Raw genomic sequence first — 57,671 nt, 5'->3', positions numbered from 1 at the left:
GGCGGCTCGACGCAGGTAACGGACATCCGAAACTGCCGAATTGAGTGCACTCGACCATCCGGGCGAGAGCGCGCCTGCACCGTCACCATCGCCGCCGTCACTCAACGCATCCCCGTCACCCGACTCGGCGACTGACTGCTCAGCCGGCTGGGGGCCTTCGCAGCAGTGGTCGTGGTGGTCGGGTACGCTGTCCGGCAAGTGCCAGCCCTCGGGTGGCTTCTGACCCTCTGGTCAATGCTTTGCGGCGAAGTCCGGTGCCGACGACCGGACGAGCCATTTATACAGAAGACCAGACGGAACACGAGTGAATAACAGCGGTACCTACACAGCGCGTGGTCAGAGCAACACAAGGCTTCTGCCCAGTCGGAGCAGGACGTCAGCTAACAGGCCATTAGTGGCCGAGCTGAGTCCTGCGCGGCTCCAGCTCGGCCAGAGCTAGGAGAACGCTGTGGAACTCGGACTCATTCAGAACCTGTCGCCGCGGACTGCCCTCATCATCGTCGGCGTACCCGTGGCCGGAGCTGTGGCCGGACTGGCCATCTTTGCCGTCGTCCTTCAAAGCTCTGAGTCGGAGCATCGGGCGGACATGATCAGGGCGGCGGCCGACGCCTTCCGCCCCCGTCGGTAAACAGCCGACGTGCATTACATGTAGCGGGGTGCGGTCACTCTCAGTTACCTGCACCCCGCCGCATAGCCAGAGGCGCCACGATTGTGCACAGGCCGCAAGATCCTCCGCAGGATAGCGCGGTTATGCGTCTCGGCGCACTGATCTGCCGATGCGGGCATACTCGATCATGCCCACACGATGCAGATGACGAACGCTCGCGTCGCAGCCATCTGCTACGCCGAATCGTTTGCACGTTGAAGCACTACTTTGCCACCAACGAAGACCAAGCTTGCGGCGACGAGGCCACCGACCCCCATCAACGCCTTGTTGAACAACCCATCTAGGAACTGCTTGTTTTCGGTGTCCTTTTCAAACTCTTTCTCGCCGGTTTCCATGAGCTGTTCAATGAGGATCCTCCGGTCTTCCGCGCTCAGATCTTCCCGTTCAAGCTCGTCCTGGAGCATCTTTCTGATGTCTTGATACGCAGTGTGAACGTGTGTTTGACTCTGCGCATTGGACGCAAGTGTTGATTCATGCTCTTTCTCAATGACACTCAACGCACCGAGCGCAAGTTCTTTAAACTTGGGAAACTGCTCGATGATCTTTATGCTCACCTCCTTGCTCATGTCGGGCATCATGGCTGCAAATTTGATGACTTTATCCTTCGAGAGATTCCGCCAAGAATCAATATCAAGCGCCTTCTTGACCTCATCTTCACTATTCAAGCTCATGTAGATCCTCCATCCATCAGCAAATATTGCCAACTTGCGCCAAATGTCCGGCATTCACCATTCGGGCAGGGTGCCGGGATTTAAAGATTTCGACGTTCAGCCACTAGGCCTGGAAGAGACGGGTGGAACAGTCCTGCGACCGGGACCTCGTCGACCTGGGCTTGTTGTTCAACATCAAATCCGGCCTGCCTTGCGCCAAGGCGCCGAAGACCTGTGTCTTGCATTCCAGACGGCCAGCGGTGATCCATGTGCGCGACCGGATGATCATGCTGATACTCCATCATGTCCGGTTGCTTGATGGAAACGACCGATCGGTCAGATCCGCGGTGGCGGAGGGGTGTCCGGGTACATGGATCTGCCGCGATCCGCGCGTGACGTGGGTTTCGTGGACGTTGAAACCGTTGTCGCCGGTGTTGATTCGGGCGGCTCGCAATGGGCGACCGATCAACGCGTCGGCGCGAGCTCCAGCCGCACTTGGCGCCGCGGCCGGTCCACCTCGGCGATCGTGACGGTGACCATCTCTCCCGCCACTGGCTCCCGGGTCAGAACTGACTCGTGGAGCAGTCCCGCGATGCCCGGCGCGACGCGGACGAAGACACCGAACGGCACCACCTTGACGACCGGCCCGGACAACACCTCACCGACCCGGCCCGCGAACTGAACCAGTGGATCCTCCTGCAACGCCTTCAGCGAAAGCTGCACCTGTCCACGGATGGCGCCGAAGTCGAGCACCTCGGCGGAGACCTGCTGGCCAGCCTGCACCACGTCGGCTGGGTCGCAGAAGTACTCCCAGGTCAGCTCCGGAATCCGAATGAACCCAGTGCCGGGCGAGCCGGCCCGGTCCCCTTCGAGACGCACGAAGACGCCGAAGTTGTGGATCTCTGAGATGATCCCACCCAGCACCGCGCCGCGCTTCGGCTGACCTCCAGACATGCCAGATCTGTATAGCCGACGGAGCGACTTGCGGCTCCTGAACAGGCGAACGCTGGGGCCCCACGTGCACGCCGGGTCGCCGTAGTCTCCGTGCATGCTCCGGGTCTCTCCGCAGGATGGCACAGCGTGGCTTGCGAGGTGCGGTCGTGGAGGCCACTGGCGATGACTGCTTCACCTCCCTCTCCGCCCGATCACGAGTGGGCAGGACCGAAGCAGCGGCCGCCGGCGCCGGCTGAACTGCCGGCACGCCTGGGGTTGGTCAGACCCGGGCACATCGCCGCCGGCATCGGCATAGCCCTCGCCGGCCACCTGCCCGCGAGCGGCCTTTGGCTTTCCTCGTACTACACGTTCGTCCACGACGCCAGCCCGGACTCGCTGTTCATGGTGGATTGCCTGGTCGTACTCCTCCAGCTAGCAATGTTCGCCAGCTGCGCGGTGCCGGGCAGTGTGCTGGTCTTACGCGGCGACCGCGGCCTCGGCCTGGGCCTGCTCTTCGGTTGGGTCACAGGCATCATCGCGCTCGTGGTGGGCACCGCCCTCATCCAGTGATGAATTGCCTCGGCGATCTCAGGGGGCGGTCCAGTAGGAGGCGAACCGCCGGCCTACCGACCAGCTAGTCGAGCGTGTAGAAGACGGTCACGCAAGGCCACTCACCGTATTCGTTGACCTCGTCGTTGCTGTACATCAGACCCGCTACGTCGACCGTGCCGTGCTCGGCGAGGTCTTCGATTGATTTCGCCACGTGCCGCAGCAGGGCAGGAACGTCATCCTGCCCCTCACCCAGTGGCAGACCGATCGAATAGTAGAAGCAGGACGAATCCCTCGGCGAACCCCCACCGTCATCGACGCTCACGCCGTCCTCCTCGTCATACATCTGCAAGATCCGGGTTGGAGAAGCAGACGACGATACACAGGATGAACAGCTTCGACCGTGGCCACTTGGCACCGCCCCACGGCAGACACTTCGCTTGACGTGGATTCCATGCAACGGCGACAGCCGCCGGCACCCACGAACCGCCGGCGTCCCGCCGAGTCTCTAAGCGCGATGGCAAGCAAAAGGCCCCGGTCATGATCGGCGATCAGGCCGATGACCTGGGCCTTTCTATGGAGCCGCCTGACGGAACCGAACCGTCGACCTACGCATTACGAGATCAAGTTGCCAACCTCGGTCTACCTGCCCGGACCGTGGCTGGCCTGCGGAAATCCCTCTCGGCATCTCTCAGGGCCGGTGGTCGCGGTACGGCCTCTTGAGGACTAGATAAGGACTGATGCAGTGGACCGATGACCGGTGGCGAGTCAACCAGGTTGCGCACTTGTCCTACCCTGGCGTCTCGCCAAGTAGCAGAAGGTGCGACGTGCAGTGAAGGTTGACCCTGAAACTCTCAGCGATCCAGACTTCTGGAAGGGGGTCTGGAGTTGGCTGGCTCACAGCGACCGACTGTCCACCCTCGTTGCCGGGATGGCGTTAGTTGTTGCCGTTTGGTCCGTGGTGATTTCGAAGCGTGGAACACGGGCTGCCGAGCGCAGCGCTCATGCTGCAGAGGGCCAGGCTGAAGCCGCCATGCAGCAGGCTCAGGACGCCTCGGCGCAGGTTTCCGTTGCGAGCGTTACCGCTGAAGTGGAAGCCCTAGCAGCAGCGCGGAGCAGGATTGACGAGGCAGCACCCTCGATTGTGGTAGCTATAACTGAGGTCGTAGGACATCCACAGGTTTCGGAAAGTTCATTCAGCGTCCCAGTTCCCCACCCAACAGTAGCGCCCTCTCGCGAGGACATTATTGTTCCCTGGGCTGAGTGGCACTCGGACGTCTATTTCGTGATCTCCGGGACCTTGTATAACGACGGCGAATCGAGTGCTCGCGTCTACTGCAACGGTCCGAAGTTCCACGAAGGAAAGCACCCCTTAACCGGCGAGCCGCTAGGGGAGCCTCCCGTGTGTGACCCCGCTAACGATGCGCGCATTCTCTATCCGGGCCAGTTCGCGCTCTTTCAGTTATACGCTCGTCGGCAAATTTGGGATTGCCTGGATGCCATGGATGCCGAGCCGCCAAGGAGACCCCACTTTCAGACTAAGGATTCGTTTATGTTCCGGCCCGGAAGCACAGACGATCCGATGACTTCCACGACAATAGAGGTCGAAGCCGAGCCGGTTGTTCGCGTCAAATCCGAAGCCGACGATCTAAAGGTGGGAGACCTGAAGGTGCGCGTGAAAGCTGGCTGCTATACGCATGTAGCGTTAGAGCACTTCAGGGACTACCCTGACAGCCTCAATTACGTTCACGCAACACTGCGGAACGATGAGGAAGAGCTACAGAACCTATACATGCGAAAGCTCATGCTGAGGGCGTACCGGCGCGAGCGAGACAGGGAGCAGAGCGAAACGAAGCCGGTGGAGGAGCTGTAGTCCAGCTGGCCCGACTGACCTTCTGATCCGTAGATTCCCAAGACCACACCGCAGCCGTTCGGCAACGTCCGCCTCGCCCTGGTCGCCGCGCCCTCGGCAACTGGATCGGTCCGGGCTCGTCCGGCTCCGTTCGCCCCGGTGGCTCCCGGCCATGGCTCCCACCGTCAGGTAGCCCACCAGCGGCAGGGTGTCCGTCGCAGTTGCTTTACAGGCCGTCGCTTACCAGTCACTATCATCTCGCACCTACTGACCCAGGTCCCCGCCGTCCATAACCCTTCACCAACGCCTTCGGTTCTGTCATGGACTGACGGCTTCTGGAGGTAGAGCATGTTCTTCAAAGCCGTCGTTACAGTGCTGATGATTATTGCGGGGTTGACTGCCATAATCTGGGTGGCCAACTGGCCCTTCAACACCCCCTGGGAGAAGGACCTCACCGCCGAGCAACGTCGTATTCAAGCCGCACACAATCGGCGTCATCATCGGGGTGTGGCGCGCATTTTGCTGCCTGGACTTGCCGTCATTTTCGGAATTACATCGGTGGAAATTTTGTCAGGCCCGAAAAGTGATCCGTTCGCAGCGGTAGTCATGGCCGTCTGTTCGGTTGTGTGCGTCGGCGTGTTCGGCGCTCTGATCAAGAGGGGGCGCAGGCGGCGCACCTCGACACGGCGATGAGCTCTCTGGACGGGACAAGGCGGGGCGCCCTCGCAAAGGGCACGGCGACCGAGGGATTATGAGATCAAACTGCCCGTCCCGCCCACCTGGGCACCTGGGGGCCTAGCAGCGGAAAGGCCTTCCGACATCTCTCACCGCTCCCCCATCTTCCGTGGACCTCTTGCGGACTGGATGCGGACCGTCGCCTGGTCGCGGCGGCCGGGAGCGTCAGACCCGAAAATGGGCTCCCCAGCCGACGGCCAGAGTGACAAACTGCAGGTAACAGCTATGGCCCGCCGTGCTCCCACCCCGCGCCACGGCTTTGATTACGGGCCTCGGGGCGGTTGGCGTGTCCATTTTCCCGCATGTGCGGCGCCCCGAAGGGACCCAGGAACAGCTTGGGAATTGCCGGTCGCCGGCAGGTCACGGGCTTGACGGCCTAATCCCGACAGTCTCGCGTGGCCTCGGCTGGCCCCTGATGTCCTCGCCCAATGGCACGCTAATGGCACGGTTGACGAGACAAGTCATGATCGACGCGTGGACGTTGCAGCGAGAGCCGATGCCCAGCCGTTCGAGCTGGTGGTCATCGTCTTCGGCCTCATCTCCATTGGCCAAGGCTACGTGTACCGGCGGCGTCGATCCCGAGGAAAGGGACCCCTCCTTCCTGCCTGGGTCCCGGGCGGCTGGTGGCCTCGCCATCCAACGGCAACTATTCGCGCCGGCTGGGCAACGACTGGCGCCGGCAATGGCCTGCTGCTTCTCGCGCTCTACCGGCAGTTATTGGCGTAGTTGGAGCTGGGCCCTCACCGCCAGTCTGGAAGAGCGTGCTCAAGCGGTCGTGATGCCCGAAACGCCTGCCGGCGGCAACCGGCTCAGTTGCGCCTCGCGCCCCCTCGTGCCCGTTGCGCGCCACGGCTACTGGCCCACGGATGGCCCATGCCCGCCTTCGGGCTTCCGGCCCTCAGCGTCGTCTTGGGAACCACCGGGAACCTTGGCGGCGTGAGTAGCTAGGGCCGCCACTCCTCGCGGTAGGCCGGGTGCTCGTCGTGCGACTGCGCGAGTACTCGGAGCGCGTACGCGAGACCGGCGAAACGCTGGTCAGCGGGGTCCATCGCCTCGTATTCCCGCGCCAGCATGTCCACCAGGTCCAGCATTGGCAGGTGACTGTCGAGGAGAGCTGCGCCCCCGAAGCGATGGGCCACCTCGGCGTAGGCGTGGCAGTCCACCTCGTAACGGGCATGAAGGAATCTCAGCAGATCATCCATCTGTGGATGCTCGCACACCGCCACCTGGGCCTCGAACGCCGCTCGCTAACTGCCATCCCGTCTGCCGCCGACCCACACTCCGTGGAGCGGGCCAGGGCCAGGGTGACAAGGTGGAGCGCCCTACCGGACGAACGACCTTGTCACCCTGGCCCTGGTCTGCTCGGCTTGCCTGGGTCGGTGGTGGGCGGGATGGAAGCTCCCCAACCACTCACTCACCGCAGCGGTACAGCCGCCATCCTGGAGTCGTCTGGCCCCCGCCGGAGGCATCGCTTGTATCGGCCGGCGCGCCGGCCGATGCCGGCGCTTGCGCCGCCAGCAGGCCGAGCGCGGCCGGCGCGGCCCGCTTGCGGGCCGCCTTGATCCTTAAGAGGTCAATTCGGCAGTGCTGGCGTCCGGATGGCTAGCCGACCGCAGGTGAGGCCGGGTGACCTCATCGCCCTGCGGGTCGTAGATCGTCAGCCCATACCGAACTGCAAGATCCACGACCAGCTGGAGAGCGGGAGTGCTGCGCTGCCCGAAGCTCATGCTCATGCTGACGTGATCGATACCGACGCCGAGCGGCATCGAAGTCCAGGGCGAGTCATCGCGGTACGGCGGGAAGTCGGGGTAGCGGCCGCGCAGACTCTCGTAGAAGCCGACGATGCGTTCGTCCAACTCGCCCTCGGGGTGCTGACCGCTCCAGCAGCGCTTCGCCATGGCGCGCACCGCGTCGTCACTCGCCGCCGTGTCGATGGCCAGCACGTCAAGGTCGAAACTCACTGGCACATGCTGCCGTCTGTTCGGTGACGACCTGGACGCGGTCGCCAACCGGCTGGACGAGGCGGTCGCTGCACGGGATACGGACTATTTGCGGACTGGCACCGCCGGCGGCGAGATTGTCGACCTTGGGAAACGGCGAAGCCCAGGCCGATGACCTGGGCTTCTGTACCGAGCCGCCTGACGGAATCGAACCGTCGACCTACGCATTACGAGTGCGTCGCTCTAGCCGACTGAGCTAAGGCGGCAACGATCGTCAAGTGTACGGCACACTTCCCCGGACGCCGAACGGGATCCCCTCACCTCCGATCCGGACAACCGGGAGTTTCGGTACGTCCGCGGGAGAGACTTCGCGGTCGGTCCGGACTACCCTGCGGCGGGTGAGCGACGATCACGTACCGCCGCAGCAGCCGATCCCGGAGGCGCAGCCCGGCGAGCGGGCCACCCGACGGCCGCACAGCCTTGACCCGCTGGAGCTGGGCTTCACCCCACGCAAGCCGGTCCCCTGGCTGGCGCCGCTGCTGCTGATCAGCACCGGCCTGCGGACCCTGCTGGCGATCCTGTTCGGGGCGTACCTGGACAAGCGCGAGCTACAGAACGCGTTCGGCGACGACACCTTCCGGCAGGTGGGGCCGGACGGCGGGCTGTGGCTGGACTACGTGGCCGACCTGGGCGACGGCTTCGACGCCACGTACTCGGTGGCGTACCTGCTCGCCCAGCCGGAGCTGGAGGTGGACGGGCACCGGCTGCCCCGGGCGCAGACCCTGGTGATGGGCGGTGACCAGGTCTACCCGTCGGCGGCCTACGAGGCGTACGAGGACCGGTGCAAGGGGCCGTACCAGGCGGCGCTGCCGATCGCGCCGCCGCAGCGGCCGACGCTCTTCGCGGTGCCAGGCAACCACGACTGGTACGACGGGTTGACCGCGTTCCTGCGGCTGTTCGTCCGGTCCCGGGACCGGCACTTCGCGGGCTGGGGCACCGGCCAGTCCCGCTCGTACTTCGCGGTGGAGTTGCCGGCCGACTGGTGGCTGCTCGGCCTCGACGACCAGTCCGGTTCGTACCTGGACGACCCGCAGCTCACCTACTTCGACGAGGTCGCCCGGAAGCTCACGCCGCGGTCGAAGGTGATTCTGGCGGTGCCGGCCCCGACCTGGGTCAAGGCCCACGACCATCCCACGGCCTACGACTCGATCGACTACTTCATCCGTACGATCGTCGCGCCCACCGGCGCGCAGGTGCGGCTGCTGGTCTCCGGCGACCTGCACCACTACGCCCGGTACACCGGTCCGGAGCGGCAGCTGATCACCTGCGGGGGCGGCGGCGCCTACCTCTACCCGACGCACCAGCTGCCCGAGCGGCTCGAGGTGCCGCCGCGGGACACCCTGGCCCGCCGGGCCAGCCGCACCCGCCAGTACGAGTTGGCCGCCCGCTATCCGGACAAGGCCCGCTCGCGGCGCTACGGCTGGGGGATCTTCGCCCGGCTGCCGTTCCGCAACCCGGGTTTCACCACCCTGCTGGGCACCCTGCACACGCTGCTGATGCTGGCCATGGCCGGGGTGGCGGCGAATCAGGTGGGCACCACCGAGCAGCGGCTGTTCAGCGTCCCACTGGTGATCATGCTGGTGGTGACCCTGCTGGGCGCGGCGTTCTTCGCCAAGCCGCCCAGCTCCGGCGGGAAGCGGCACGCCCGGCACTGGATCCTCGGCGTGACGCACGGGCTGGCCCACGTGGCGCTGGCCGCCGGCGGCACCTGGCTCTGGCTGCAGCTGCCGTTCTACGACTGGCCCTGGCCGCTGCCGGCGGTCGCCGCGGCGGTCCTGTACGGGCCGGTGAGCGGGCTGATCTCCAGCCAGCTGGTGGCGCTCTACCTGCTGGTGGCGGGGTCGTTCGGGGTGAACGTCAACGAGCTCTTCGCCGGCCAGGGCATCGAGGACTCGAAGTCGTTCCTCCGGCTCCGCATCGACCCGGACGGCACGCTGACCATCTACCCGATCGCCGTCGACAAGGTCCGCCACGCCTGGGAGCTCAACCCGGACCAGTCCCCCACGTCGAGCTGGCTCCTCCCCAAAACCCCGCTGACCCCCCGCCTGGCCGAGCCCCCCATCGTCCTCCGCTGACCCCGCAGTTGATCAAGAGGTTTGCGTAGGAGACAGACGATTCCTGACGCAAACCTCTTGATCAACAGCGCGAAAGGGGTCAGGAGTAGTGCTGGTCGTGGGCCTGGCGGGGGGCGCAGACCGAGGCGCGGCTGCACGAGCAGCGGGAGCCGTCGGCGTCGAGGCGGACGGTGACCGAGTCGCGGGGGACGCTGTGGCCGACCACCTTGCCCTCGCCCTCCGGGGTGGAGACGCGGCTGCCGATCGCCGGGGCGGACTCCTGGAACCGCTGGTAGAGGGGGTGCTCGTACTTCAGGCAGCACATCAACCGGCCGCACGCGCCGGAGATGCGCAGCGGGTTGAGCGGCAGGTCCTGGTCCTTGGCCATCCGGATGGTCACCGGCTCGAAGTCGGTGAGGAAGGTGGCGCAGCACAGGTCCCGCCCGCAGGAGCCGATCCCGCCCTGCACCCGCGCCGAGTCCCGCGCGGAGAGCTGCCGCAGCTCGACCCGGCAGTGCAGGGTTGCCCCCAGGTCGCGGACGAGGGAGCGGAAGTCGACCCGGTGCGGCGCGGTGAAGTAGACGGTGGTCCGGTCGCTGCCGGTCTCCGGGGTGGCGAAGACGTGGTCGATGGCGACCACCTTCATCGGCAGGCCGTGCTCGCGGATCAGCCGCTTGGCCGCCACCTTGGCGTCGGCCTTGCGCCGGCGCAGCAACTCGTCGCGGCGCAGGTCGTCCTCGCCGGCCAGGCCGGCGAGCCGGGGGAAGCCGCTGGTCTCCTCGCTGACCCACTGGGCCGCCCAGACGCACTCGGCCACCTCGGGTCCCTCGTCGGTGGGCACCAGCACCTTGTCGCCCACCTGCGGGCGCAGCTCACCGGGGTCGAGGTAGTAGAGGCGGCCGTACCGGTTGAAACTGACCGCGCAGAGCATGCCCATGCCCACCACCCTACGACCTCCGGACGGCTCCGGGTCCGCCGCCCGTCGCCGTCCGGTCACCCGGCGCAGCGATCCATGTTTGTCGACTCGACCGAATCGATCTCGACCCCTCGTGTCGTTGATCCTCGCCCGGACGGCTGAAACATGAGTCAGCTACAGGACAAACGGCGGTCGACCGCGTTGAGTGAAGTCATACCTGCGGGGGGTGCAGGGGAAGGCCACGGCGTCGCCGCCGGAGCCCGGCCACGGCCGGTTCGGCGTGCGACGCCGTGGACCTGCAGGCGCCGGGGTCAGTGCCCAATCCGGGTGGTGCCGCCGTAGCGGGGCGCGGTCGAGGTGCGGTCCCGCCAGGTCGTCTCGGTCAGGCTCGGCGCCCACTGGCGCAGCAGCGTCTCCGCGCCGTCGTAGGCCGCACCGAGCACGCCCAGCACCCGGATGGCGATCTCGGCGGCCGCGAGCGCCCCGGACCGGCCGGCGTCCGCGCCCGGGCGGGTGGCGGCGTGCACGGTGACCGCCTCGGCCGAGCGCAGCACGTCGGCCAGCGCCCGGGCCAGCGCGGCCCGGCTGCGCTCCACCCAGTCGGCCAGCGCGTCGGCGTAGCCGGCGGTCGACTCCAGCCGCCCGACCAGGCTCTCCGGCCCCTCGTCGAGGTGCCGGAGCAGGGCGCTGCGCGCCTCGTCGTAGGCCGCGGCGGCCGGCCCGGACCAGGCGACCGGGTCGGCGAGCATGGCGCAGGTGTCGTCGTACCCCCGGACGAGCCGGCGCACGGCGTGGCCGGCGCCGGTCAGCGGCGCAGGGTGCAGGTCGAGGAACTCGCGCACGGCCGCGCCGGGGAGCACCTGCATCCGGCGCAGCAGCGGCCAGAGCCGGTGCCCCTCGGGAGCGCCGCCGGCGAGCAGCGCGTCGACCCGGGCCAGCAGGTCGAGACCCGGCTCGGCGAGCCGGTCGAGCGCGTCCATCAGGCCTCCCGGGCCAGCCGCCGCCCGACGGACTCGTCGGTGGCGGAGTAGCGGTCGGCGGCGCTGCGCAGGGCGGCCGCGGCGGCGGCCAGCCGGGTGGCGGCGGCCCGCGCCTCGCGGGCCCGGTCGCCGGTGGCCGCGGTCCACTGCCGGTGCAGGGCCCGGCCGACCTCGCCGGGCCGGCCGGTGGCGTGGGTGCCGAACGCGGGGTGGGGCGGGTCGGTGGCGGTGACCGTGCGGGCCAGCGTGGCGAGGGTGGCGCCGGCCTCGTCGAGGCGGGCGGCCAGCGCGCGCAACGTCTCCATGTCAGGCTCCCGCCAGCGGCCGGTAGGCCGCGAAGGTCTCGTTGTGCAGCTTCTCCCGGGCCCACTGCGCCGCGTCGGCGGCGGCGGTGACGGCGGCCTGCACCGACCCGGCGACGTCGCGAGGGCTGCGCTGGTGCAGCGGGCCGAGGAAGCGCACGTCGGTGATCCGGCCGCCGGCGGTCACCACCACCTCGACGAGGCCGTCCGGCGAGCGGACGGTGACCTCGACCGTCGCCACCGCCTGGTCGAACTCGGCCTGGAGGGTCTCGATGCGGCGGTAGCGCCGCACCGCCTCCTCGATCCAGGCCTCGTCGATCTCCCCCCGTGGCATCGGCGGACTCCTCCCGACTGACCCCGTCACTGAGCGTGCCGCCATCGTCACGCGGCCACACCGGACCGTACCGCAGTGAACAAAGCCTGTCGATGCCCTGTGGACAGTGGGGGTGCTCAGCCCCGCCACAGGGCGAGCATCATCGCCTCCACCGCGATCCGCGGCTTGACGTTCGCCTCGATCGCCGCCCGGCACTCCAGCACGGCCTCCAGCCGGCGCAGCGCCCCCTCGGCATCCCATTTCTGCGCGCCGGCCCCGGCCAGCGCCGCGGTGTCGGTGTGCACCGGGGCGACCGGCGCCCGCAGCGCCATGGTCAGCGCGTCCCGGTAGAAGCCGGCCAGGTCGACCAGGGCCCGGTCGAGCGCGTCCCGCTGGGCCCGGGTGGCCCGGGACTTCTGCCGCTTCTCCAGGTCCTTGAGCTGACCGGCGGCGCCCCGCATGGCCCCGGCCGCGCCCCGGCCGGTGCCGCCCGCGCCGAGCGCGGTCTGGAGCGCGGTCTTCTCCGTCTCGTCCATCTCGGCCACCGACGCGGCGGCCTCGGCCTCGGCCGCCTCGATCAGGGCGGAGGCGGCGTCGAACGCGGCGCCCACGCCGGTCAGCCGGCGCGGCACGGCGAGCACGGCGTCGCGGCGCTGCCGGGCCTCCGGGTCGCGGGCCAGTCGCCGGGCCCGGCCCACGTGTCCCTGCGCGGCCGCGGCGGCCCACTCGGCCACGTCGGGGGCGATGCCGTCCCGGAGTACGAGCACCTCGGCCACCGCGCCGGCCGGCGGCTGCCGCAGCGGCACGACCCGGCACCGCGACCGGATGGTCACCGAGATGTCGTCCGGGTGGGTGGAGGGGGCGCAGAGCAGGAAGACGGTACGCGGGGGCGGCTCCTCGATCGCCTTGAGCAGCGCGTTGCCGGCGGCCTCGGTGAGCCGGTCGGCGTCCTCGATGACGACGACCTGCCAACGGCCGCCGGACGGCGTGCTGGCCGCCCGCAGCACCAGCGCCCGCATCTCGCCCACGCCGATGGAGAGCCCCTCGGGCACCACCAGCCGGACGTCGGCGTGGGTGCCGGCCAGCGTGGTGTGGCAGCCGGGGCAGCGGCCGCAGCCGGTGCCGTGCACGCACTGCAACGCGGCGGCGAAGGCGCGCGCCGCCACCGACCGGCCCGAGCCGGGAGGCCCCGTGAAGATCCAGGCGTGGGTCATCCCGGCGCCCGGATCGACGCCCTCCGGACCGGCGGGGGCGGGCCCGTCGGTTTCCTCGGCGAGCGCGTCGAGCGCGTCGTCGCCGCCGGTCCGGCCCGCTCCGCCGGCCGCCACGGGAGCGGCGGCACGCAGCAGGGCGGCGGCCGAGGCGGCCGCCCGGCGCAGCGTGACCACCGCCTCGTCCTGCCCGACCAGGTCGGCGAAGACGTCCGTCATCGTGGTGGGCGCTCCATCGTCACCAGCTCCGCGTCGGATAACTCGGGCTGGACCGTGGTGTCGGGGCCCTGGGCCGGGCGCGGGTGCACGATGCCGGCCGGGTCGACGAGCAACTCGTCCACCCGCCGGGCCACCGCCGCGGCGATCTCCTCGACCGGGCGGGACGCGTCGAGCACCAGGTAGCGCTTGGGGTCGGCGGTGGCCAGGTCGAGGAAGGCGTACCGGACCCGCTCGTGGAACGGGAGCGACTCGGCCTCCAGCCGGTCGGCGCCCCGGTTGCGGGAGTCGACCCGGGACCGGCCGGTGCGCGGGTCGACGTCGAGGAGCACCACCAGGTCGGGCTTGAGCCCGCCGGTGGCCCACGAGGAGAGCCAGGAGACCTCCTGCACCGGCAGGGTCCGCCCGGCCCCCTGGTACGCCAGCGACGAGTCGACGTACCGGTCGCTGATCACCACGGCGCCCCGGACCAGTGCCGGCCGGACCACGGTGGCCACGTGGTGGGCCCGGTCGGCGGCGTAGAGCAGCGCCTCGGCGCGCGGCGACGGGGCCTCGTCGCCGGAGGTCTCCAGCACCAGCGCGCGGATCCGCTCGCCGATGCCGGTGGCCCCCGGCTCCCGGGTGACCACGACGTCCCGGCCCTGCCCGCGCAGCCGGTCGGCGAGCGCGGCGAGCTGGGTGGACTTGCCGGCGCCCTCGCCACCCTCGAAGACCACGAAGAGGCCGTTGGAGACGAAGGGCTCCGCCGGCATCAGCGGGCGGCCCCGGATCGAGCCCCAGAGGTCGGCCAGGACCGGCACGCCCTTCTTGTCGTCCATCTGCCCGAAGGCGCTGATCCCGGCGAAGATGCCGGCGGCGCCCGCGGCGAGCAGCAGCAGGCGGGTCGAGGAGACCGAGATGCCCAGGTCGGCGATGGTCAGCTGGCGGGAGCCGCCGACGCCGACCAGGAGGCTGCTCAGCGCGATGGCGAGGATCAGCACCAGCCGGGTGCCGATCTGCACCACCGCGAAGACCCGGCCGCGCACCTCGTCGGCCACCTCGCCGCCGAGCAGCGTGGTGCCGGCCAGGAAGGCCATGCCGGCGCCCGCGCCGACCAGGATCGCGCCGAGCATCGCCATGGACAGGTGGATGGCGAAGGCGAGCACCAGCACGGAGGCGCTGGCCAGCACGATGCTCATGCCGAACCAGCGGCGCCGGGACATGTCCCGGACGATCATCGGGCCGGCCCCGATGCCGATCGCCAGGCCGATGAAGATCGCGCCGAAAAGCAGGTAGAACGCGGCGTCACCGGCGCCGAGCGAGGCGGCGAAGAACTTCGCCGTGCCGATCACGATGCCGCCACCGGCGAAGGCACCGAAGATGCCCAGCACGAGGCCGCGGACCAGCGGCGTCTGGCCGATGAACCGCCAGCCCTCGGTGAACTGGCGCGTCATGCTCTGCTCGGTGCGCTCCCGCTCGGCGGCCTGCGCCTGGCTGATCTCCTTGATCCCGACGGCCACCACGATCGCGGTAGCCAGCCGGGAGAACGCGTTGAACCAGAGGGCGAGCTGCGCCGGCTCCGCCCAGGACGGCATCTCGCCGCCGGTGATCCCGCGGATGCTCCGGTCGAGCACCGCCAGGCCGATGGCCGCGGCGATCGGGGTGAGGCCGTACGTGGTGATCAGGGTGAGCTGGTTGGCGGTCTCCAGCCGGGCGCGCGGGATGAGGTTGGGGACCGCGGCCTCCTTGGCCGGGATCCACATCAGGGTGACCGTCTCGATCAGGAAGGTGGCCACCAGCGCCCAGCTGACCACCACCCCGCTGCCGGCCCCGGTGAGCGCGACCAGCGGGATGGAGGCGAAGAGCAGGAAGCGCAGCACGTCGCAGATGACCATCGTCCAGCGCCGGTCGAACCGGTCGGCGAACACGCCCGCCACCGGCCCGAGCAGCAGCGCCGGGAGCAGCCGGATGGCGATGGTCGTGCCGAAGGCGGCACCCTTGGCGGTGCTGCCGGAGACCTGGGCGGCGGCGAAGACCGAGGTGGCGAGCAGGCCGAGCCAGTCGCCGAAGGAGGCCGCGCCGAGCACGATCCAGAGCCGGCGGAACGGCCGGATGCGCAGCACCGAGCGGATGGCGGCGGCTCCGGAGCGGTCAGCCTGCGCCGCGGGCGACGACACGCCGGGCGACTCGCCGTTGTTCTGGCTTTCGATGGCCGTACCTCCACGTGCCGGCCCAGAGCTGGGCATCCCCGGTGGAACACTCTAGTCGGGGCGAGATGCGTCCCCCTCCGCGACATTCGCCTGCTCGCCGAGCCTAGGCCGCCGGGACCACCGCCCGCAGCCCGGACAGACGCGAGGGTATTTCGCATTGTCGTCCAGACAGTTAGCGTGCACACGTGGCCACCGACCGAGACAAACTTCGCGATCGCCTCGATCGGGCGACCGCCCACCTCGACCCGCCGTACGCCGTGGTCGATCTCTCCGCGTTCGATGCCAACGCCGAGGCGCTGGTCGACCGGGCCGCGGGCAAGCCGGTCCGGATCGCCAGCAAGTCGGTCCGGGTCCGCGAGCTGCTGACCCGGGCGCTGGGCCGGCCCGGCTGGCGCGGCGTGATGGCGTTCACCCTCCCCGAGGCGCTCTGGCTCGCCCGCAGCGGCGTCAGCGACGACGTGCTGGTCGCCTATCCGACCGCCGACCGGCGGGCGCTCGCCGAACTGGCCGCCGACCCGGCGCTCGCCGACGCGGTGACCCTGATGATCGACGACGCCGGGCAGCTCGACCTGGTCGACCAGGTCTGCCCGCCCGGACGCCGGCCGGCGCTGCGGGTCTGCCTCGAACTGGACGCCTCCTGGCGACCCCTCGGCGGCCGGGTGCACGTCGGCGTGCGGCGGTCCCCGGTGCACAGCGCCGGGGCGGCCGGCACGCTCGCCGCCACCGTCGCCGGCCGGCCGGGCTTCCGGCTGGTCGGCCTGATGTCGTACGAGGCGCAGATCGCCGGCCTCGGCGACGCCCCGCCCGGGCAGGCGCTGCTGGGCACGGCCATCCGGGTCACCCAGCGCGGGTCGTACCGGGAACTGCTGGCCCGCCGGGCGGCCGCGGTCGCCGCGGTACGCGAGCACGCCGACCTGGAGTTCGTCAACGGCGGCGGCACCGGCAGCGTGGCCGCCACCAGCGCCGACCCCGCAGTCACCGAGGTCACCGCGGGCTCCGGCCTCTACGGGCCGACGCTCTTCGACGCGTACCGTGCCTGGCGGCCGACCCCGGCGGCGTTCTTCGCCTGCGCGGTGGTCCGCCGCCCGGGGCCCGGGCTGGCCACCGTGCTCGGCGGCGGCTGGATCGCCTCGGGCGCGGCCGGGGACAGCCGGCTCCCCCGGCCGTGGCTGCCGGCCGGGTTGAAGCTGCTGGGCGCGGAGGGCGCGGGCGAGGTGCAGACCCCGCTCGCCGGCGACGTCGCGACCGCCCTGCGGATCGGCGACCGGGTGTGGTTCCGCCACGCGAAGGCCGGCGAGCTGTGCGAGCACGTCAACGAGGTGCATCTGGTCGACGGCGACAGCGTGGTGGCCACCGTGCCGACCTACCGCGGCGAGGGCCACGCGTTCCTCTAAATGGTGACGGCGGGCCCCGGCACACCTCGGGAACCCGCCGCTCGTCGTCTGCCCCGGTCGCACCCCGGGCAATCGCACCTTGCCGTCACCGCCGGCACCAGGCGGCGACGTCCTGCTCAACCCTGCTGGACGGCCTCCGTCCGGGCGTCGACCTGCCGGTGCAGGTACTCCCGGATGAGCGCCTTCGCCTCGACCAGCACCCGCTCGTCGCCCTCGGTCCGCCGGCGGAACGCCAGCTTGATGAGGGAGTCGGCCGCCTCCACCGCGACCTCCAGGTGGAACCGGAGGTCGGGCACGCCGGCCAGACCGAAACGCTCCGTGAGCACCCGGGCGAGCTGATCGGCGATCACCCCGTTGTTGTCCCGCTGCTCGTCGAGCAGGTGCAGGTCGACCACGTCGCCGAAGTGCAGGGTACGAAATCCCGGGACCGTGCGGTGCATCGAGATGTACTCGTCGATCGCCGCGTCGACACCGTCCCACCAGTGGGTCAGGTCGGGCGAAGAGAACCGCTCGTCGAGCCGCTGGAGATAGGACTCCATCGTGCGCAGCGTCAGCGCCTGCACGATCGCCCGCTTGTCCGGAAAGAACTGGTAGACCGACCCGATCGCCACCTCGGCACGCTCGGCGAGCAGGGTCGTGGTCAAACCCTCGTACCCCACCTCGTCGACGAGCTCGGCGCAGGCGTCCAGCATTCGCTGGACCCGCGCGACACTTCGACCCTGCACCGGTACCCGACGCAGCGGCCCGGTCGTGGCGGCTGGTGTGGACACTCGGCGCCACCCCCCTTCGACGGATGAACATATCTGCACGTCACGACTCTGTGACTACCGGTACAACGAGCCGGGCTCGATTGCGGTATTTACCAGGTACAACGTTCCTGATATGAAGTCAGTTCATATTCACGTCGAGGAGCGTCCATGGTCGGCACGCCAGCCGCCTGGTCCAACTGGGCCGGCAACCAGCGCAGCACCGCCGCCCTCACGGTGCGCCCGCGCACCGTCGAGGAGGTCGCCGAGGCGGTCCGCCACGCCGCCGACACCGGCCGGACCATCCGGGCGGTGGGCAGCGGACACTCCTTCACCGCGACCGCCGTCGCCGACGGGCACCGGCTCGACCTCGCCGACCTGGACACCGGGGTCAGCGTCGACCCCGCTCGCCGTCTGGTCACCGTACCGGCCGGAATGACGCTGCACACCCTCAACGACCTGCTCGCCGGCCACGGCCTGGCGCTGCCCAACCTCGGCGACATCGACGCGCAGACGGTCGCCGGGGCGCTCTCCACCGGCACCCACGGCACCGGCGGGAAGCTCGGCTGCCTGTCCACCTTCGTCACCGCGCTGACCCTGGTGACCGGAACCGGCGAGGTGCTGCGCTGCTCCGCCGACGAGCACCGCGACGTGTTCGCCGCCGCCCGGGTCGGGCTCGGCGCGGTCGGAGTGCTCGTGGAGGTCACGCTGCGGTGCGTCGACGCCTTCGTGCTCCGCGCGCACGAGCGGCCCGCGGCCCTCGCCGCGGTGCTCGACGACCTGCCCGGCCTCGTCGAGCAGCACGACCACGCCGAGTTCTACTGGTTCCCCTACACCGACCGGGTGCAGGTCAAGACCAACGACCGGGTACCCGCCGACGACCAGCCGCTGCCCCGCTGGCGCGGCTGGCTCGACGACGAGTTCCTCTCCAACACCGTCTTCGCCGGCGCCTGCCGGCTGGGCCGCGCCGTGCCGGCGCTCGCCCCCGGGATCAGCGCGGTCTCCGCCCGGGCGCTCACCGAACGCACCTACACCGGCCGCTCCGACCGGGTCTTCTGCACCCCGCGCCGGGTCCGCTTCGTGGAGATGGAGTACGCGCTCCCGCGCGCCGCCCTGCCCACCGCGCTGGCGGAGCTGCGGCGGATCGTGGACCGGCTGCCGTTCAAGGTGCTCTTCCCCGTCGAGGTGCGGTTCACCGCCGCCGACGACATCTGGCTCTCCCACGGATACGGGCGGGACTCCGCGTACGTCGCCATCCACCAGTACGTGGGGACGCCCTACGAGCCGTACTTCCGCGCTTTCGAGGAGGTCACCACGGAGCTGGGCGGCCGGCCCCACTGGGGCAAGCTGCACTGGCGAACCGCGGAGTCCCTGGCCACGGCCTACCCGAAGTTCACCGACTTCCTGAAGATCCGCGACCGCCTAGACCCCCATCGCCGCTTCACCAACCCCTACCTGAACCAGGTGCTGGGCGCCTGACCGCAGAAGATCTTGGAGGGAACTGGCCCTCATGGGGACCCTTTCCTTCCAAGATCTCGGCGAGCCGTCAGCCGCGCCAGCCGGCGGCCTGGAGGGCGGCGCGGAGTTGGGCGACGACTGTGTCGGGGTCTGCGCGCAGGGCCCACGAGGGGAACCGGAGGACGCGGTCGCCCTCCACCCACAGGTCGTTCTGCCGGCGCATGTCGGCCCAGGCGTGGGCCGGGTCGAGGTGCTGGCCGCCGTCGACCTCGACGTGCACCCGCCACTCCTCGAAGTACGCGTCCAGGTAGCGGCGCCGCCCGGCCGCGTCCCGCCGGACCTTCTGCCGGGTCGGTTCGGGGAGCCCGGCCCGGCGGACCAGGCTCAGAAGGTCCAGCTCGGCCAGCGAGTGGGCGCCACCGGCGGCGTCCGCGGCGGTGCCCAGGATCAGCCGGCGCCGGCGGAGGCGTGGCATCCGGTCGACGACCTCCTGCAGATCGTCACCGCCCACCAACCGCTGCTGGAAGGCCGCCGCCACAACGGCCCGGGCCTGCCCGTCGGTGGGAGCCCACTGGGCCGCGTCGATGATCGACCGGGCGGCTGCCGTCCCGGGGTGGCTGCCCCTGCGGCAGCACGTCCCGGTCGGGTAGGTGGCTGGTCCGGTGCGCCCGAACACCGCTCGGCAGCGGGGAACGACGACGGGCCGCCGATAGCAGCAGGTGCACGACCCGGTCGGGGAACCCGCGCAGGCCGCCCGCCTGGGCGGCGGTGAGCCCGCCGAGCAGCGCGGTGGGACCGGCGGCCAGCACGGCGATCCAGCGGAGCTGGGCTGGAGCGACCGGGCCGTTGTGTGCGACGAGCACGGCACGGTGCACCTGGTGCCAGCGACCGGTCGCCACCCGGTGCCGGATCGCCTTGCGGGTCAGGTGCTGCCGCGCCTGCGCCAAGGAGAGCACGTCGTCCTGCCGAAAGAGCAGCCAGGTCAGCTCGTCCGCGTCGTCACCCGGCAGCGCCCGCCGCAACTCCGCCCAGGAAGTCCCCACCCACCGACCCTGCCCCGGCGTGCCTCTCTCCCGCCGCCCCTGTGGACAGAGAAAAAGATCTTGGAAGGAAGTGGCCCCCATGAGGGCCCTTTCCTTCCAAGATCTCGAAGAGGAGCGAGTTACTCCGGAGAGGTGGTGGCCTTCTTCGGGGCCGCCTTCTTGGCGGGGGTCTTCTTCGCCGTGGTGGTCTTTGCTGTCGTGGTCTTCTTGGCGACCGTGGACTTGGCGGCGGCGGTCTTCTTGGCCGCCGTCGTCTTCTTGGCCGGGGCGGCCTTCTTCGCCGCCTTCTTCTTCGGCGCCGGACCCTTCGCCCGCTTCTCGGCGAGCATCTCGGAGGCCTCCTCGAGGGTCAGCGCCTCCGGGGTCTGCCCGCGCCGCAGCGAGGCGTTGGTCTCCCCGTCCGTGACGTACGGCCCGAACCGCCCGTCCTTGATGACCAGCGGCTTCTCGGTCGCCGGGTCGTTGCCCATCTCCCGCAGCGGCGGCGCGGCGGCCCGGCGCTGCCGGGTCTTCGGGGCGGCCAGCAGGGCGAGCGCCTCGTCCAGCGTGACGGTGAACATCTTGTCTTCCGAGTCCAGCGAGCGGAACTCGTCACCGCGCTTGACGTACGGGCCGTAGCGGCCATTGTTGGCGACGACCTCGTTGCCCTCGGGGTCGGTGCCGATCAGCCGGGGCAGGCTGAGCAGCTGCAGCGCCTGGTCGAAGGTGAGGCTGTCCGGCGACTGCGAGCGCAGCAGCGAGGACTTCCGCTCGCCGCTGGCCACGTACGGGCCGAACCGGCCGGACTTGAGCAGGATCGGCTCGCCGGTGGCCGGGTCGTCGCCGAGCTTGCGCTCGCCCCCGCCGCCGAGGAACAGCTCGTGCACCTTCTCCGGGGTCAGCTCGTCGGGGGCCAGCCCCTCGGGGATCGGCGCCCGGTCGCCCTGGCCGCCGCCCTCCTCGCCCTCCGCGGCGGGCGCGGGCTGCTCACCCGGCAGCGCCCGCTGGAGGTACGGCCCGTAGCGGCCGACCCGGACGACGACCTCGCGCCCGTCGTCCTCGGTGAAGAGCGGGATCGAGTTGACGCTGCGGGCGTCGATGTCGCTGAGGTTCTCGGTGACCAGCTTCTTCAGCCCGCCCGCGTGGGCGATGGCCTGGTCGCCGGTGCCGTTGGCGCTGCCGAAGTAGAACGAGGTGAGGAAGTCGACCGCGGCGTGGTCACCGCCGGCGATCTCGTCCAGCTCGTTCTCCATGCTGGCGGTGAAGTCGTAGTCGATGAGGCGCGGGTAGTGCCGCTCCAGCAGCCCGATCACCGCGAACGCCAGGAACGACGGGATCATCGCCTGGCCGCGCTTGAAGACGTACCCGCGGTCCTGGATGGTCTGCATGATCGACGCGTACGTCGACGGGCGGCCGATGCCCAGCTCTTCCAGGGCCTTGACCAGCGACGCCTCGGTGTAGCGGGCGGGCGGCTGGGTGTGGTGGCCCTGGGCGGCCAGCTCGTCGGCGGTCAGCGGCTGGTCCTTGGTCAGGGTGGGCAGCCGCCGCTCGGCGTCCTCGGCCTCGGCGTTCTCGTCGTCGCTGGACTCGACGTAGGCGCGCAGGAAGCCGGGGTCGGTGATGGTCTTGCCGCTCGCGCCGAAGTCGACCTCCTCGCCGGCGGAGGAGATCGCCCGGATGCGCACCGAGACGCTGGAGCCGACCGCGTCGGTCATCTGCGAGGCGATGGTGCGCCGCCAGATCAGCTCGTAGAGCTTGAACTCCTCGGCGGACAGCTCCTTGGCCACCTCGCCCGGGGTGCGGAAGTTGTCCCCCGCCGGGCGGATCGCCTCGTGCGCCTCCTGCGCGTTCTTCACCTTGCCGGTGTAGCGGCGCGGCTCCGGCGGCACGCTGCGCTCGCCGTAGAGCTCGGCGATCTGCCGGCGGGCCGCCGCGATGGCGGTCTCCGACAGGTTCACCGAGTCGGTACGCATGTAGGTGATGTAGCCGTTCTCGTAGAGCCGCTGCGCGGTGCGCATCGTCTGCTGGGACGAGAGCCGCAGCTTGCGGGCCGCCTCCTGCTGCAGGGTCGAGGTGATGAACGGCGCGTACGGGCGGCGGCGGTAGGGCTTCTCCTCGACCCGGGTGACCGTGAACGGCCGCCCCTCCAGTCGCGCGGCCAGCCCCCGGGCGCCGCTCTCGTCGAGGTGGACCACCCCGGCGCCGGGCTTGACCCGACCGGTGGTCGGCTCGAAGTCCTTGCCGGTGGCGATCCGGTCGCCGCCCAGCGCGATCAGGGTGGCGTTGAAGGTGCGCGGCCCCTCGCCGGGGTTCGCCACCGCCAGGGTGGCCAGGATGTCCCAGTACTCGGCGGTGCGGAACGCCATCCGCTGCCGCTCCCGCTCGACCACGATCCGGGTCGCCACGGACTGCACCCGGCCGGCGGAGAGGCCGCTGCGGACCTTGCGCCAGAGCACCGGGGAGACCTCGTAGCCGTAGAGCCGGTCGAGGATGCGGCGGGCCTCCTGGGCGTCGACCAGGTCCCGGTCGATCTCCCGGGGGTTGGCCACCGCGGCCTGGATGGCCGGCTTGGTGATCTCGTGGAAGACCATCCGCTTGACCGGCACCTTGGGCTTCAGCGTCTCCACCAGGTGCCAGGCGATGGCCTCGCCCTCGCGGTCCTCGTCGGTGGCGAGGAAGATCTCGTCCACCTCCTTGGCCAGCGACTTCAGCTTGGTGATCTGCTTCTTCCGGTCGGCGGAGACCACGTAGAGCGCGGCGAAGCCGTTGTCCACGTCCACGCCGAGCCGGGCCCAGGGCTTGTCCTCGTAGCCGGCCGGGATCTCGGCGGCGTTGCGGGGCAGGTCCCGGACGTGGCCGAAGCTGGCCTCCACGACGTACCCCGGGCCGAGATAGCCCGAGATCGTCTTGGCCTTCGCCGGTGACTCGACGATGACCAGACGGGTGGTTCCAGCGTTGCTCGGCACGTCTCTCTCCGACCTCACTCCTACGCAATGCCCGCTTCGGGCCGTGTCGCACCACCGGCGGTCCGGATGTCCAACGTAACGCGCCGTCCGCGTTCCGGGTTTCGTGGGCGGCAAATGATCAGGTTCCGTCGACCATCCGCCGGCACCCCGCCGGACGGCGCCACCGTACACCGTGGGTAGGGCGCCCAGCGGGTCACTGTGACGATCACGCACCCGTGGCGGAGGGGACACCCGTCGTTTTCCTGGGCAAACCTCCGCACGGTGTGTCCGGGATCGGACAGCCGGTGGGCTTGCGCCGGAGGATCAGCCGTGCGTCCCCGGCCACTCGGCCGCCGGCACGGCCCGCGGCCGGTCCCCCACCAGCTCCGCCAGCCGGGCCACCCGCCGTCGACCGGTGATCCGGTACGCCGGCCCGCCCTCGTCCGCCTCTACGAACGCGGCCGGGAGCCCCACCGCGGCCAGCGCGGCGCGCACCGGCCGCCAGCACTCCTCGTCGACCGGGCCGAGCCGGAGCTGGAACCCGGTCGGGTCGGCCGCCCCGGCGGCGGCGAGCCAGAGCCGCAGCCGCCGCCCGTTGAGGTGGAACCGCGCCGGGGGCCGCTTCACCGTGCCGCGCAGCCAGGCCAGGCCCAGCGGGGCCAGCGTGGTGGCGTACGCGGTGCGCACCAGGTGCTGCCCGTCCTCCGTCGGCTCCCAGCCCGCCGGGATCCCCCGGGCGCCCAGCTCGGCCACCAGCACGTGCACCCGCCAGGCGGCGTCCACCACCACGGAGATCCGGGCCGTCCCGCCCATCCGGACCACCTCACCCGGCCCGGCGAGCAGGCCGGCGAGATCCGCCAGCGACGGATCGGCCGCCTCGGTGGAGAACAGCGAGGGCTGGCGGGCCGGGTTCTGGGAGGGAGGGGTCAGCGACACTCCGGGACCTCGTCGAAGGCCTCTTTGAGCTCGGGTGAGTTGAGCCTGCTGGTGTCCAGCGCGCTCGCGTCGTACTCCTTGTTGAGCGTGTCCACGGCGGCCCGCACCCCGTCGTAGAAGGGGCCGGCCTGGGCGATGTCCAGCCCGTCGATGGTGTCCCGGGCCCGCCCGTACGCGTCCCGCACCTTGCTGAGCGAGGCGCGGAACCCGGCGGAGATCTCCGCGCCGTGGTCGGTCTCCGGCACACCCGCCTCCTCGACCTTGCGCCGGGCGGTCTCGCTGGCCTCCTCGGCCCCGGCGAAGAGCCGGACCAGGTTCTCCTTGGCCTGCGCCGGAGTGGTCTGCGCGGTCATCTGCTGCTGGGTGCTGCTGGTCAGCTTGTTGATCTCGGCGCGCCAGGGGCTGAGCGCCTGGCAGACCGACGCGGCCCAGGCCTGCGGGCTGGGGCCGCCGCAGCCGGCGACGACGAGGGCTAGCGTGGCCAGGACCACCGTGAGCTTTCCGGCGGTTGCCGCCCGGCGCGTACGCATGCGAAGCAGCGTACGACCTCCCGGTGGAAGTGCCACCGGTCAGGTTTCGTGCACGGGACCGCCGGAGCGCACGGTTCCCGGCCGGCCGGGGCCGACCGGGAACCGCCGCGTCGCCCGGGGTCAGGCGTTGACCGTCTCCACACGCTGGTCCGGAGTGCCGGCACCGCTGTCGGAGTCGTCCATCGCGATGCCCTTGCGCTTGCTGAACACCACCGCCGCCACGATGATCAGCGCGGACACCACGGCGATCGCGATGCGCAGCGCGGGGTTCTTGTCGTCGCCCACGCTCCAGGCCACCACGGCCGGGGCGATCAGCAGCGAGACCAGGTTCATCACCTTGATCAGCGGGTTGATCGCCGGGCCGGCGGTGTCCTTGAACGGGTCGCCGACGGTGTCGCCGATGACGGTCGCGGCGTGCGCCTCGGAGCCCTTGCCGCCGTACGCGCCGTCCTCCACCAGCTTCTTGGCGTTGTCCCAGGCGCCACCGGAGTTGGCCAGGAAGACCGCCATCAGGGTGCCCGCGCCGATCGCACCGGCCAGGTACGCGGCCAGCGCGCCCGGGCCGAGGCCGAAGCCGACCGCGATCGGGGCCAGGATGGCCAGCAGGCCGGGGGTCATCAGCTCGCGCTGCGCGTCCCGGGTGCAGATGTCGACGACCTTGCCGTACTCGGGGCGCTGGGTGCGGTCCATGATGCCGGGCAGCTCGCGGAACTGCCGGCGGACCTCCATGACCACAGCGCCGGCCGAGCGGGACACCGCGTTGATGGCCAGGCCGGAGAAGAGGAAGACCACCGCCGCGCCGATGATGAGGCCGACCAGGTTGCGCGGGTTGGCCACGTTCAGCGAGTTGAGGATCTCGGCGCCGGCGTCGCCCACGCCCGCGTCCTCGTACGAGGAGCGCAGCGTGTCGGTGTACGAGCCGAACAGCGCGGTCGCGGCGAGCACCGCGGTGGCGATCGCGATGCCCTTGGTGATCGCCTTGGTGGTGTTGCCGACGGCGTCCAGCTCGGTCAGCGTCCGCGCGCCGTGCTCGTCGATGTCGCCGGACATCTCGGCCACGCCCTGGGCGTTGTCGGAGATCGGGCCGAAGGTGTCCATCGCGACGATGACGCCGACGGTGGTGAGCAGGCCGGTGCCGGCCAGCGCCACCGCGAACAGCGACAGGGTGATGGAGCTGCCACCGAGCAGGAACGCGCCGAAGACGCCGGCGCCGATCAGCAGCGCCGAGTAGACCGCCGACTCCAGGCCGACGCTGATGCCGGCGAGGATGACGGTGGCCGCACCGGTCTGCGAGCTCTTGCCGATGTCCTGCACCGGGCGCCGGTTGGTCTCGGTGAAGTAGCCGGTGAGCGCCTGGATCGCGGCGGCCAGCACGATGCCGATGACCACCGCGCCGATGGCCACCAGGCGCGGGTTGCGGTCGACGTCGGTCAGCCCGCCCTCCAGCTCGCCGAAGGTCGCCGGCAGGTAGGCGAACGCCGCGATCGCCACCAGCACCGCGGAGATCACCGCGGAGAGGTAGAAAGCCCGGTTGATGGCGGTCAGGCCGCTGCGGTCGCTGGTGCGCAGCCGGGTGATGAAGACGCCGACGATCGCGACCAGCACGCCGATGGTGGAGATGATCAGCGGGAAGACCAGGCCGTCCTCACCGAACGCGGCACGGCCCAGGATCAGCGCGGCGACCAGGGTGACCGCGTACGACTCGAAGAGGTCGGCGGCCATGCCGGCGCAGTCACCGACGTTGTCGCCGACGTTGTCGGCGATGGTGGCGGCGTTGCGCGGGTCGTCCTCCGGGATGCCCTGCTCGACCTTGCCGACCAGGTCGGCGCCGACGTCGGCGGCCTTGGTGAAGATGCCGCCGCCGACCCGCATGAACATGGCGAGCAGCGCGGCGCCGAAGCCGAAGCCCTCCAGCACGGTCGGGGCGTCACCCCTGAACAGGATGACGACCAGCGCCGCACCGAACAGGCCGAGGCCGACGGTGAGGAAGCCGACCACGCCACCGGTGCGGAAGGCGATCTTCATGGCGCCCTCGCGCCCGCCTTCCCGCTCCCGGGCGGCCGCGGCGACCCGCAGATTGGCGCGGGTGGCCAGCCACATACCGGCGCCGCCGATGAACGCGCTGAACAGCGCGCCCACCACGAAGAACGCCGACCGGCCGATCTTCACGAGGGTCTCGCTGCCGTCGGTGTCGTGCACCGGCAGCAGGAACAGCAGCACGACGGCGATCACCACGAAGATCGCCAGGGTGCGGAACTGCCGCAGCAGGTACGCGGACGCGCCCTCCTGCACCGCCCCGGAGATCTCCTGCATGTTGGTGGTTCCCGTACCGGCCGCCAGGACCGCCCTGGTGAGGGCGGCCGCGAAGACGAGCGCCACCAGCGCGATGACCGCGGCGATGACGACGTACGTCACGTTGGCTCCGGTAAGGGACAGTGCGCCGCCGTCGGCGGCCAAGGTCCCGGACATCTATGTCCTCCTGTACCGAACACTCGCGCCGGCCAGTGGAGACGCACGGACCGACGCCTGGATGCGGACTCGCAAGCGCGCGCCGACCCACCCCGCGGACCAGCGATGAACACCCATTCCCGCTGGCTGCGGGACGGGACACTTGCTGACAACCCGCGTACTGTAGCCCTCCGACGTGTTGAGGGTCACAGGGAGGGGGCACCCGGTCTCGATGATCTTCGTAACTGTGCTATGTGAAGAAATCTGATATAAGGCCCGGAAAGTACGACGAGGCCGCGCTCCCCGAGGGGAACGCGGCCTGCGGAAGGACAGGGTCAGGCGCGACCGGCCGGCCAGACCATCCGGACCTCGGTGCCGACACCCTCGTCGACCGGGCGGACCTGGAGGTCCTCGACGAAGCCGGCGAGCAGGGCGAAGCCCACCCCGGTGGTCAGCGCGTCCTCGCTGAGCGACTCCTTGGCCAGCTCGTCCGGCGGCAGCGCGGCCAGGCCGATGCTCGCCTCGATCGGGGCGCGGTCCACCACCCGCACCGTGTACGCCCCGCTGTCGGACATCTCCACGTACACCGGGTCGGGGAGCCCGTACTGCCGGTGCAGCGCGACCGCCCGGGTGCACGCCTCACCGATGGCCAGGCGCACCTCGTCGAGCAGATCCTCGCGCACCCCGGCCCGACGGGCCACCGCGACCCCGACCAGGCGTGCGGTGCGGACGTGCACCGGGGCCGGCGAGAAGGAGAGCTTGACGGTCGCCATCACGCGCCGGCGCCGGTCGGGTCGGCGCTGATCGCCGCGTCGACCGTGGGATGCAACGGGAAGACCTGGTCCAGGGCGGTGATCCGGAAGATCTTGAGCAGCGGCTCCTTGTCGCAGACCAGCGCGAAGGAACCGCCGGCCGAGCGGAGCCGCTTGAGCGCGCCGACCAGCACGCCGAGGCCGGTCGAGTCGAGGAAGTCCACCCGGCCCAGGTCGACCACGACCCGGCGAGCACCACCGTCGATCAGCTCCAGGAGCCGTTCCCGCAGGCGCGGCGCGGTGTAGACGTCCACCTCACCGCCGACCTCGAGCACCGTGTGCTCCCCCACGGTGCGGGTCGCCAGCGACAGCTCCATCGGTCCCTCCTCGGTAAGCTCTCCTGGGCATCTAACCATCCCCGCGCGTGACCCTCTCCGGGTCATCGGCGAAGCCTCCCCCATACCCCCACCCCCGGTTTCCAATTCCGAACACCAGTGCGAGAGTGCAGGACGTGACCTTCGACAGCTTCAGCTCCGCGCGTCCGTCGCCGCGCCACGACCTGAAGCCGTCGGCCGCCACCGTACCGGCGGGCAGCGGCCCGGACCGATCGCCGGGTGAGCTGCTCCGTCGGCTGCGCCTGCGGCACGCCGCCGACCCGGTCACCCACGTCGAGCGGGTGCCGGCCCGGGCCGGTGAGCCGGCGCCGTGGCCGGACTGGGCCCCCGACGAGCTGCGGGCGGCGTTCGCCCGGCGCGGCGTGGTCGCCCCGTGGCGGCACCAGGCCGAGGCCGCCGAGCTGGCGTACGCGGGGAAGCACGTGGTGGTGGCCACCGGCACGGCGTCCGGCAAGTCGCTGGCGTACCAGCTGCCGGCGCTGGGCGCCCTGCTCGCCGACCCGCGCGCCACGGTGCTCTACCTGGCCCCGACCAAGGCGCTCGCCGCCGACCAACTCCGCGCCGTCGCCGGCCTGGAGCTGGAGGGGGTACGCCCCGCCACCTACGACGGCGACACCCCGCGCACCGAGCGGGAGTGGATCCGCCGGCACTCCCGGTTCGTGCTGACCAACCCCGACATGCTGCACCACGGCATCCTGCCCGGGCACGCGCACTGGTCCGGGTTCCTGCGCCGGCTCGCGTACGTGGTGGTCGACGAGTGCCACACCTACCGGGGCGTGTTCGGCTCCCACGTGGCGCACGTGCTGCGGCGGCTGCGCCGGCAGTGCGCCCGCTACGGGCGTACCCCGGCCTTCGTGCTGGCCTCGGCCACGTCGGGCGACCCGGCGACGGCGGCCGGACGGCTCACCGGCCTGCCCGTCGCGGCTGTCACCGAGGACACCTCGCCGCGCGGCGGGGTGACCTTCGCGCTCTGGGAGCCGCCGCTGCTGCCCTCCGCTTCCGCTGACGAGGAGGTGGCCGACCTGGTGACCGTCCGCCGCTCGGCGCTGCGGGAGACCGCCGACCTGCTCACCGACAGCGTGATCGAGGGGGTACGCACCCTCGCCTTCGTCCGGTCCCGGCGCGGCGCCGAGGTGGTCGCCGCGAACGCCCGGCGGGCGCTCGACGAGGCGGTGCCCGGGCTCGGCGACCGAGTGGCCGCCTACCGGGCCGGCTACCTGCGCGAGGAGCGCCGCGAGCTGGAACGCGCACTGCTCACCGGCGACCTGCTCGGGCTCGCCTCCACCAACGCCCTGGAACTCGGCGTCGACCTGGTCGGGCTGGACGCCGTGCTGATCTGCGGCTGGCCGGGCACCCGGGCGTCGCTGTGGCAGCAGGCCGGCCGGGCCGGCCGCTCCGGCGACGAGGCCCTCGCGGTGCTGGTGGCCCGGGACGACCCGCTCGACACCTATCTGGTGCACCACCCGGAGGCGCTGTTCGGGCGGCCCGTCGAGGCGACCGTGCTCGACCCGGCCAACCCGTACGTGCTCGCGCCGCAGCTCGCCTGCGCCGCGCACGAGGCCCCGCTCACCCCGGCCGACCTGGAACTCTTCGGCGAGGGCGCGAAGGAAGCGGTCGACTCTCTGGTCGAGGCGGGCGCGCTGCGGCAGCGGCCCACCGGCTGGTACTGGCGGCACCGGGAGCGTCCCGAGGTCGACCTGCGCGGCGAGGGCGGGGCGCCGGTCTGCGTGGTGGAGGAGTCCACCGGCCGACTGCTCGGCACCGTCGACGGCGGCTCCTCGCACTTCCTGCTCCACGCCGGCGCGGTCTATCTGCACCAGGGCGTCTCGTACGTGGTCGACTCGCTCGACCTGGCCGACGGGTGCGCGCTGGTGCACGCCGAGGAGCCGGACTGGTCCACCCACGCCCGGGACGTCACCTCGCTGTCCGTGGTGTCCGTCCGCTCCTACGTGGACGCCGGGCCGGTCGGGCTCTTCCTCGGCGAGGTCGACGTGACCAGCCAGGTGGTGTCGTACCAGCGGCGGCGGATCGCCACCGGCGAGGTGATCGACACCCGGCCGCTGGACCTGCCGGCGCGGGAACTGCGTACCGTGGCGGTCTGGTTCACCCTGTCGCCGGAATCGCTGGCTCTTGCCGGCGTCGAGGCCGCCGACATCCCGGGCGCGCTGCACGCCGCCGAGCACGCCGCGATCGGCCTGCTGCCGCTGATGGCGACCTGCGACCGGTGGGACATCGGCGGCCTCTCCACCGCCCTGCACCCGGACACCGAGGCGCCCACCGTCTTCGTCTACGACGGCCACCCGGGTGGGGCGGGCTTCGCCGAGCGGGCGTACGGGACGGCGGCCGCCTGGCTGCGCGCCACCCGGGACGCGATCGCCGAGTGCGGGTGCGAGTCGGGCTGCCCGTCCTGCGTCCAGTCCCCGAAGTGCGGCAACGGCAACAACCCGCTCTCCAAGCCGGACGCGATCAAGGTCCTCGACGTGGTCCTGGCCAACCTGGCGGAGGTCGAGGGCGGGCGCGGGGCGGTGCTGCCGCGGCAGGAAGAGCGGGCTGCCGAGCGGGCCGGTGCCGGAGGCGACTGACCGGCGGCCGTCGAAGTCTGGGACGGGTGCATGACTGGGGCGACGACCGGGCATTGATACATGGGAGCGCTTCCATCGGTGTGATGGAAGCCCCGAGGTGACCCGAGATTCTTCGCGCCGGGAGGTACAGCCGTGGCCGACACGATCGCCGAGACCGTCGACCTGCTCTACACGATCGAACAGGAGAACCTCACCCCTGACCAGCAGATCGCGCTGGGCACCGCGCTGGCCAGCCTGGCCCAAGCGGAGCGCCTGGAGCAGATCAACGAACGCCTGCGCGGCATCCATCAGGTGCTCAACGCCTGGGCCATGAAGGCGACCGTCGATGGCGGGCGCTGACCGCTGACCGGCCGTCGCGCCCGGATCACGACCGGAACGCGCCGGTCACGGGCACGCGGGTGACGGCCAGGCTGTGCGAGACTCCGGCGTCCGCCTCTTCAAGGAGATCTGATGCAGCTCGACAGCTTGCAGGCCCAGCAGCGGTTCATCGTCCGCCAGCGGATCCGGATGATGGTCAACCAGTACGAGGTCCACTCGGTGGCGCCGGACGGCTCGGAGGGTGGGCTGCTCGCGTTCGCGCAGCAGAAGCGGCTCGCGTTCAAGGAGCAGGTGACCATCTACACCGACGACTCCAAGCAGTACCCCCTGCTCGGCTTCAAGGCCCGGCAGCGCCTCGACCTCGGCGCCACCTACGACGTGACCGACCACGCCGGCACCCCGATCGGCCTGTTCCGCAAGGACTTCGCCCAGTCGCTGCTCCGCTCCACCTGGCACGTCGAGCAGGCCGGCCTGCCGCAGATCACCGGGCAGGAGCGCAGCCTGCCGGTGGCCCTGCTGCGCCGCTTCGTCGACTCGCTCTCCTGGCTGCCCTACCACTTCGACTTCGTGGCGAACGGTCAGCCGGTGTTCTCGGTCGACAAGAAGTGGGGCCTGCGCGACCGGTACGTCGTGGACATCCACCAACCGCAGATCGACCGGCGCCTGGTGATCGCCATGGCGGTCGGCCTGGACGCCCTCCAGGCCCGCTGACACCGACAACTCCACCGACCGGGCCGCCCTCTGGCGGTGGTGTCGGGCCTTCTCGCGGTGGTGTCGGGGCGGTACGCGCTTCCGCCCCGACACCACGGCCGGTCCTCGGTGTCGGCTCCGGTGGAGGATCTCCGTTGGCGAGCGGGAATGACCTCGGGTGACGGCTGCTGGCACCCGGCGTCCAGGGTCAGGGTGTGTGGTGCGGCGCGGAAGGCCCAGGGCTGAACGGCCACTCTTCGAAGGCCCGGCACCGGCCGTCCGGGGCGAACGTGAGGACCCACAGATCGCGGAACAACTGGGGCCGAGGATCGCCGTATCGCACTTCCAGCCGTACGACCGCCTGCGGGTCGTCGACGGCGACGATGTGGAAGTCCATCTCGAATTCCTCGTCCGGCCCGGCGCGTTCGGCGTCCCACAGCACGCGGATGGCGTCGAGGCCCCGGTGCGGCTCCTGGAACGGCGACATCTGATAGGTGGCGTCGGTGGTGAAGAGCCGGTCGAGCTGGTCGGTTCCCGCCGTACGCCAGGCGGATTCATAGGCCCGGATCCAGGCTTCTACGCCAGACCTGTCGGTCATAGCGGGCTCCCCTTCTGTGCGGCACCGCCGGGGTCGATCGCTGCAGGTCCAGTTTCCCAGCGTCTGGACACGAGACGTGGGGAAAGGCCGGGGAACCGGCACTCAGCCTCGGGTCAGGCCGGCCCGGGAGGTGGCGGTCGCCGCCCGGGTGAGCCCGGGTAGCGGAGCGACCTTCACCTCCGTCGTCACCACGACGTCGAAGCCGTCGAGCCGGCACGCCGTCAGCCGGCCGCCGTTGGCCGCGGCCAGGTCGGCGGCCCGGCCACACGCCGCGTCGGCACCCTCCAGCGCCCGGCCGGCGCCCGCGAGAGCCCCGAAGTCGGCGGCGTTCCGGGCCTGGTGCCGTGCGCACCGGGCCGCGCCGAGCCCGGCACCGAGGAGCCCGACCAGCACGAGCACCAACCCCACGGCGAGCAGGCACACGGTCGCCCCACCGTGCTCGGCGCCCTGGTTCCCCCACCCGTTGATCACCCGACGGTCCCCGTAGCACCCGATCACGGCTGCGGTCCGGGGGCGCCGGGCTCGACGGCGGCCACCGCGGTGCCCGACACGGTGAGCCGGGGCAGCCGGGCGCCGAAGCTCCGGACCGGCGCCCGGACGGTCACGGTGACCCGGTCGCCGGCCACGGTCACCGAGACGTCGGCCCCGGGCGGGGCGTATCGGGCGCCGGTCGCCGACCCGGGTTCGCCGCGGGCGGCGGCGAGTGCCGCCTCCCGCGCCGCGTCCAGGCAGCCGGCCCGCGTGGTGACTGCGTCGACCGCGGTGAGACCGGCGAAGAGGAGGAGCATCAGCGCCGGCAGGCCGGCCGCCAGCTCGGCCGTGAACGAGCCCCGCTCCCGCGCACCCCACGGTCGCCGCCCACCGACCCGTCCCGGCTGCCCCGGGCCGGTGCCGCCGGAGGAGGAACCCGGGACCGGACCAGTGCCGCTGAACGAGGAACCCGGGACCGGACCAGTGCCGCTGGACGAGGAATTCGCGTCCGGGCCGGGCCGGCGGCCGGCCCACCGGCGACCGGTCACTTCAAGGCCCGGTCGATCACGGCGGTGAGCGCGGACTGCACGTTGCCGGAGGTGAGCACCTTCAGCAGGATCCCGGCGAAGGCGACCGCGGCGAGGGTGCCGACGGCGTACTCGGCCGTGTTCATCCCGGCGTCGCCGCGCAGGCGGGTGAGAAGTTTGCGCATGTCGTACTCCCTTTCTCGGGGATTCAGAGCACGTCGCCGAGGACGGCGACGATCACCGGCACCAGACCGGCGAGAATGAAGGCGGGCAGGAAACAGAGCCCGAGCGGCAGCACGATGAGCACCCCGGCCCGGCGGGCGGCCGCCTCGGCCGCCGTCGACCGGTCGGAGCGCAGGTCGTCGGCGAGCCGGCCGAGCGCGCCGGCCAGCGCCGCGCCGCTGCTCGACGAGCGGATCGCGGCGGTCGCCAGGCGCTCCGCCCCGGACACGGGTCGCAGGTGGTCCCACGCCTCGGCCGCCGTGCCACCGAGTTCCAGCGTCCGCCCCACCCGGGCGAGCCGGTCGGCGAGCGGTCCACCGAGCGCCTCGGCGACCGCGAGCACCGAGCGGTCCACCGGCGCGCCGGCCCGGAGCGCGGCGGCCAGCAGGTCGGCGGCGAGGGGCAGGTCGGCGGTCTCCCGGAGCCGGCGATCGCGGACGGCCCGCGGCTCGATCCGGCGCAGCAGGCGGTCGGCGGCCGGCGCGGCCAGCGCCCCGACGAGCACACCCGGCCAGCCGCCCACCACGACCAGTGCGGCCAACCCCGCCAGCCCCGCCCCGAGCCGGATCCGGGCTGACCGACTCCAGCACCCGACCCTCGGTTGTCCGCCGGACCTGCAGGAGGACCTGGAGCGCGGCGACGACCTGGGCGTGCAGGGCGGCCCGGGGCAGACCGCCGAGCATCCCGAGCGCCTCCAACCGGGCCGGCACGTCCGTCGGGGCGTTGGCGTGCAGCGTCCCGGCCCCGCCGTCGTGGCCGGTGTTCAACGCGGCGAGCAGGTCGACCACCTCGGCGCCCCGGCACTCGCCCACCACCAGCCGATCCGGCCGCATCCGCAGCGCCTGCCGGACCAGGTCGCTCAACCCGACCGCGCCGACGCCCTCCACGTTCGACGTCCGGGCCTGGAGGCCGATCACGTGCGGGTGCACGGGCCGCAGCTCCGCCGCGTCCTCCACCAGCACGATCCGCTCGGTCCCCGGCACCAGCCCGAGCAGCGTGTTGAGCAGAGTGGTCTTGCCGGAACCGGTCCCGCCGGTCACCAGGTACGCCAACCGGGCGGCCACCACGGCGGCGAGCAGCGGGGCCACCGGTCGGGGCACGGTGCCCTGCCGGACCAGTTCGTCGAGGGTGAACGGCCGTTGCCGGAAGGTGCGCAGCGACAGGTAGGGCCCGTCGGTCGCCACCGGTGGCAGCACGGCGTGCAGCCGGGTGCCGTCGGGCAGCCGGGCGTCGGCGTACGGGGAGGCGTCGTCGAGCCGGCGCCCGGCGGCCGCGGTGAGGCGCTGGGCCAGCCGGCGTACGTCGTCGACCGTGCCGAGCGGCACCGCCACCTGGTGCAGGCCCCGGCCCCGGTCGACCCAGACCCGCGTGCCGTTCACCAGTACGTCGGTGACCTGCGGATCGGCGAGCAACGGCGCGAGCGGACCGGCGCCGACGAGGTCGTCGTGGACCCGGTCGGCGATCCGCAGCAGGGCGGTGTCGCCGAGCACGGCGGCGTCCGGCTCGGCGCGTACGGCGGAGACGATCGCCGCGGGAGTGACCGGGGTGGCCTCGGCGGCGAACCGGTGCCGGACGCGGACGGCCAGTTCCCCGGAGTCGGCCGGCCCGGTCACGCCGCACCCGCCGCGGGCAGGTCGGTCAGGTCGGCGAGAAGCCGCTGGCAGAGCAGGGCGAGCGGGCCCTTCCCGGTGGCGGCCGGCGCCTCGCCGCGTTCCAGCCCCCGGCAGAGCCCCGGCTCGGGCCGGAGCGTGCCGGCGAGCGGCAACCCGAGGGCGCGGGCCACCTCGCCGGCCTTGAGCCGGCCGGGGCGGGACCCCGCACGATCACCGCCAGGTCGGCGCAGTGCGGAGCGGCCACGGCGACCACCCGGGCCGCCGCGGCGGTGGCCCGAAGCTCCGCCGGTACGACGATCAGCGCTCGGTCGGCCGCCTGGAGGGCGACCACGGCCGCGTCGTCCAGGTGCCGGGGCAGGTCGAGGACGACCATGTCCCGGCCTCGGCGGGCGGCGTCGACGGTGGCGGCCATCGCCTCGGCCGGCAGGTGCCGAAGCGCGCCCCGGTCCCAGGAGAGGACGACCAGGTCGCCACGGCTGGGCAGGGCCCGGACCAGGGACGGCGGATCGACCCGGCCGTCGGTGCCGGTGAGCCCGGGCCAGCGCAGCCCTTCGAGCTGCTCCCAGCCGAGCACGAGGTCGAGGCCCCCACCGAGCGGGTCGGCGTCCACCAGGAGGGTGCGCAGCCGGGCCCGGGCCGCGGTGACGGCCAGGCCGCCGGCCAGCACGCTGGCCCCGGCGCCGCCCGGCCCGCCGAGCACCGCCACGATCCGGGCGGGGCCGCCGCCGGGCGGCTCGCCCGCGCACTCGGCGAACCGGTCGACCAGCCAGGGTTCGGCCGCGGGCAGGGTGGCGACGTGCTCGGCGCCGATCAGCTCGGCGATCTCCGTACCCGGGTCGAGTTGGCCGGAGCGACCGACCAGCACCGTCCGGGGCCGGCGCGGCAGGCGGGCCCGCAGGCAGGCCTGCGCCTGGTCGGCGCCGCCCAGCACCAGCGGCGCCGGCGCCCAGCGGGCTCGGGCGGCGGCGGGATCGGCGGCGAGCTCGACCTCGGTGCCGCCCGCCGCGGCGAGCCGCAGCAGCTCGTCGAGGAGGTCGCCGTCGGCGGTGACGAGCAGGGGCAGCCGGCGGTACGGCGGCAGCGGGGTACGGGGCGGCATGGCGGCCTCCAGCGGTCGGACTCGGACGTGCCGCGGAGCAGCCTGCCGGCGGAACCGGCCCAGCGGCGCCCGGCCGGACGCCGCTGTGGATGACGGAGGCGGTTGTGGACAGCCGCCGGCCGGTGAGTCGATCTGCTATGGCCGGCCGGATCCGGACCCGTCGCCCCGACCGTCCTTTAGGCACTGATCCGTCGGCGCGATGTAACGACACCGCTCGCCACCGACGGCACGGCCAGCACGATCAGCGGCAAGGCGATCGTGCACGGCACGGTGACCTGCAATCAGCCGACCCGGGCGGCCGGACCCGCCACGGTCCGGCCGCCCGCGAGCCGTCGCACGTACCCGATGGTCAGTTGGTCCGGCCCGGCGCGTCGACGATCCTGCCGGCGACGCGGATCAGCTCGACCTCGACATCGCCCTTCTTCAGCCTGACCCCCTCCGGCGTCGTGTGGTCCGCGACCACGACGGTCCGGCCGCCGAGGAACTCGTGGGTGGTCGGGTCGAGCAGGATGTCCTCGCGCCGCCAGCCGTCCAGAACCAGGCCCACGGCGATCGCCGGGCGTCCGTCGAAGTCGACCGGCTCGCTGGAGCGGGTGACGCCGGGGATCAGGGCCAGTGCCCGCAGCAGGGTCGCCTTCACGCCGGGCGGCAGGACGTTGTCCCGCAACATCGAGTCGATCAGCACGTACGGGAAGGCCTCGTCACCCTTGCCGGACGGGTCCTGGGCGCGCAGCCAGTCGAGCAGCGCCCGCGGATCGGTGGGCAGCCCGGCCAGCGTCGGGTAGTCCTGCGGCGGCATGACCCGCGGCAGGTCCGAGCTCTCCGTGCTCACTTCGAGCCTGCCGTCAACCAGCATGGCGCTCTGCCGGCCGTCGGCGCGCTGCCACGACCGCGTCGTCTCGCGGGTGGCCTGCCCCTTGTCCTGGGCGAGCTTGCCGCGGACGATTCGCATCTCGACGTAGGTCCACTGATCCGGGCGGGGTGGCGTGAACGGCTCGGTCTCGGCGTGCACGGCGGCCAACTCGAAGGTCTGCGCGACCGCCCCGTTCGCCACGAAGGGCGCCGGCCGGGCTGGCGGAGTCGCCGGGCCGAGGCCACCGACCGCGACGACCCCGGCCACCAGGGCGGCGGCACCGAGGGCGGCGACGCCGGACCGCCACGCCCAGCCCGGCACCACCCACCGGGCGGGCCTGCGCCCCTGCGGCACGGTGGCCCGACGTTCGGTGATCCGGGCCAGCAGCGCCGACCGGGCCCGGTCCTGAGCCTCCGGCGAGGGCGGCTCGACCTCGCTCCAACTCTCCCGCAGCGCGGTGATGTCGTCGATCACTCGGAATCCCCTCCGGTTGCCGTCGGATCGGCGCCACCCAGCGCCGCCCGTAATCTTTTGCGCGCCCGGTGCAGCCGGGACCGGACGGTGCCGGCGGGAATCTCCAGCGCGCGGGCCACCTCTTCGCAGGTCAAATCCGCCCAGGCGACCAGCAGCACCACCTCCCGGTCGGCCGGTGCGATCTCCTCCAGCGCCGCCGCGAGTCGCCCGCGCACAGCCTGCGCGTCGAGGCGTACGGCAATCCGATCGGCCGGACCGTCGAGGCCGTCCCGGTCGGCGGCGGTGACCTGCTCCGCCCGGGCCAGTGCCCGGTAGCGCCGCGCCTCGGTCCGCTGGTGCCCGGCGATGAGGTTGGACGCGATGCCGAACAGCCAGGGCCGGGCGCTCTGCTGCGTGGTGTCGAACCGCCGCCAGTGGTCGAACGCGACCAGGAAGGTTTCCGCCGCCACGTCGTCGGCCAGGTCGCGACCCAGCCGACGGCTCGCGTAGCCGTGGATGGCCGGGTAGTAGCGGTCGAAGATGGTGTCGAACAACGCCGGATCCCCGTGCATCCGGCTGATGATCTCGGCGTCGGTGCACACGTCTCGTGTCACCACACCCATGAGTTCTCCTTCTGTCCCGGCATCCCTCCCGTACGGCCGAGGGCTCACCCCTACTTCGCCGACGGCGGTGGAAGTGTTCGGGCAGGAGACTCCGTCACCTTCGACGGGAGCGCCGCCCCCACGAAAGGGACGGCCCTCGTCGGCGCGGCGAACTCAGCTTCCGGGTGGTCCCGGGTACCCCAGGTGGCTGCCGGCCCAGCCGATGCTTCCGGGCGGTTGCTTCCACTCGCCGGCGCGCCTCTTCGAGATCGGGAGGTTCGGCCAACGCTTACGGGCCGCTTGCCGGCTGGCCCCCACCGCTGCACGAGCTCGGGATAGCCGGCCCCGTACCGCACCGCTTCCTCCGCACTCACGGACACGAACTCGGCGAGCAGGCGGCGCATCTGCTCCGCCGCCGCCATTCGGGCCAGGTGCGTCCGCATCCGCTCCGTGGAGCTCGGGTCGTGGTCTGCTCCGCTCAGGGCATCCACGTCGGCGGCATCCAGCCGCCCCGCCCAGTCGGCGGCAACGGCATGCAGTTTCCGCCCCAGTTCCTGCCGCTCTTCCGGCGTCAGATCGCGCATGACGGGACTCCCCTCGGTGACCTCGCACCTCAGAGTCTGCTCGACAACCAAGGTTGTCAACCGCCTCGCGTGTTGCCTTCACGCTGCCCTGCCGGCGGCAGAAAGGGACGACCCCCGTCGGGGGGATGGGGACCCGAGTTGGCGGATGGTGTCAGCCCGTAGCGGCTCGCACCGGCGAGCAGTACTGGCCGTCGCCGCGTGGTGTTCGGAACCGACCCTGATCGAGCTTCGCGCTGCTTTCCCGCTGCCTCGGTGCCGCCTGACGGTTCGTTCGTGAGCCGTTGCTGCCCGACCTGGTTCTCTCGTTCGCAGAGAGTCACTGCTGCGGGATTCTGCGTGGATCGGACCGGGGGGTAGCTGCCCGCGGCCTGTCAGGATGGTGCGCCTGGTGGCGACGGTGCTTCGGCTGGATGTGCTCGAGCGCGAGTGGCGTCGGAGATGGCGACCCCGGCGAGGACTGCGGTGGCGGCAAGGGCGACCAGCAGCGGCGGCAGGAGGAGCATCGCCGGTGTCAGGGCGGCCAGCACGACCAGTCCGATCGGCCGATCCCGGGATACGCGGGCGAAGACCGCGTACTCGAAGCCGGCACGCCCGGCGAGGAAGAGCGCGGGTCCGCCGAGGATGACGGCGATCCAGGCCGGTTGCGTGTGCCCGAACGGGTGGGTGATGACGAGTTCGTCGCCGACTGCGGTGACGACGATGCCGGCCACCATGACCAGGTGGGCGTATGACGTCGATCCGGCAAGGCGGGCAGGCTCGGGGGCCGCTTTGATGGCTGCGGCTGCCAGTTCCCCGGCGCGGTAGATGTAGATCCGCCACAGCAGCACGGTGGTGGTGATCGCCACGAGGAACGCAGCGGTCCGGTCGGGCGTGAAGGCGGTGCCGCGAAGCGCCAGTCCGGTGACCAGGATCAACTCGCCGAGCGCGATGATGTAGAACTGCCGGTAGCGCTCGGACAGGTGTTCGGCCACCGTCGGCAGATCCGACGTGGGCGTGCGGCCGATCCCCGGCGTGGGGTAGTAAAGCGCGTATCCGGCGTAGTCCAACGCCACCGCGAGTGTCCACAGCGCCACACGCGCCGTCCCATGCGAGAGCGCCCCGGCGATCCACGGCACCGCGGAAACGCCGTACCAGAACAGTATCCGCCCGGAGGTGCGCCGCGGTGCGTGGCCCCGCAGGGCGATCACAAGGACGATGTTGGTGCCGATGAACAGGGCGACGAATACCCCTGCGAAGACCATGCCTTGCCTGCCGAACGCGTCGGGCAGCGCGATCGCGATCACCATGCTGCCCACCAAAGTCGCGATGACCAGCAGCTGTATCGCCGGTTGTTGCGGGTCGAACCTGTCGGTTATCCACGCCGTGTTGAACCAGACCCGCCACACCGTCAGCAGCAGCAACAGCGTCTGGAAGGCGCCGCTCCAGGTGAGATCCTGGATCAGCGCGTTCGAGAGTTGGGTGAGCGCGAAGACAAACGCCAGGTCGAAGAACAGTTCCAGGTACGTTGCCATCTGCGGATCCCCAGGCATGCGCACCAGCTCGCCCGCCCTGCTCGTCCTCATCGGCTCGCCCGTTCTGTCGGTTTCGTCGCAACCTTGAGGCAGTCGTACCATGCTGCCGCGCCTCCCGGTGCCGACAAGACGATGCGCCGGATGCCGAGAGCATCGCTATGGCCGTCAGGGACGCGGCCACCTTCATGGCCACAAACACCATGCTGGCCTTCGGGATTGACCACCAATCAATGTCGATGGCCCGTGTGATCGTTCAGAGTCGGTACGAGGGTTTGTGACGAAGGCTGAAGCCGCAGCCGCCAGCGGTGATCGGGGTCACGATCAGCCGGGAAGATGGAGTTCACCACCGAGCGGGAGGCGGTCGGGTGCGTGGCGGTCAAGGCGGCTGGCGGGATGAGGTTCCACGACCTCCGGCACGCCTACGCCGCCTGGCTGGTCACGGACGGGGTACCGAGGACGAGGAGGGCCTGTGACCTGCTCCGGAGCATCGCTCTCAAATAGGGACGACCCCCGTCGGGGGGAGACGGGGGTCGTCGTGAGGTTCGGCTCCGGGGGGGTCGAGCCGAACCCACTCAGCGGTCACGGGGGGTGCAACCGCCGAGGGCCTTCATGGACGGGACGTGAAGTCTCATCACGAGGACAAGCATGCCGCAATGGACCCTTATACGTCGAGTGGTGTTCACTCCACGCAACGCTAATTTCCGGCCCAGAGGTGTGACAGCAGTCACTCTCACGAGTGCCCGGGGCCGGCCGGCCTGCTCCCGTGGGCCCCGGGGGACCAGCCGGCAATGACCCTTCGGGCTAGACTTTCGCGCCGTGGGCCGGAGTGCCGCTTTCTTCGATCTCGACAAGACCGTCATCGCCAAGTCGAGCGCACTGGCGTTCGGTCGGCCGTTCTACCGGGACGGGCTGATCACTCGCCGTGACGTGGTCAAGTCGGCGTACGCGCAGCTGATGTTCCGGCTGGGCGGCACCGACGAGCAGACCATGGCCCGCACCCGGGACTACCTGGCCACGCTCTGCAAGGGCTGGCCGGTGGAACAGGTCCGCCAGATCGTCGCGGAGACGCTGCACGACCTGATCAACCCCTACGTGTACGCCGAGGCCGCCGCCCTGATCGAGGAGCACCAGGCCGCCGGGCGGGACGTGGTGCTGGTGTCCGCCTCCGGCGAGGAGATGGTCCGCCCCATCGGCGAGCTGCTCGGGGTGACCGACGTGATCGCCACCCGGATGGCGGTGGCGGACGGCCGCTACAGCGGCGAGGTCGAGTTCTACGCGGCCGGCCCGCGCAAGGTCGACGCCGTCGGCGAACTCGCCCTCGCCCGCGGCTACGACCTCGCCGACTCGTACGCCTACTCCGACTCGTACAGCGACCGCCCGCTGCTGGAGTGCGTGGGGCATCCGACCGCGGTCAACCCGGACCGGGCGCTGCGCAGGCTGGCCGTGGAGAACTCGTGGCCGGTGCTGGAGTTCCGGCACCCGGTGCCGCTGGGCCGGCGGCTGCGGGAGCGCCCGGCCGTGCCGGTCGCCGCGGCGGCCCTCGGCGTGGGCGTCGGCGTCGCCATCGGCATCGCCTGGTACGGCCGGCACCGCCGCACCCGCGACGCCGCCACCCCGACCGCCTGACAGCGGGCGATCGCCGGCGGCCGGCACGGAGAGCACCGGGGGGCCGGGCCGCGCACCGGATCAGGAGGCGGCGAGGACCTCGTCGCCGATGAGCGTGATCTGCTCCGCGCCGACCTCCACCGCGGCCATGTAGTGGCGCAGCCAGGAGCGCAGCCCGTCGGGGGTGCCGGTGGCGAAGGCGCCGGCCGCGCCGACGTACTCGGGCTCCCGCTCGCAGTGGCCGACGTCGACGGCGACCAGTCCACGCGGGTCGAAGCCGGTGGAGATCAGCACCAGTCGGGCGGCGGCCCGCGCCACCACGCCGGACGGGCCGGCGAACGGACGCAGGTTCAGCAGTTCGCCGTGCACCACGGCGGCCAGCACCAGGGGCGACACCTTTGTGCCCCCGGCCACCAGCCCGGCCAGCCCGTCCAGGCGGGCCGCCACCACCGGGTCGGACACCGGACGGCCCAGCTCCGCCTCGGCCACGACGTCGCGGGCCGCGAGCACGTGCAGCCGGGCGAGGGCCTGGCGCGGCGCCTTCGGCCAGAGTTCGCTCAGCCCGGGCAGCGCCCCGGCCACCCGCAGCGCGCCTTGGAGCACCGGATCGGTGACGGTGCCCGCGCGTACCTCCTCGCGGTCGTGCACCCGGCCCTCCAGCGCGGCGCTGGCCACGGCCGAGCGGAGGCTGACCTCGGCGGCGACCTGGCCGCCCTGGCGGCGCAGCGCGCGGTGCCGGTGGGCCTGGTCGACCCGGTCGCGGGCCCGCTCGACGGCGGGCGCGATGTCGGCGAGCGCGAGCAGCGGGGCGAGCGGGTCGGTGGTCACCCCGCCACGCTAGCGATCCCCGCACCCCGCCGGAGCGCCAGCCGCCGGGAAGCGACGCGAACCACTCTCCACTTACTGCTCGGCGCGTCCGAAGGGCCACTGGGCGCGTGACGGCGGACCCGGCGGTCGCGGCGGGGGGCGCGCCGGGACTAACCTCTCCCGGGTAGGAGACGCAGGTCACGCGATGAAGGAGTCACCGCATGAGCGAGGCATTGGCCAACTTGCTGAACGAGACGCGCCAGTTCCCGCCGCCGGCCGAGCTCGCCGCGAACGCCAACGTGACCGCGGACGCGTACGGCGAGGCGGCCGAGGACCGGCTCGCCTTCTGGGAGCGCCAGGCCGGGCGGCTGCACTGGGACCGGCAGTGGGACCAGGTGCTCGACTGGTCGAACGCCCCGTTCGCGAAGTGGTTCGTGGGCGGTCAGCTCAACGTGGCGTACAACTGCCTGGACCGGCACGTGGAGGCCGGTCGCGGCGACAAGGTGGCGATCCACTGGGAGGGCGAGCCGGGTGACACCCGGACCGTCACCTACGCGGACCTGCACAAGCTCACCTGCCAGGCGGCGAACGCGCTGACCGAGTTGGGCGTCACGGCCGGCGACCGGGTGGCGATCTACCTGCCGATGATCCCCGAGGCCGCGGTGGCGATGCTCGCCTGCGCCCGGATCGGCGCCACGCACAGCGTGGTGTTCGGCGGCTTCTCGGCCGACGCGCTGACCAACCGGATCCAGGACGCCAGCGCCAAGGTGGTGATCACCGCGGACGGCGGTTTCCGCCGGGGCAAGCCGTCCGCGCTCAAGCCGACCGTCGACGAGGCGGTGGCGAAGTGCCCGTCGGTGGAGCACGTGCTGGTCGTCCGCCGCACCGGCGAGGAGGTCGCCTGGTCGGCGAAGGACCACTGGTGGCACGAGACGGTGGAGACCGCCTCGCCGGAGCACGCCGCGCAGCCGTTCGACGCCGAGCACCCGCTGTACATCCTCTACACCAGCGGCACCACGGCCCGGCCCAAGGGCATCCTGCACACCACCGGCGGCTACCTCACCCAGACGTCGTACACGACGCACGCGGTCTTCGACCTCAAGCCGGAGACCGATGTCTACTGGTGCACCGCCGACATCGGCTGGGTCACCGGGCACTCCTACATCGTTTACGGCCCGCTCTCCAACGGCGCCACCCAGGTCATGTACGAGGGCACCCCGGACACCCCGCACAAGGGCCGGTTCTGGGAGATCGTCGACAAGTACAAGGTCACCATCCTGTACACCGCGCCGACCCTGATCCGCACCATGATGAAGTGGGGCGAGGACATCCCCGCCGGCTACGACCTCTCCTCGCTGCGCCTGCTGGGCAGCGTCGGTGAGCCGATCAACCCGGAGGCGTGGATCTGGTACCGGCAGCACGTCGGCCGGGGCGAGCTGCCCATCGTCGACACCTGGTGGCAGACCGAGACCGGCGCGATCATGATCTCTCCGCTGCCGGGCGTCACCGAGGCCAAGCCCGGCTCGGCGATGACCGCGCTGCCCGGCATCGTCGCGGACGTGGCGGACGACCAGGGCCAGTCGGTGCCCAACGGCGGGGGCGGCTACCTGGTGCTCCGCGAGCCGTGGCCGTCGATGCTGCGCACCATCTGGGGCGACGACAACCGCTTCATCGAGACCTACTGGTCGCGCTTCGGGGCCGGCGCCAACCACGGGGACGACTGGGTCTACTTCGCCGGCGACGGGGCGAAGAAGGACGACGACGGGCACATCTGGCTGCTCGGCCGGGTCGATGACGTGATGCTGGTGTCCGGCCACAACATCTCCACCACCGAGGTGGAGTCGGCGCTGGTCAGCCACCCGTCGGTGGCCGAGGCGGCGGTGGTCGGCGCGACCGACCCGACCACCGGCCAGGCGATCGTGGCGTTCGCCATCCCGCGCGGCAGCACGGACATCTCCGGCGAGGCCGGCGAGCGGCTCATCGCCGACCTGCGCAACCACGTGGCGAAGACGCTCGGCCCGATCGCCAAGCCCCGGCAGATCATGCTGGTGCCGGAACTGCCGAAGACCCGTTCCGGCAAGATCATGCGCCGGCTGCTGCGGGACGTGGCGGAGAACCGGTCGCTCGGCGACGTCACCACGCTGCAGGACTCCTCGGTCATGGACCTGATCTCCTCGGGCATGGGAGGCGGCAAGTCCGACGAGGACTGAGCGCAGACGTACCCATGACGGTGGGTGGTGGTCCGGACGGGCCGCCACCCACCGTCGTTCTGTTGAGACACCTGTCGGAAATTCGGTGGAGGCCCGGCAGGCTGATCGGCCAGAGGCTATGTCGTCATCGTGCTGGGCACCGGCAACCCGGGTGACGCGGGCGTCGCGTACGGCGTCTCGATCGCGATCAAGGGAGCCGCCAAGGACAACTCGTACGCGACGGCGTACGTGACCCCGGCGACCCCGTGACCTGACACGCCGAAGGGCGCGTCGGAACCACACGACGGGGCCCGTCCGGAGCACACTGCTCCGGACGGGCCCCGTCCCTTTGTTACGCGCCGACAATTTCTTTCCGCCGCCGTGTGACATTTTTGCGGGCTCCTGCGCTCCCCTTTGGGGACCTCATAATCGCCGTCACGCTCGGTGATCGTGGCCGAAACGTGATGTGAGCCCGGGCCCAGGCGCTGAGCCTTTTCGCCCCGAATTGCCAGACAAAAGAGCGTGTTCCTCGGGTGATTGACCGGTGACAACGATGCAAACACCTGTCATTGTGAGTGACGCATGACATGACAGTGATGGCTTTGCCTGTCTCTGTCATGTAACAGATCCACAAAGGAGGAGGACCTTTGAGGAGACGAGTCACAGCGGGCCTGGCCTCGGCCGCGGCCGCGCTGCTGGCAGCCGGTGTCGTCACGACGCCGGCGTCCGCTGCCCCGGCGGCGGAGCCCACCCCCGGCGTCGAGAAGGCGAAGCACAAGGACAACCTCCCGGATCCGAAGGCGGATCAGCAGCGGGAGCTCAAGAAGCAGGCGATCTCCGACCTGCTGACGGGCAAGGCCAAGCTTCAGACGCGCAACGGCTCGAAGGTCATCCAGGTCAAGGACGACCTGTTCGTCGAGTACCAGCAGGCGCCGAAGGAAGACCCCATCTTCACGATGCTGGTCAACTTCGGCACCAAGACCGACCCCCGCGCCGGCGGCACCGCCGGCCCGACGGTCGGCAACATCCCGGAGCCGGACCGGAACTGGGACGGCAGCTCCACCGACGACAACAGCACCATGTGGCGGTCCGACTTCAGCCGGGCTCACTACATGGACATGTTCTACGGTGAGGGCGAGTCGTTCCGGGACTTCTACCTGAAGCAGTCCGGTGGTCGTTACACGGTCAAGGGCGACGTCAGCGACTGGATCACGGTGCCTTACAACGAGGCTCGTTACGGCCACAACGACGACCCGAACAACCCGAACGACAACATCTCCGAGGCCGAGGGCTACTGGAACTTCGTCCGGGACACCGCCACGTCCTGGTACCAGACCCAGAAGACGGCCGGCAAGTCGGCCCAGGAGATCAAGGACTACCTCAAGCAGTTCGACGTCTGGGACCGGTACGACTTCGACGGCGACGGCAACTTCAACGAGCCCGACGGCTACATCGACCACTTCCAGGCGGTGCACGCCGGTGAGGGTGAGGAGGCCGGCGGCGGCGCCGAGGGCGAGGACGCCATCTGGTCCCACCGCTGGGCGGCGTTCACCAACCTCGCGGGCAAGGCCGGCCCCGCCGGCAACCTGAACGGTGGTGTGCAGATCGGCGACACCGGGATGTGGATCCGTGACTACACCACGGAGCCGGAGAACGGTGGTCTGGGCGTCTTCGCCCACGAGTACGGTCACGACCTGGGTCTGCCGGACCTGTACGACACCGCTGGTGGCGACAACGGCACCGGTTTCTGGACGCTGATGTCCTCGGGTTCGTGGCTCGGCCACGGCACCGACGACATCGGCACGACCCCGGGCTACATGGACCCGTGGTCGAAGCTCTTCCTGGGCTGGCTGAACCACAGCACGGTCGACTACGGCAAGGGCAGCACCCAGGTGACCCTCGGCCCGGCCGGTGACAGCGACGGGCCGAAGGCCCAGGCGGTCGTGGTCAACCTGCCCGCCCAGACGCAGACCACGAACTACAACACGCCGTTCGGCGGGTCGTACGAGTGGTGGGGCGGCAGCGAGGACTACCTGGACACCACGCTGACCCGCACCCTCGACCTGACCGGCGCGACCACCGCGTCGATCACCTCGAAGCTGATGTACGACATCGAAGAGGATTACGACTACCTCTACGCGGAGGTGTCGACCGATGGCGGCGCCACCTGGGCCGACCTGAAGAACAACCTGATCAAGCCGGGCGCGAACGGCATCACCGGCTCCAGCAGTGGTGCGTGGGTCGACTCGACCTACGACCTGTCGGCGTACGCCGGCAAGACGGTGCTGTTCCGTTACCGCTACAACACCGACGGCGGCGTGCACTACGCCGGTGCGTTCCTGGACAACGTCTCGCTGACCAAGAACGGCGCCGTCGCCTGGACCGACGACGCGGAGAACCTGGCCGCGGAGTGGACCGCGAAGGGCTGGAACCGGATCACCGGCTCGGTGACCGACACCTACCCCCGCTTCTACATCGCCGAGAACCGGACCTACTTCGGTTACGACGACACGCTGCGGACCGGTCCGTACAACTACGGGTTCGCCAGCCGCCCGAACTGGGTGGAGCACCTCTCGAACCAGCCCGGCATGCTGGTCTGGTACGTGAACTACGCGTACGGCGACAACAACACCTCGGAGCACCCGGGCTACGGCCTGGACCTGCCGGTCGACGTCCGGCCGGGCAAGATCCAGGTTGGCAACCAGGGCACCATCACCAACCGGCGCAACGGCTACGACGCGACGTTCAGCCTGTACGCCAAGCCGGCGCAGACCTTCCACATGAACGACGTGGCGGTCACCGTTCCGGAGCTTGCCCCGAACCCGGTCTTCACCGACAACGGGGTGAACAAGTACTGGAACAGCAACAACCCGTGGAACTCGGTGAAGGTCGCCGGCAGCGGCACCAAGATCGAGATCCTGCAGCAGGGCACCACCCCGACCAGCGACATGGTCATCAAGATCACCAACTGATCGGGTAGCACCAGACCGGAAGGGGCCGGTGGCGGCGACGCCACCGGCCCCTTTCGCGTACCCCGAAAACCTTTCGCCCCAGCTCAACCCACCTGATCGACTGATCCCGATGTGACGCTGAGGAGCGTTCCCAACAAAAAGTTGCTACAAATCGACGCGTCTGTCTTCCCACGCGTCACGGGAATGTTTATCTTCACCAGTGGTCCCACTAGGACCTTCCACCGGCCCGTACCCCCGTTGGGCCGGTTCCCTCACACCGGAGGTACCACGTGCGCAAAGTCGCAGTGGGTCTGCTCGGGCTTTCGCTGACGGCGACGGGACTGGTGGCCGGCACAGCCGCCAGCGCGGCGCCGACGCCGAAGCTGCCGGCTGCCGCTCCGGCGGCGGCCGAGCCGCAGGCCCCTCACGATCTGCCGGACAAGTTCGAGGACAAGCGGCGGGCGCTCCGCCAGGAGGGCCTCAGCGAGGTCCTGTCCGGCCGGGCCAAGGCCCAGAAGATCAACGGCAGCACCGTCGTCAAGGTCGGCGAGACCGCCGGCGGCGCGGCGGCGGCGGCCGGCGCCCGGACCGCCAGCAACAAGGCGGGCAAGAAGGACCAGTACGTCGAGCTGGAGCGCGAGCGGACCGACAAGATCTTCGTGATCCTTGCCGAGTTCGGCGATGAGCGCGACCCGGCCTACCCGGACAAGGACATCAACCCGGACATCGCGGGTCCGACCGGGTTCGACGGTCCGCAGCACAACGAGATCCCGGCACCCAACCGGGCGGTGGACAACTCCACCGTCTGGCAGCCCGACTACAGCCCGGAGCACTTCCGCCAGCTGTACTTCGGCACCAACCCGGGCGACGAGTCGCTCAAGCAGTACTACGAGGCCCAGTCGTCCGGCCGCTACACGGTCGACGGCCAGGTCACCGACTGGGTGAAGGTCAAGTACAACGCCGCCCGCTACGGCCGCTCGGACGACCCGGTGGCGGACGACGACGTGAAAAACCCGGCCAACGACCCGGCCGTCTGCGACAGCAACGTCTGCCAGAACACCTGGGACCTGATCCGCGACGCCGCCAACCAGTGGGTCGCCGACCAGAAGGCCAAGGGCCGCACCGACGCCCAGATCAAGGCCGACATGCAGTCGTTCGACCAGTGGGACCGGTTCGACTACGACGGCGACGGCAACTTCAACGAGCCGGACGGCTACATCGACCACTTCCAGATCGTCCACTCCGGAGGCGACCAGGCCGACGGTGACCCGCACCAGGGTGAGGACGCCATCTGGAGCCACCGCTGGTCGGCGTACAACACCTCCCGCGTGGGTCCGCCGAACTTCCCGATCGGCGGCACCGAGATCGGCAACACCGGCATCTGGATCCGCGACTACACCATCCAGCCGGAGAACGGTGGCCGCAGCGTCTTCTACCACGAGTACGGCCACGACCTCGGTCTGCCGGACGACTACAACGTCATCAATGGTGGGGACAACAACAACGAGCACTGGACCCTGATGGCCCAGAGCCGGCTCAGCGGCAAGAACGACCAGGGCATCGGCGAGCGCGGTGGCGACCTCGGCGCCTGGAACAAGCTCCAGCTCGGCTGGCTCGACTACGAGGTGGTCAAGGCCGGGCAGAAGCGCGACCTGAACCTGGGCCCACAGGAGTACAACTCCAAGAAGGCGCAGGCCGCGGTCGTGGTGCTGCCGCAGCGGGAGTACACGTTCCAGTACGGCGCTCCATTCGAGGGCACCAAGCAGTACTTCTCCGGCAACGACGACGACCTGGACAACACCATGACCAGGACGATCGACCTCACCGGGAAGACCTCGGCGGCGCTGTCCATGAAGGGCCGCTTCAACATCGAGTCCGGCTTCGACTACCTCTTCTTCGAGGCGTCGCTGGACGGCGGCAAGACCTGGGCCGCGCTGCCCGGCACGGTCGACGGCGAGCCGATCCCGCCGGTGTCCCGGACCGACCCGACGCCGGGTCTGACCGGCAGCAGCGCGGGCAAGTGGGTGGACATCAACATCCCGCTGAACGTGGCGGCCGGCAAGGTCGCGCAGTTCAGGTTCCACTACATCACCGACGGTGGCCTCTCTGCGGGCGGCTTCTTCGGTGACGCGATCACCGTGACCGCCGACGGCCAGACCCTGCTCAGCGACGGCGCCGAGAACGGTGCCGGGGACTGGGCGCTCGACGGCTGGAGCATCACCGGCGAGAGCTACACCCGGCTCTTCGACAACTACTACATCGCCGGCAACCGGTCGTACGTCTCGTACGACAAGTACCTGAAGACCGGCCCGTACTACTTCGGCTACGCGAACACCCGCCCGGACTGGGTGGACCACTACGCGTACCAGGAGGGTCTGCTGATCTCGTACTGGAACCTCCGGTACGCGGACAACGACACGTTCGAGCACCCGGGCGAGGGTCGCAACCTGATAATCGACGCGCACCCGCGGCCGATCTACAACCTGACCGGCGCCCCGTGGCGGGCCCGCGTCCAGGTCTACGACGCGCCGTTCAGCCTGAAGAAGGCGGACTCGTTCACGCTGCACATCAACAGCCAGCCGCAGTACATCCGTGGCCAGGCCGCGCAGCCGCTGTTCGACGACACCAAGCAGTACTGGTACCCGGAGCTGCCGAACCACGGCGTCAAGCTCCCCGCCACCGGCGTCAAGATCAAGGTTCTCCAGCAGGACGGCACCTCGATGAAGGTCCGCTTCTCCTGAGCCGCTGATCGCCGCTACACCCCGCGATGCCCGGGCAGGTCACCTGCCCGGGCATCGCCCTTTTCCCCGCCCGGGCCGACCGCGGGCCGTCCGGCGATGTCCCGGAGAATCCCCTGATCCTGCGCACCTGCGGGGCCACCCGCGCGCTGCCCGCCCTAGGCTGTGCCCCATGACCGACCAGCGCGGCGGACCCGTCGACGAGTCCTGCGTCCTCCCCGAGGGGCCGTGGACGCACCGGTTCGTCGGCGCCAACGGCAGCCGGTTCCACGTCGTCGAGGCCGGCACCGGCCCCATGGTGCTCTTCCTGCACGGCTTCCCCGAATACTGGTACGCCTGGCACGAGATGCTGCCGGCGGTCGCCGACGCCGGCTTCCGCGCGGTCGCCGTCGACCTGCGCGGTTACGGCGCGAGCGACAAGCCACCCCGGGGGTACGACGGCTACACCCTCGCCGCCGACGTGGCCGGGCTGATCCGAGCCCTCGGCGAGCGATCGGCCACCCTGGTCGGCAGCGGCGCCGGCGGCCTCATCGCCTGGACCGCCGCCTCGTTCCACCCCACCCTGGTCCGGCGGCTCGTGGTGCTCGGCGCGCCGCACCCGCTCCGGCTCCGGGCCGCCCTCTTCGCCGACCCGCGCGGCCAGTTCAGCGCGTCCACCCCCACGCTGAAGTTCCAGCTCCCCCGCTATGAGCACGTGCTGACCCGCGATGACGCCGCCGAGGTGGAGGAGATGCTGCGCCGCTGGGGCGGGCCGCGGTGGGTGAACAGCCCCGACTTCGACGCGTACGCCCGGTGCTGCCGGGTGGCCATGCAGATCCCGCAGGCCGCGTTCTGCGCCATGGAGGGCTACCGCTGGGCGTTCCGGTCGGTACTACGGCTGCACGGCTACCGGTTCGTCCGGCTGATGCAGAAGCCGCTGGTCACCCCGACCCTCCAGCTGCACGGCGCGCTCGACCGGGCCTCGCTGCCCCGAACCGCCCAGGGCTCCGGCCGCTACGTCACCGCCCCCTACGAGTGGCGGCTGCTCGACGGGGTCGGCCACTTTCCGCACGTGGAGGCCCGGGACCTGGTGCTCGGCGAGATCCTGCGCTGGACGAAGTCCTGACTAGACCCGCTTCTCGCGCAGGCCGGTCACCTCGTTCGCGGGTGCCCAGCCCTGGTAGACGCCGAAGTCGAAGGCCTCCAGCCCCATCCCCTGAGCCACCGGCCAGCGGCCCCCGGTGTACTCCACCCGCAGCCAGCCGTCGTGCTCGGCCAGCACGATGAACGGCTGCCCCTGCCAGGTGCAGGTGGTCCGCACGTACGCCAGGTCCTCGATCTCGGTTGCCGGCACCACCCGGACGTGCCGGCCGGGGCGTACCTCGGTGAAGCCCTCGCCCGGTTTCGGCTGGTAGAGGCGGACGTCGCCGCCGTCCGGGCTCGCCTGGTACTCCCGGCCCCGCCAGCGGGCCACGTAGCCGTCGCGGGTCACGCGTCACCCGCCCTGCGCCACACCAGCGCGTCGGTGTCCAGCACCGCGACCACCCGCTCGCTGCGGTCCGCGCCGATCCGCCGCAGCTCGGCCCCGTGCGGCAGCCGGGCGCTGTCCACCTTGAACTCGGCGACCACGTCGCTGCTCTCGCCCGGCGCGAAGCCGTTGCCGCGGAACGGGGGCCGCTCGATCACCCAGCCCTCCATGGCCCGCATGGCGCCCTCGTTCTGCCCGCCGTACGGGATCCGGTAGAGGCTCGGCCGGTAGGCCGGCCAGCGCAGCACATAGATTTCCTCGGCATCCCGGGAGAACGGCGAGCCGGGGTGGCCGAGCCCGAGCGCGTCGTACAGCTCGGCCGGCGTGCCGAGGTGGGCCAGCTCGCTGGCCCGGTGCACGAAGCCGGAAACCCGGTCGTAGCCGCGCTCCAGGTAGTAGGCGAGCTGGCTCGGGGCGATCGCCTTCTGCATGGTAACCGGGCGGGTCGGGTCCACCGGCGGCGGGGCGGGCCGGGGCTCGGGCGCCGGTGCCGGTGCGGGGGCGGGCGGCTCCGGGGTCTCCGGGTCGTCGCCCAACCCCACCTCGGCGGCCCAGTTGGCCAGCGCGAGGACCTGCTCCCCCGGGTACGTCGCCCCGACCGGGGTGCCCGGGTTCACCGCGAACGACCAGTTCACGTCCGGCCAGCGGCGGATGAGCTGGACGAACTTGACCCGTACCGTCTCGATCGGGCCGCCGACCCGGTCCGCCAGCCGCTCGGGCGAGGTGTAGACCACCACGTACGCGCCGCCGTCGATCTGCTCGGTGCACCAGACGAAGCCGGGATCACCCGGCCGGCTGCCCACCGCCGAGTCGCCCGCGACCGGCAGCAGCACCCGGGCGAGGAGCAGGGTGGTGAGGAAGCCGTCAGTGCTGCCGCTGCCCGCCGCGGCCAGCAGTTCCTCCTCCACCTCGTTCGCCGGCACGAAGTCGGCCTCCCCGGTCGCGGCGGCGCTGCCACCGCCGTCCCCAGGGGACGGAACGCCGGTGGAGCCGGCGGCGGTGGGCTGCTCCGACGGCACGAGCCCGGGCGCGAACAGCGACGTGGTCGGCTCGTCCGCTGTGGCGGTCGGCGCGAACAGCGGCACGTCCGGCTGCGCGGGCGGCTCGTACAACGGCGGGGGCGGCTGCGCGGACGGCGCGAACAGCGGCGCGGTCGACTCGGGTGCCGGGGAGGTCGGCGCGAACAACGACGTGGTCGCCTCGTCCGCCGGCGCACCCCGGTCGGACGACGACACCACCGGGGCGATCGGGGGCGCCACCAGGGGCGCGGTCGTCTCCTCCGGCGGCACGACCGACGGTCCGTCGAGGTCCTCGCCTGGGGCGGCCGGGGTGAACAGCGATGCGCGCGGGTCGTCCGCCGTCTCAGACGGGTCGAACAGCGGCACAGTCGGCTCGGCCGGGGTGTCGTAGCGGCGTTCTCCCCGGGCCGCGGCCGGGAACTCGGCAGCCGCGGCGCGATCGGGGCCCGGCGACGTGGGTGGGTCGACCGACAGCGCCAGGGTGGGGTCGGTGGGGCCGGCCCAGGGCGCCGCCGAGCCGTCCTCGGTCCGGGACGCGGCCGGCACCGTGGCCGACGCCATCGCGGAGGCGGCGGCGGGCACCGTGGGCACCGCGTACGGCTCGGGCGGCGCGGTCAGGTCACGGGACTCGATGACGGTGCCCTCGATGACGATCGGGGTGAAGCCCCGACGCGGCGCGGGCGGGCCGGACACCGGCTCGGCGATCGACGGCGGAAGCTCCTCGGCCTCGGCGGGGTCGCCCGGGCCGGGGGTCGGCCGGGGCGGCTCGTCCGGGCCCGGTTCGTCACCGGAGCCGGCGCGTCGTCGGGGCAGCGCCTGGGTGGTCTCCCCGGACGGCGCGGCGGGGCGGAACGGCCGAGCCGGCTCCTCCCGCCCAGCCGTCGGGGCCGGTCCGGCGGAGTCCACCCGGAACGCCTGGGTCGGCTCCTCGGGCACCGGCTCGGTCAGCGGCCGGCGGCGCGGGAACGGCTGGCCGCCACCGGCGAACCGTGAGGCCGGCCGGTCCCCGGTCCGGTTCGGCGCGTCAAGCGGCGAGGACCGCCGGGTCGGGCGGCCCGGGGCGGGCTCGAAGAAGGACCGGGCGGGCGGTGGCGCCGGTTCGGCCGGCCGGCCGTTGGCCGACCCGGAGCGGCCGGGCTCGGGGAACGGATCCGACTCGTCGGGACGCCGGCGCAGGTCGGTGAGCCAGCCGGCGAGGTTGTCCTGATCGGCGCCGCCGGGTCCGACCGGTCGCGCGTCGTCGGGCGTACGGCGGCCGAGCGGACGGGCCGGACGACCGTTCGCCGGGTCGGGGCGGCGGGCCGGCGGCGGGGTGGACGGATCGGCCGTGCCGGCGACGGTGGCCCGGGCGCTCGGAACGGGAACGGTCGGGATCGGAACAGTCGAGGGCTCCCCGTCGGCGGGCCCGCGTCCACTCCGGGCCGGCGGGACCGGACCGGGCGGGACGCGCCCTCCCGCCGTCGGGGGCACCGGCGACGGCGGGGAGTCCCGGCCGGGCGTGGACGGGCCACCCCGGCCGGCGGCCCGAACGGCGCTCTCCACCCGCTCCAGGCGGGCCCGGGCACCCATCGTCCGGCCCGGCAGCCGGACGTCGCCCCGGGCGAGCTGCGCGACGAACCAGGCGGGCAGGTAGCCCTCGATGGGCAGCCCCGGGTTGACCGCCAGCCACCACTCGTGGTTGGGCCAGTCCGCGGCCAGGTCGGCGTACGGGACGCGACGGGTGGCGCCCGCGTTCTCCCCCAGGCAGGCGCGCAGCGCGGAGGCGGAGGTGAAGGCCAGGATGTGCGTCCGGCCCCCGGTGGTCCAGGTGCCCCAGCCCGTCGGGCTCTGCCCGGTGAGCGTCTCCGCGGCGACCGGCAGGAGCAGCTCGACGCGGGTCAGGATGCGGAAGTAGAGCTGCTGGTCCTGCGCGCGCAGCGCGTCCCGCATCGCCACCTCGGCCTCGGCGGCCGGTTCCCATCCGGTCACGGCCACCTCTCCTTCCGCGCACAGGCCACAGGCATCGCCTACAACCTACAAGGTGGTAACAAGATCACAATGCCTGGCCATCGACGGTCGGCCGGGTCGTCGGCGACGCGCTAACATCCCGTTCCGGAGTCGACACGATACGGAGGCCGTCGATGTCCCGGCCCACCGCGCGCCCGGCCCTGGCCGTCCTGGCGGCCCTTCTCGTCGCCGGGTTGCCGGCCGCCCCGGCGGCGGCCCGCGCGCCGTCGGCCTGCGCCGCGCCGCCCGCGCCGGCCCGCCCCGTCGAGGACCAGCCCTGGCCGCAGCAACGGTACGCGCCCGACCGGCTGACCCCGCTCGCGACCGGCGCCGGCGTGGTCGTGGCGGTGGTCGACTCCGGGGTGGACCGGTCCCACCCCCAGCTCACCGGCCAGGTCCTCGACGGGGCCGACTTCCTCGACCCGGGCGGCGACGGCACCCGGGACTGCGCCGGGCACGGCACCGGCGTGGCGAGCATCATCGCCGCCGCACCCCGGCCGGGTGTGGCCTTCCGCGGGCTGGCGCCGGGCGCCCGCATCCTGCCCGTACGCGTCAGCGAACAGCAGGTGGTCGACGGGCGGGAGTCGGGGCGCACGGTCGACGCCGCCGACTTCGCCCGGGCCGTCCGCTGGGCGGTGGACCACGACGCCGACGTGGTCAACCTCTCCGTCGTGCTGTACGCGGACCACCCCGCCGTGCGCGCCGCGATCGCCTACGCGGTGCGGCGGGACGTCGTGGTGGTGGCCGCCGCCGGCAACCTGCACGACACCGGCGATCCCCGGCCGTACCCGGCCGCGTACGACGGGGTGCTCGGGGTGGGTGCGGTCGGGGCGGACGGCACCCGCGCCGCCTTCTCCCAGACCGGCCCGTACGTCGACCTGGTCGCCCCCGGCACCGACGTGCTGATGGCGGCGCCCGGGCAGGGCCACCACCGGGCGGAGGGGACGAGCTACGCGGCGCCCTTCGTGGCTGGCACCGCGGCGCTGCTCCGGCAGTACCGCCCCGAACTGGGTGCGGCCGAGGTCGCCCGGCGGATCGCGGCGAGCGCCGACCCGGCCCCGGGAGGGCACGACGGCTACGGCGCCGGGGTGCTGAACCCGTACCGCGCGGTGACCGAGTCGAGCGGCGGGACGGCCGCCCGCACCGGGGCCGGGGCGGCGCTGCCGGTCGACCGGCCGGACGCGGCGGAACTGGCCCGCCGGGCGCGCCGAGCGACGGCCCGGGACCGGGCGCTGCTGGTGGCCGGCGCGACCGGGGCGGCGGCCACGGTGGTGGTGCTGCTCGCCGTGGTGCTGCCCCGCGGGGCACGCCGCCGGTGGCACCCGGCTGACCCGACCTGACCCGCACCGCCGCGGGCGTGATCCCGTGCGGCAAAGCGACGGGCGGCACGGGCGGGAGCCGCCCGTGCCGCCCGTCGGCGGATCACTGGAACAGGTTGACGTTCCGCTTCTCCGTGTCGAGATAGTCGGCCGCGGAGTCCTCCACGGCCAGCTTGATGTCGCGCAGCATGGCCTGGAGATCCTGCGAGGCGGCCCGCCAGCGGGCCTGCCGCTGCTCGTACGCCTCGCGGGCCTCGCCGGACCAGCTCGCCACCAGCGGGGCAGCGTCGCGTTCGAGCTGCCCGAGCTGGCTCTCGAGGGTGGTCAGCGCCCTCTGGATGTCCGCGCCCGCCTGGTGCAGGGCGGCGAAATTGACGACCAGCACACCGTGGTCCATCGGTCGGTCCTTCCCGTGCGTCAGAGGGGCAGCTGGATGCCGCGGTTGGTGCCCGACACCCGCCCGGCGGCCTCGGTGTCGGACACGTCGTACTGCTGGCCGGCGGTGCGGATCGCGGTCGCGGTCTCCCGCAGCGCCCGCTGCAGGGCCGCCTGATCCTGCGCCCACTGCTGCTTGACCTGCCCGAAGGAGCGCCCGCCGGCGCCCCGCCAGGCCTGCTGCAGCACCTCCAGCTCGGCCATCAGGCCGCTGAGCATGGTCTGCAACGACTGGTCAACCTGCTCGAACTTCGCGGCGGTCTGCTGCATCACCGCGGCTTCTGCCTGGGTCTGGGACACCCGGAGGTCACCTCGTCTCCTCGGTCGTGGCTGGTCGCCGGAAGCGACCACCGTGGACTCGCCGGAGCGCGCCCGCCGGAGAAGGGGGGAAGGGGACGGCGGCGCACTCGACGGAACTCGTCGCTGACGGTAGCGGTCCGACTCCGGTTCTGCTACCCCTCGGACTCCCCTGTGGACAACGAAGCTCTACGATGGGCCACGGCGGCGTCACCCGGCGAACGGGCGGAGGAGGTGTGGTGAGCGCGACCACCACCGACCGGCCGACGCCCACGGCCGTTAGGGCACCACAGTGGAAAAGCCGACCGGCGCCGGCGGTCCGGGCGGGGCAGGTGGTGACGGCACAGGTAGCGGTCGCCGCGCTGGTCGCGACCGTGGGCCGGGGCGTCCTGGTGACCGCGGCCGCCCTGCTGCTGGCGGCGGTCCTGCTGCCCGCCGCCTGGGCCCGGTTCCGGGGCCGATGGCTCTTCGAGTGGCTCGCCGTCGGCGCGGCCTACCTGGC

At 71.5% G+C, this 57,671-nt stretch carries 50 protein-coding genes, 1 tRNA gene and 2 pseudogenes (1 of these 53 running past the window's edge); 17 read left to right on the top strand and 36 right to left on the bottom strand.

What is annotated here, in order from left to right; all coding sequences use genetic code 11:
- Window positions 1-840: 840 nt before the first annotated feature.
- Window positions 841-1,338, bottom strand: a complete 498-nt coding sequence (locus AB0F68_RS03295) for a hypothetical protein (protein ID WP_357332613.1) — start codon at window positions 1,336-1,338, stop codon at window positions 841-843.
- 444 nt (window positions 1,339-1,782) lie between these two features.
- Window positions 1,783-2,271: a S1 RNA-binding domain-containing protein gene (locus tag AB0F68_RS03290; protein WP_357332885.1), complete on the bottom strand. Its 489-nt coding sequence runs from the start codon at window positions 2,269-2,271 to the stop codon at window positions 1,783-1,785.
- Window positions 2,272-2,526: 255 nt separating this feature from the next.
- On the opposite strand from AB0F68_RS03290, the gene AB0F68_RS03285 reads away from it, so the two are divergent.
- Window positions 2,527-2,820 carry a hypothetical protein gene (locus AB0F68_RS03285; protein ID WP_357332611.1) on the top strand — a complete coding sequence of 98 codons (294 nt, stop codon included), beginning with the start codon at window positions 2,527-2,529 and terminating at the stop codon, window positions 2,818-2,820.
- Window positions 2,821-2,884: 64 nt separating this feature from the next.
- Here AB0F68_RS03285 and AB0F68_RS03280 read toward each other — a convergent pair whose 3' ends face one another.
- Window positions 2,885-3,124, bottom strand: a complete 240-nt coding sequence (locus AB0F68_RS03280) for a hypothetical protein (RefSeq protein WP_357332609.1) — start codon at window positions 3,122-3,124, stop codon at window positions 2,885-2,887.
- 507 nt (window positions 3,125-3,631) lie between these two features.
- On the opposite strand from AB0F68_RS03280, the gene AB0F68_RS03275 reads away from it, so the two are divergent.
- Both AB0F68_RS03275 and AB0F68_RS03270 read left to right on the top strand, forming a co-directional pair.
- Window positions 3,632-4,672 carry a hypothetical protein gene (locus AB0F68_RS03275; RefSeq protein ID WP_357332607.1) on the top strand — a complete coding sequence of 347 codons (1,041 nt, stop codon included), beginning with the start codon at window positions 3,632-3,634 and terminating at the stop codon, window positions 4,670-4,672.
- A gap of 327 nt (window positions 4,673-4,999) precedes the next feature.
- Window positions 5,000-5,344 (top strand): hypothetical protein, encoded by a 345-nt coding sequence (locus AB0F68_RS03270; RefSeq protein ID WP_357332605.1) that lies wholly within the window; start codon window positions 5,000-5,002, stop codon window positions 5,342-5,344.
- Window positions 5,345-6,330: 986 nt separating this feature from the next.
- Here the strand turns inward: AB0F68_RS03270 and AB0F68_RS03265 are convergent.
- The 3 genes from AB0F68_RS03265 to AB0F68_RS03255 form a co-directional block, all read right to left on the bottom strand.
- Window positions 6,331-6,588: a DUF6221 family protein gene (locus AB0F68_RS03265; protein ID WP_357332603.1), complete on the bottom strand. Its 258-nt coding sequence runs from the start codon at window positions 6,586-6,588 to the stop codon at window positions 6,331-6,333.
- Window positions 6,589-6,951: 363 nt separating this feature from the next.
- A complete protein-coding gene (locus tag AB0F68_RS03260; protein WP_357332601.1) occupies window positions 6,952-7,347 on the bottom strand; it encodes a hypothetical protein in 396 nt (131 codons plus the stop codon).
- Window positions 7,348-7,518: 171 nt separating this feature from the next.
- A tRNA-Thr gene (locus tag AB0F68_RS03255) sits at window positions 7,519-7,592 on the bottom strand.
- A gap of 132 nt (window positions 7,593-7,724) precedes the next feature.
- Between AB0F68_RS03255 and AB0F68_RS03250 the strand changes: the two genes are divergently transcribed.
- Window positions 7,725-9,461 (top strand): metallophosphoesterase, encoded by a 1,737-nt coding sequence (locus AB0F68_RS03250; protein WP_357332599.1) that lies wholly within the window; start codon window positions 7,725-7,727, stop codon window positions 9,459-9,461.
- A 79-nt stretch (window positions 9,462-9,540) separates the two neighbouring features.
- On the opposite strand, the gene ricT is transcribed toward AB0F68_RS03250, so the two are convergent.
- The 6 genes from ricT to tmk all read right to left on the bottom strand — a co-directional run bounded on the left by ricT (window position 9,541) and on the right by tmk (window position 15,534).
- Window positions 9,541-10,377 carry a regulatory iron-sulfur-containing complex subunit RicT gene (gene ricT, locus AB0F68_RS03245; protein WP_357332597.1) on the bottom strand — a complete coding sequence of 279 codons (837 nt, stop codon included), beginning with the start codon at window positions 10,375-10,377 and terminating at the stop codon, window positions 9,541-9,543.
- A 290-nt stretch (window positions 10,378-10,667) separates the two neighbouring features.
- The gene (locus AB0F68_RS03240; RefSeq protein WP_357332595.1) at window positions 10,668-11,336 is read right to left on the bottom strand and encodes a hypothetical protein; all 669 of its coding nucleotides are present in this window, start codon (window positions 11,334-11,336) and stop codon (window positions 10,668-10,670) included.
- Window positions 11,336-11,641, bottom strand: a complete 306-nt coding sequence (locus AB0F68_RS03235; RefSeq protein WP_357332593.1) for a type VII secretion target — start codon at window positions 11,639-11,641, stop codon at window positions 11,336-11,338. Before AB0F68_RS03235 ends, AB0F68_RS03240 begins: the two co-directional genes overlap by 1 nt.
- Window position 11,642: 1 nt before the next feature.
- Window positions 11,643-11,972 (bottom strand): YbaB/EbfC family nucleoid-associated protein, encoded by a 330-nt coding sequence (locus AB0F68_RS03230; protein WP_099162865.1) that lies wholly within the window; start codon window positions 11,970-11,972, stop codon window positions 11,643-11,645.
- Window positions 11,973-12,088: 116 nt separating this feature from the next.
- Window positions 12,089-13,381, bottom strand: a complete 1,293-nt coding sequence (locus AB0F68_RS03225; RefSeq protein ID WP_357332590.1) for a DNA polymerase III subunit delta' — start codon at window positions 13,379-13,381, stop codon at window positions 12,089-12,091.
- Complete coding sequence (gene tmk / locus AB0F68_RS03220) at window positions 13,378-15,534, bottom strand: dTMP kinase (protein ID WP_357332588.1); 2,157 nt, start codon at window positions 15,532-15,534, stop codon at window positions 13,378-13,380. The genes AB0F68_RS03225 and tmk overlap by 4 nt, the downstream gene beginning before the upstream one ends.
- 218 nt (window positions 15,535-15,752) lie before the next feature.
- Between tmk and AB0F68_RS03215 the strand changes: the two genes are divergently transcribed.
- Window positions 15,753-16,961 carry an amino acid deaminase/aldolase gene (locus AB0F68_RS03215; RefSeq protein ID WP_357332586.1) on the top strand — a complete coding sequence of 403 codons (1,209 nt, stop codon included), beginning with the start codon at window positions 15,753-15,755 and terminating at the stop codon, window positions 16,959-16,961.
- A gap of 116 nt (window positions 16,962-17,077) precedes the next feature.
- On the opposite strand, the gene AB0F68_RS03210 is transcribed toward AB0F68_RS03215, so the two are convergent.
- On the bottom strand, window positions 17,078-17,653 hold the full coding sequence (locus tag AB0F68_RS03210) for a TetR family transcriptional regulator (RefSeq protein ID WP_357332884.1): 576 nt from the start codon (window positions 17,651-17,653) through the stop codon (window positions 17,078-17,080).
- Between the two features lie 225 nt (window positions 17,654-17,878).
- Between AB0F68_RS03210 and AB0F68_RS03205 the strand changes: the two genes are divergently transcribed.
- Window positions 17,879-19,186, top strand: a complete 1,308-nt coding sequence (locus AB0F68_RS03205) for a D-arabinono-1,4-lactone oxidase (RefSeq protein WP_357332584.1) — start codon at window positions 17,879-17,881, stop codon at window positions 19,184-19,186.
- 67 nt (window positions 19,187-19,253) lie between these two features.
- On the opposite strand, the gene AB0F68_RS03200 is transcribed toward AB0F68_RS03205, so the two are convergent.
- The 8 genes from AB0F68_RS03200 to AB0F68_RS03165 all read right to left on the bottom strand — a co-directional run bounded on the left by AB0F68_RS03200 (window position 19,254) and on the right by AB0F68_RS03165 (window position 28,175).
- The gene (locus AB0F68_RS03200; protein ID WP_357332582.1) at window positions 19,254-19,676 is read right to left on the bottom strand and encodes a DUF559 domain-containing protein; all 423 of its coding nucleotides are present in this window, start codon (window positions 19,674-19,676) and stop codon (window positions 19,254-19,256) included.
- A complete protein-coding gene (locus tag AB0F68_RS03195) occupies window positions 19,666-20,208 on the bottom strand; it encodes a hypothetical protein (RefSeq protein ID WP_357332580.1) in 543 nt (180 codons plus the stop codon). The genes AB0F68_RS03200 and AB0F68_RS03195 overlap by 11 nt, the downstream gene beginning before the upstream one ends.
- 119 nt (window positions 20,209-20,327) lie before the next feature.
- Entirely contained in the window at window positions 20,328-23,153 is a 2,826-nt protein-coding gene (gene topA / locus AB0F68_RS03190) for a type I DNA topoisomerase (protein ID WP_357332578.1), read from the bottom strand.
- Window positions 23,154-23,456: 303 nt separating this feature from the next.
- Window positions 23,457-24,068 carry a hypothetical protein gene (locus AB0F68_RS03185; RefSeq protein WP_357332576.1) on the bottom strand — a complete coding sequence of 204 codons (612 nt, stop codon included), beginning with the start codon at window positions 24,066-24,068 and terminating at the stop codon, window positions 23,457-23,459.
- Window positions 24,059-24,598, bottom strand: a complete 540-nt coding sequence (locus AB0F68_RS03180) for a hypothetical protein (protein WP_357332574.1) — start codon at window positions 24,596-24,598, stop codon at window positions 24,059-24,061. Before AB0F68_RS03180 ends, AB0F68_RS03185 begins: the two co-directional genes overlap by 10 nt.
- Window positions 24,599-24,718: 120 nt before the next feature.
- On the bottom strand, window positions 24,719-27,067 hold the full coding sequence (locus AB0F68_RS03175; RefSeq protein WP_357332572.1) for a sodium-translocating pyrophosphatase: 2,349 nt from the start codon (window positions 27,065-27,067) through the stop codon (window positions 24,719-24,721).
- A gap of 314 nt (window positions 27,068-27,381) precedes the next feature.
- Window positions 27,382-27,819, bottom strand: coding sequence for an ATP-binding protein (locus AB0F68_RS03170; RefSeq protein WP_357332570.1), 438 nt, complete (start codon window positions 27,817-27,819; stop codon window positions 27,382-27,384).
- Window positions 27,819-28,175, bottom strand: a complete 357-nt coding sequence (locus tag AB0F68_RS03165) for an STAS domain-containing protein (protein ID WP_089011584.1) — start codon at window positions 28,173-28,175, stop codon at window positions 27,819-27,821. Before AB0F68_RS03165 ends, AB0F68_RS03170 begins: the two co-directional genes overlap by 1 nt.
- A gap of 182 nt (window positions 28,176-28,357) precedes the next feature.
- Here AB0F68_RS03165 and AB0F68_RS03160 point away from each other — a divergent pair, with 182 nt between their 5' ends.
- The 3 genes from AB0F68_RS03160 to AB0F68_RS03150 all read left to right on the top strand — a co-directional run bounded on the left by AB0F68_RS03160 (window position 28,358) and on the right by AB0F68_RS03150 (window position 31,804).
- Window positions 28,358-30,775 (top strand): DEAD/DEAH box helicase, encoded by a 2,418-nt coding sequence (locus AB0F68_RS03160; protein WP_357332883.1) that lies wholly within the window; start codon window positions 28,358-28,360, stop codon window positions 30,773-30,775.
- Between the two features lie 132 nt (window positions 30,776-30,907).
- The gene (locus AB0F68_RS03155; RefSeq protein ID WP_357332567.1) at window positions 30,908-31,114 is read left to right on the top strand and encodes a hypothetical protein; all 207 of its coding nucleotides are present in this window, start codon (window positions 30,908-30,910) and stop codon (window positions 31,112-31,114) included.
- Between the two features lie 111 nt (window positions 31,115-31,225).
- Window positions 31,226-31,804: a hypothetical protein gene (locus AB0F68_RS03150; protein ID WP_357332565.1), complete on the top strand. Its 579-nt coding sequence runs from the start codon at window positions 31,226-31,228 to the stop codon at window positions 31,802-31,804.
- 187 nt (window positions 31,805-31,991) lie between these two features.
- On the opposite strand, the gene AB0F68_RS03145 is transcribed toward AB0F68_RS03150, so the two are convergent.
- The 10 genes and pseudogenes from AB0F68_RS03145 to AB0F68_RS03100 all read right to left on the bottom strand — a co-directional run bounded on the left by AB0F68_RS03145 (window position 31,992) and on the right by AB0F68_RS03100 (window position 40,316).
- On the bottom strand, window positions 31,992-32,381 hold the full coding sequence (locus tag AB0F68_RS03145) for a nuclear transport factor 2 family protein (RefSeq protein WP_357332563.1): 390 nt from the start codon (window positions 32,379-32,381) through the stop codon (window positions 31,992-31,994).
- Window positions 32,382-32,483: 102 nt separating this feature from the next.
- Window positions 32,484-32,852, bottom strand: a complete 369-nt coding sequence (locus tag AB0F68_RS03140) for an Rv3654c family TadE-like protein (RefSeq protein ID WP_357332561.1) — start codon at window positions 32,850-32,852, stop codon at window positions 32,484-32,486.
- Window positions 32,853-32,875: 23 nt separating this feature from the next.
- A complete protein-coding gene (locus AB0F68_RS03135) occupies window positions 32,876-33,193 on the bottom strand; it encodes a TadE family type IV pilus minor pilin (RefSeq protein WP_357332882.1) in 318 nt (105 codons plus the stop codon).
- Between the two features lie 203 nt (window positions 33,194-33,396).
- Window positions 33,397-33,564, bottom strand: coding sequence for a DUF4244 domain-containing protein (locus tag AB0F68_RS03130; protein ID WP_013283643.1), 168 nt, complete (start codon window positions 33,562-33,564; stop codon window positions 33,397-33,399).
- A gap of 23 nt (window positions 33,565-33,587) precedes the next feature.
- Entirely contained in the window at window positions 33,588-34,169 is a 582-nt protein-coding gene (locus AB0F68_RS03125) for a type II secretion system F family protein (RefSeq protein ID WP_357332881.1), read from the bottom strand.
- Window positions 34,170-34,176: 7 nt separating this feature from the next.
- Window positions 34,177-35,214 (bottom strand): annotated as a pseudogene (locus AB0F68_RS03120) (TadA family conjugal transfer-associated ATPase); the annotation flags it as partial.
- A pseudogene (ssd, locus tag AB0F68_RS03115) lies at window positions 35,211-36,313 on the bottom strand (septum site-determining protein Ssd). The pseudogenes AB0F68_RS03120 and ssd, both read right to left, overlap by 4 nt.
- A 349-nt stretch (window positions 36,314-36,662) precedes the next feature.
- Complete coding sequence (locus AB0F68_RS03110) at window positions 36,663-37,640, bottom strand: CU044_5270 family protein (RefSeq protein WP_357332559.1); 978 nt, start codon at window positions 37,638-37,640, stop codon at window positions 36,663-36,665.
- Window positions 37,637-38,242: an RNA polymerase sigma factor gene (locus tag AB0F68_RS03105; protein ID WP_357332557.1), complete on the bottom strand. Its 606-nt coding sequence runs from the start codon at window positions 38,240-38,242 to the stop codon at window positions 37,637-37,639. The genes AB0F68_RS03110 and AB0F68_RS03105 overlap by 4 nt, the downstream gene beginning before the upstream one ends.
- A 934-nt stretch (window positions 38,243-39,176) precedes the next feature.
- The gene (locus tag AB0F68_RS03100; RefSeq protein WP_357332556.1) at window positions 39,177-40,316 is read right to left on the bottom strand and encodes a low temperature requirement protein A; all 1,140 of its coding nucleotides are present in this window, start codon (window positions 40,314-40,316) and stop codon (window positions 39,177-39,179) included.
- Window positions 40,317-40,649: 333 nt separating this feature from the next.
- Here AB0F68_RS03100 and AB0F68_RS03095 point away from each other — a divergent pair, with 333 nt between their 5' ends.
- On the top strand, window positions 40,650-40,817 hold the full coding sequence (locus tag AB0F68_RS03095; RefSeq protein ID WP_357332554.1) for a hypothetical protein: 168 nt from the start codon (window positions 40,650-40,652) through the stop codon (window positions 40,815-40,817).
- 315 nt (window positions 40,818-41,132) lie between these two features.
- Window positions 41,133-41,942: an HAD-IB family hydrolase gene (locus tag AB0F68_RS03090; protein ID WP_357332552.1), complete on the top strand. Its 810-nt coding sequence runs from the start codon at window positions 41,133-41,135 to the stop codon at window positions 41,940-41,942.
- Between the two features lie 60 nt (window positions 41,943-42,002).
- Here the strand turns inward: AB0F68_RS03090 and AB0F68_RS03085 are convergent, their stop codons facing one another.
- Window positions 42,003-42,749: an oxidoreductase gene (locus AB0F68_RS03085; protein ID WP_357332550.1), complete on the bottom strand. Its 747-nt coding sequence runs from the start codon at window positions 42,747-42,749 to the stop codon at window positions 42,003-42,005.
- Window positions 42,750-42,949: 200 nt separating this feature from the next.
- Here AB0F68_RS03085 and acs point away from each other — a divergent pair, with 200 nt between their 5' ends.
- The 4 genes from acs to AB0F68_RS03065 all read left to right on the top strand — a co-directional run bounded on the left by acs (window position 42,950) and on the right by AB0F68_RS03065 (window position 51,711).
- Window positions 42,950-44,938 (top strand): acetate--CoA ligase, encoded by a 1,989-nt coding sequence (acs, locus tag AB0F68_RS03080; protein WP_357332548.1) that lies wholly within the window; start codon window positions 42,950-42,952, stop codon window positions 44,936-44,938.
- Between the two features lie 626 nt (window positions 44,939-45,564).
- On the top strand, window positions 45,565-47,889 hold the full coding sequence (locus tag AB0F68_RS03075) for an immune inhibitor A domain-containing protein (protein WP_357332546.1): 2,325 nt from the start codon (window positions 45,565-45,567) through the stop codon (window positions 47,887-47,889).
- Between the two features lie 284 nt (window positions 47,890-48,173).
- The gene (locus AB0F68_RS03070; protein WP_357332880.1) at window positions 48,174-50,609 is read left to right on the top strand and encodes an immune inhibitor A domain-containing protein; all 2,436 of its coding nucleotides are present in this window, start codon (window positions 48,174-48,176) and stop codon (window positions 50,607-50,609) included.
- 169 nt (window positions 50,610-50,778) lie between these two features.
- The gene (locus AB0F68_RS03065; protein ID WP_357332544.1) at window positions 50,779-51,711 is read left to right on the top strand and encodes an alpha/beta hydrolase; all 933 of its coding nucleotides are present in this window, start codon (window positions 50,779-50,781) and stop codon (window positions 51,709-51,711) included.
- Here AB0F68_RS03065 and AB0F68_RS03060 read toward each other — a convergent pair whose 3' ends face one another.
- Window positions 51,712-52,077, bottom strand: a complete 366-nt coding sequence (locus AB0F68_RS03060; RefSeq protein WP_357332542.1) for a hypothetical protein — start codon at window positions 52,075-52,077, stop codon at window positions 51,712-51,714.
- Complete coding sequence (locus AB0F68_RS03055) at window positions 52,074-55,100, bottom strand: SseB family protein (RefSeq protein ID WP_357332540.1); 3,027 nt, start codon at window positions 55,098-55,100, stop codon at window positions 52,074-52,076. The genes AB0F68_RS03060 and AB0F68_RS03055 overlap by 4 nt, the downstream gene beginning before the upstream one ends.
- Before the next feature lie 152 nt (window positions 55,101-55,252).
- Here AB0F68_RS03055 and mycP point away from each other — a divergent pair, with 152 nt between their 5' ends.
- On the top strand, window positions 55,253-56,458 hold the full coding sequence (gene mycP, locus AB0F68_RS03050; protein WP_357332538.1) for a type VII secretion-associated serine protease mycosin: 1,206 nt from the start codon (window positions 55,253-55,255) through the stop codon (window positions 56,456-56,458).
- A gap of 82 nt (window positions 56,459-56,540) precedes the next feature.
- Here the strand turns inward: mycP and AB0F68_RS03045 are convergent, their stop codons facing one another.
- Together AB0F68_RS03045 and AB0F68_RS03040 are read right to left on the bottom strand one after the other, a co-directional pair.
- The gene (locus AB0F68_RS03045) at window positions 56,541-56,834 is read right to left on the bottom strand and encodes a WXG100 family type VII secretion target (protein ID WP_154229589.1); all 294 of its coding nucleotides are present in this window, start codon (window positions 56,832-56,834) and stop codon (window positions 56,541-56,543) included.
- Between the two features lie 20 nt (window positions 56,835-56,854).
- On the bottom strand, window positions 56,855-57,172 hold the full coding sequence (locus AB0F68_RS03040) for a WXG100 family type VII secretion target (protein WP_357332536.1): 318 nt from the start codon (window positions 57,170-57,172) through the stop codon (window positions 56,855-56,857).
- 236 nt (window positions 57,173-57,408) lie between these two features.
- On the opposite strand from AB0F68_RS03040, the gene eccE reads away from it, so the two are divergent.
- Window positions 57,409-57,671 carry the 5' end (the start) of a type VII secretion protein EccE gene (eccE, locus tag AB0F68_RS03035; RefSeq protein ID WP_357332534.1) on the top strand. It continues 1,549 nt past the right edge of the window, so only the first 263 of its 1,812 coding nucleotides appear in the window; it begins with the start codon at window positions 57,409-57,411; its stop codon lies beyond the right edge, outside the window.

The organism is Micromonospora sp. NPDC023966, from assembly GCF_040639095.1.
Classification (GTDB): Bacteria; Actinomycetota; Actinomycetes; order Mycobacteriales; family Micromonosporaceae; genus Micromonospora.
The sequence above is the reverse complement of the archived record's forward strand: the minus strand, read 5'-3'. Positions and strand labels throughout refer to the sequence as shown.

Bases quoted from the DNA above. Each gene is read 5' to 3' on its own strand.
- AB0F68_RS03270 (WP_357332605.1), top strand. From the start codon at position 5,000: ATGTTCTTCAAAGCCGTCGTTACAGTGCTGATGATTATTGCGGGGTTG.
- AB0F68_RS03065 (WP_357332544.1), top strand. From the start codon at position 50,779: ATGACCGACCAGCGCGGCGGACCCGTCGACGAGTCCTGCGTCCTCCCC.
- AB0F68_RS03105 (WP_357332557.1), bottom strand. From the start codon at position 38,242: ATGGGTGTGGTGACACGAGACGTGTGCACCGACGCCGAGATCATCAGC.
- AB0F68_RS03205 (WP_357332584.1), top strand. From the start codon at position 17,879: ATGGTCGGCACGCCAGCCGCCTGGTCCAACTGGGCCGGCAACCAGCGC.
- AB0F68_RS03045 (WP_154229589.1), bottom strand. From the start codon at position 56,834: ATGGACCACGGTGTGCTGGTCGTCAATTTCGCCGCCCTGCACCAGGCG.
- AB0F68_RS03095 (WP_357332554.1), top strand. From the start codon at position 40,650: ATGGAGTTCACCACCGAGCGGGAGGCGGTCGGGTGCGTGGCGGTCAAG.
- AB0F68_RS03180 (WP_357332574.1), bottom strand. From the start codon at position 24,598: ATGCGTACGCGCCGGGCGGCAACCGCCGGAAAGCTCACGGTGGTCCTG.
- AB0F68_RS03290 (WP_357332885.1), bottom strand. From the start codon at position 2,271: ATGTCTGGAGGTCAGCCGAAGCGCGGCGCGGTGCTGGGTGGGATCATC.
- AB0F68_RS03150 (WP_357332565.1), top strand. From the start codon at position 31,226: ATGCAGCTCGACAGCTTGCAGGCCCAGCAGCGGTTCATCGTCCGCCAG.
- AB0F68_RS03230 (WP_099162865.1), bottom strand. From the start codon at position 11,972: ATGCCACGGGGGGAGATCGACGAGGCCTGGATCGAGGAGGCGGTGCGG.
- AB0F68_RS03100 (WP_357332556.1), bottom strand. From the start codon at position 40,316: ATGGCAACGTACCTGGAACTGTTCTTCGACCTGGCGTTTGTCTTCGCG.
- AB0F68_RS03175 (WP_357332572.1), bottom strand. From the start codon at position 27,067: ATGTCCGGGACCTTGGCCGCCGACGGCGGCGCACTGTCCCTTACCGGA.
- ricT (WP_357332597.1), bottom strand. From the start codon at position 10,377: ATGGGCATGCTCTGCGCGGTCAGTTTCAACCGGTACGGCCGCCTCTAC.
- AB0F68_RS03225 (WP_357332590.1), bottom strand. From the start codon at position 13,381: ATGACGGACGTCTTCGCCGACCTGGTCGGGCAGGACGAGGCGGTGGTC.
- AB0F68_RS03295 (WP_357332613.1), bottom strand. From the start codon at position 1,338: ATGAGCTTGAATAGTGAAGATGAGGTCAAGAAGGCGCTTGATATTGAT.
- AB0F68_RS03145 (WP_357332563.1), bottom strand. From the start codon at position 32,381: ATGACCGACAGGTCTGGCGTAGAAGCCTGGATCCGGGCCTATGAATCC.
- AB0F68_RS03130 (WP_013283643.1), bottom strand. From the start codon at position 33,564: ATGCGCAAACTTCTCACCCGCCTGCGCGGCGACGCCGGGATGAACACG.
- AB0F68_RS03170 (WP_357332570.1), bottom strand. From the start codon at position 27,819: ATGGCGACCGTCAAGCTCTCCTTCTCGCCGGCCCCGGTGCACGTCCGC.
- AB0F68_RS03240 (WP_357332595.1), bottom strand. From the start codon at position 11,336: ATGGACGCGCTCGACCGGCTCGCCGAGCCGGGTCTCGACCTGCTGGCC.
- AB0F68_RS03210 (WP_357332884.1), bottom strand. From the start codon at position 17,653: ATGCTGGACGCCTGCGCCGAGCTCGTCGACGAGGTGGGGTACGAGGGT.
- AB0F68_RS03235 (WP_357332593.1), bottom strand. From the start codon at position 11,641: ATGGAGACGTTGCGCGCGCTGGCCGCCCGCCTCGACGAGGCCGGCGCC.
- AB0F68_RS03265 (WP_357332603.1), bottom strand. From the start codon at position 6,588: ATGGATGATCTGCTGAGATTCCTTCATGCCCGTTACGAGGTGGACTGC.
- acs (WP_357332548.1), top strand. From the start codon at position 42,950: ATGAGCGAGGCATTGGCCAACTTGCTGAACGAGACGCGCCAGTTCCCG.
- AB0F68_RS03165 (WP_089011584.1), bottom strand. From the start codon at position 28,175: ATGGAGCTGTCGCTGGCGACCCGCACCGTGGGGGAGCACACGGTGCTC.
- mycP (WP_357332538.1), top strand. From the start codon at position 55,253: ATGTCCCGGCCCACCGCGCGCCCGGCCCTGGCCGTCCTGGCGGCCCTT.